A 57,671-nucleotide genomic window follows, 5' to 3' on the forward strand; every position below is an offset into this window, starting at 1 on the left:
TCTTGGTCGCAATTTCGATTAATATTAGAATACAAAGCAAACTGGTATGGCAAACAAGTCATTGTCGTATCGAAAACATTTACTTCCAGCCAATTATGTTCTTGTTGTGGATATCAAAATAAAGACGTTAAAAATCTAAACCTACGTGAATGGGACTGTCCTTCTTGTTGTACACACCATGATAGGGATATTAACGCAAGTATCAATCTAAAGCATGAAGCGATAAGGCTTGTAACCGCAAGGACTGCGGGGTTAGCCTAATCAATTAGAGTTCGATAGAACTCTTTACTTAGGAATCCCTCACTTCTAAACGAAGTGAAAGTGGGGGTAGTTCAATAGGAAATGTCATATGTTTACTAAAAAAGTTGAAAGTATAAAATAAATTTGAAGTAAACTAGAGAATTTTGATAAGCGCTTTAAGCAATTAATGAAAAATGCCTCCTGTATAAATACAGGAGGCATTTTTTGTTTTTCTTCAATTCAAATATCTCGTACTTTAAAAACCGTATAAATTAGGTAATTAAAATTTAAATATACTAAAGAGAAAAAATCCTAAAAAAACTAAAATTTACATATTTTCCAAATTAAATATGTAATTAAATGTAAAAGTATAATATAATTATTACTAGTTTCTTACAAAACAATTCAAACTTTTGAAAGGAGGAATGTTGTATAAGTGAATATTTAATCTTGTTAATAATATAGCTTTTATCTTTAGGACACTCTCTACCATCTGTTTTCTGATTATTTGAAAGTTTTAACTAACCACCATAGAGCACCAATCATAACTATAATTTCAAATACAATCAATGCTGTATTAGCTTTCTTTTTTTTGAACTCTTTTAGTAAATTGAGTAAAGCGACTATAAATAAAATTATAAAAAATAAGACCAAAAGTATATTCATTAAGAAACCTCCTGAAATTTCAATATTTTAACTTTATTATACATTAAATTAATACATATAATACATAAAATTTATATATATAATTATATAGATAAAAGGGGATTTAAGGTTATTGTAAGGTAAATGAAAGTTACTTGAAAGAATCTCAGTTTAATATAAAAGTATAACTTAACACAGGAGGGATGAAATAATGTTAAAGAAACTGGGAATAGGTTTAGTAACTTCCTTAATTTTGTTGAGTACAAATGGTATTGCTGATGCATCTACTAACAGCGTACATGTAAAAAATGAAATGATATCTAAGAGCACAAAAAAGTGCAGTGACTGTTGGCGTGTTGGTCAATCTAGGGTTGAGGAAGGAGTTGCAGCAAAGCATACAACAATAGATGGAGAAAAAGTTGTCAAATATACAGTACAGGGCAATGGAAAGGTTAGAATGGATGTCATTGGTAAAGGATTTGCTGAAATTAAAGTAACTAGGGAGAATGGGAAAAGTGTATATTATCAGTTTGAGGTAATTTAATTAGTAATCAAATATAGGTTTTCATTTTAGAACGTTGCCTTCCTATAATTAGGAAGGCTTTTATCATTTTAGCCAAGAAGACTCCTTCCTCAAGGAACGCGAAGTGAGTAGGTGGGAGATGAATTGGCTTCGAACAAGGGATGGCAAGAAGCCATCTTAATTGTTCGACATACATAAAGTGTTACTTCACTATCTATCGAATGTACGTTTGGTATATAATAGTCATATACCGAAATGGAGGTGAATCAAATGATAATTAATAAGGCCTATAAGTTTCGTATCTATCCAAATCAAGCACAAGCAATTCTAATTAACAAAACGATAGGTTGTTCTCGCTTTGTATTCAATCATTTCCTATCCCTATGGGATCACGCATATAAAGAAACTGGGAAAGGTTTAACATATGGTACATGCTCTGCCAAACTTCCTGCCATGAAGAAAGAATTTGTTTGGCTAAAAGAAGTGGATAGTATTGCGATTCAGTCGTCTGTTCGCAACCTTGCGGATGCGTATACACGCTTTTTCAAAAAACAAAACAGCGCACCGCACTTTAAATCTAAGAAGAACAACGTACAATCTTATACCACAAAACAAACAAATGAAAACATTGCCGTTGTAGGGAACAAAATAAAGTTGCCAAAACTAGGCCTTGTTCGATTTGCCAAAAGTCGCAAAGTAGAGGGGCGTATTGTCAATGCTACAGTTAGACGGAACCCTTCTGGTAGATATTTTGTGTCACTATTAGTTGAAACAGAAGTACAAGAACTTCCGAAAACAGATTCTTACATTGGAATAGATGTAGGACTAAAAGATTTCGCTATTTTGTCAGATGGAACCCACTATGAAAATCCGAAGTTTTTCCGATCATTAGAAGATAAGTTGGCGAAAGCACAGCGTGTGCTTTCTAGAAGAATGAAAGGATCTTCTCGCTGGAATAAACAACGAGTAAAGGTAGCTAGAATTCATGAATACATATCAAATACTAGAAAAGATTACTTGGACAAAATTTCAACTGAAATCATCAAAAACCACGATGTTATCGGTATAGAGGATTTGCAAGTATCGAATATGTTAAAGAATCATAAGTTAGCAAAAGTAATTAGTGAGGTATCTTGGTCACAATTTCGATCCATGTTAGAATACAAAGCAAAATGGTATGGCAAACAAGTCATTGTCGTATCGAAAACATTTGCTTCCAGCCAATTATGTTCTTGTTGTGGATATCAAAATAAAGACGTTAAAAATCTAAACCTACGTGAATGGGACTGTCCTTCTTGTTGTACACACCATGATAGGGATATTAACGCAAGTATCAATCTAAAGAATGAAGCGATAAGGCTTCTAACCGCAAGGACTGTGGGGTTAGCCTAATCAATTAGAGTTCGTTAGAACTCTTTACTTAGGAATCCCTCACTTCTAAACGAAGTGAAAGTGGGGGTAGTTCAATATTACATAAATAGGATAAAATAATAGTTCGCTAAATTGGCTAGGAACATAACTAAAAATGTCAGAGGAAATTTAGTAAATTGTTTCACATGAATCATCTTCTCTTGTTTGGATTAATACATATTAAAGTTTATTCTTTGCTTTTCTTTTATAAGAAAAAATAATGTATTTTTTCATTTTATTTTAAGGAGTATTTTGTTTGCTTAGCTTGATAGCAATGTGGTGTCCCACTTATCATTATGACATTTGCACTGGCTATGGCTAAAAATGAATATAATAAGATTTTCTATAATTTAGATAGATGAGATGAATAGGTAGTTTAATTAGTTGACTATTTGAGCTGCATATTGTTCTAAATTTGCGAGTGGCTCCCAAAAAGAAGGAATCGTGGACGTACCACATGATAAAGTGAGAAGCTTTAAAATGTTTACCTTCGTCTAAATACAAGTTATACATACATATATTGATCTTATTAAGGTATATATTACACATAATATTATGTTAAAGGTGGCGAATTGTATCATGAAAGATTTTGTTCTCGAAAAAGAAAACATTATTCGTAAATATGGTGAATGGACCGCTTATGATATTAAATTAACGGATACTCTATATACAAGAGATATTCGACAACCAAATCCTGCATTAAAAAAAATTGTGACAATGATTCAAGATATCACACAATGTGATTTTAAAAATCTTCGAATCTTAGATTTAGCTTGTTTAGAGGGGCATTACGCTATTGAGTTTGCTATGCAAGGAGCAACTGTTGTAGGGATAGAAGGAAGAGAATCAAACATACAAAAAGCTATATTCGCTAAAGATTTATTAAGGTTGGAAAACTTAACCTTTTATCAAGATGATGTAAGAAATTTAAGTGCTGAAAAATATGGTCATTTTGATATTGTTTTATGCTCTGGTATTTTATATCATTTAGACTGCTCAGATGTATTCCCCTTTTTAGAAAAAGTGTATGAAGTATGCAAAAGGTTTGTAATAATTGATACTCATATCACTTCTACTCCTAATGTATCAGTACTTTATAAAACTTATGAATATAAGGGACACACAATGCTAGAACACTCTGCTAATTCATCAATAGAAGAACGTTTAAAATCAAAATGGGCATCATTAGATAACGTTACTAGTTTTTGGATGACAAAATCCTCTCTATACAATTTTTTAACGCGAACAGGTTTCTCTTCTATAAATGAATCCAGAAGTTTAGTTCAAGAAGATAGGATTACTGTTGTAGCTTTTAAGAAATATCCTATAGAAATTAAAAGCTCTCCTGAAACAGAAAAATACATTGAACCCGATTATTTAGAATGCTAAAAATAACACTATATGTCATTCAAGTTAAAATCGTAAAGTATCCCTAAACAAAATTATCATTTCTCCAAAACCTAATTATATAAATGCAACCCTTTGTTTCCGTTTTGGGATACTATAAAGTTGTAGATAGTGATGGAATAGCACCGCATTACTATCAACTTAAAGAAATACTTCCGAAAATAAAAAATGAAAAAAATAATAAAAAAGCTTATCATTACGTGTTAAAAGATAAGCTTTTTTATTTTAGGGTAATTACAAGTATTGAAATTCTTTTAATACTCTCATAATAAACTTAAAGATGCTCTTTTCGACCTTGTAAAATTAACCCTTCACTATTTAAAAGCTGTGATATACCAAATAGCAACAACATTTCCATTTTTATCGAGTACTCTGCCTTCAGCTGCTCCTTCTTCATATGCTGTTACTACACCAGTTTTAGGGTTTACATAAATTTTATTTTCGCTAAATAAGACATATTTGTATTGTTTTCCGCTTGGCGTCATTGACCAAGGTTTCCCCACTTTAATGTGCATAAATTCACCTTGCACGTCAGATACTTGATAAACCGATTTTTTTGATTCTTGATTGTTTACTGCTGCGAGAGTTTTAGTAGTAGCAAAAGTTCCTAAACCTCCAATTCCAATGGTAGCTGCTAACGCAATTCCAACAAGTTTTTTCATGTGATAATGCCTCCTTCTTTAATTCATATCTGTATATTAAACGGTTAGTCTTTCATGTCACTTTCATTTACCTTACAATAACCTTAAATAGATTTTTTGAAAATTCTGACCGATGCGAGGGAGAGTATGAAAAAAAATATATTAATTGTTGATGATGACAAAGATATTATTGATCTTTTAAAGCTTTTTTTAGAAATGGAAAATTTTTTTGTTGTAGAGGCTTCAAATGGGGAAGTTGCCTTAAAGTGTCTAGAAGAAAATCATATTGATTTAGCTATTGTTGATATTATGATGCCTAAAATGGATGGTTATCAATTAATTAAAAAGATTCGTGAGACGTTACAATTACCAATACTTATATTGTCAGCTAAATCTCAAGAAGTAGATAAAATTATAGGTTTAGGGATTGGAGCAGATGACTTCATTACAAAGCCATTTAGTGCTTTAGAAATTATAGCTAGAGTTCAAGCTCACCTTAGAAGGTCCTATGAATTTAATGATAAGGCTGTAGAAGGTAAGGAGAAGCAAATTCATATGGGTGATTTAGTATTAGATCATCATTCTTGTACACTCTATAAATCAAGCGAAACCATTACTCTCAGTGCTACGGAATATAAAATCTTAACACTTTTTATGGAGGAACCAGGGAGAATATTTACTAAAAAACAAATTTTTGAAAGTGTATGGTCTGATTATTACTGTGCAGATGATAATACGATTATGGTTCATATTAGTAGACTACGAGAGAAATTAGAGGATTCTCCTAAGAATCCAGTTTATATAAAAACGATCCGGGGGCTTGGATATAGATTTGCTAGGAAGGAAGAACTTTATGAAAAATAAAGTTTTATATATCTTAATTAAAAATTACGTTATATTTGCACTAGCAATAGGTTTCACTGTGATAATTTTATTTATATTTTTGATGTACCAAACAGAGAAGCAACTAGGAAAGCTAAATAATTTAAAAGCAAGTGAAGTAGTGCGTGAAAACTTTGAAACTATTAATTCAGAATCAATAGAAACATTTGGCGGTTGGATAGAAATTCTTAATGAAAATTTACAAGTTATCTATACCAAGGGGGAAAAGAAGGATAAGCTTTTATCATATTCACAAAGAGAATTTGCTACTTTATTTTTTGATAATGATAAGCTTCCTTATTATTCATCTGTAGCAACATTTGTAACGAAAAAAGGTGAAACATTATATTGCCTTGTTAAGGTTCCTAAAAAAGCAATAAAGTATGAATATACGTTTTCTGATAAAAATGAGGAATACGTATATGTTTTTTATAAGATATTACTTTCTACAATCGTTTTATTTTTTGTATTTTTCTCTATGAATGTATATATATTTAGTAGGCAAATTGCTAGAAAAATAACCAGACCATTGGATAAACTAGCAACTGGATTTGAGGAAATTGCTAGTGGGAAATATGATAAAAGGTTAAACTATGAAACATATTTTGAGTTAATGCAAATACAGCATTTATTTAATGTTATGTCGGAAAAACTCGATAAAATAGAGAAAGAGAAGAAGAGGTTAGAAGAAACCAAGCAGAAGATGCTTGTAGATTTGTCTCATGATTTAAGGACACCAATTACAACCGTTCAAGGTTATGTTGAAGCATTACAACTAGGGATCATTACAGAAAAAGGTGAAAGAGAAAGAACTTTGAATGTAATATATAATAAGATTCGAATCATTGCGGTATTAACTGAAGATATTTTTGAACTGTCTAAATTAGAGCATTCTGATTACCCTTTTGAAGTACATCCAACTGATGTATCTGAGTTTATTCGTGAATTGCTTGTAGAATATTATGATTTATTCCAAGCGAAGCGCTTAATCCTTCAATATCAAATACCCTCTAAAGAAGTGATTGCTCCAATTAACAACAGGTTACTATACCGTGCTATCTCTAATATAATATCTAATGCTCTACAGTATAATACGGCAGGTACGACCGTGTTTGTATCGTTAATTGAGGATGAAAGCAAAGTATATATAAACATTATAGATAATGGAATTGGAATACCTGAGGATATGAAACAAAGTATTTTTGATGCATTTGTTCGAGTAGATGATTCTCGAGAAAATAATGGGGGATCAGGTCTTGGATTAACTATCGCTAAGCATATAGTAGAAAAACATGGAGGGAGCATAAATTTAGATAGTACAAAGAAAAAAACACATTTCTGTATTTCTTTACCTAAATGCAGTGTGTAAATATCTTATGAAAAGTGTTAGTAAGTTAAATGGTTGAATAAAGAGCAAACGCACGATTTAGTTCCTTTAAACTTAACTCTGGTTCATATAAAATTGTATAAACATAGCAACTTAAAACTGCTCTTCTTTTTGTTAAACTTCGTAACTTTATCAGAAATCTATATTAGCATTTATGTATATGAAGTAAGCATAAAAGGAGATACCATATGAAAATAACAAAAATAACATGTAGTATGATGTTTAGTTTAATACTATTAACATCATGTGATATATCGGATAAAGAAATTAAACAAAAAGCTCAAAGTTATACAAAATCGCAGTATGGTTTTTCTGTTAAACTAAATGAAGTTGAAATACCGGGGAATTATAAAGATTTACTGGGGCCAGATGTACGGATAGCTCATGTACAGCAAGTAAATGAACCGTATTTGCAGTTTCAGCTAGCTTTGGATGGACGAATCTCTCCAAAAGTAGATAGTGATAATTATAAAATCAAAAAAGAAGCGAATGATTTAAAAGAAAAGTTCAATACATATTATGCTGGAAAAGAGAATAACGATATACTCACGTTTGAACAAATGTATACGGGAAATATTGTTTTTGATAAAAAGGAAGAAGCAGAAAAAGAAAAGAAAAATGTAAAGAAATATGTTACGGCAGTTTTTAGAAGTAATATATTTTTGGATGTAAACAATCCTGTGCATATGGAAAAATTAGCAGAGCTGGCAAGAAGTATTCAAGAATTTAATAAGATAAATGGAAATAATAAGAGTAGTGTGGAAGATATAACGATTCAGTTGCCAAATGCGGATAAGGAGCTACTACAGAGCATTGCAGTAGATTATATATTAACAGCTGATGATGCAAAAAAAGCTCTTGAGAGAAAAGAGCATTATATGGAAGCTTTACTGCTTATAAAATAAAAAAGGGGCTCATTTCGATTTCTTGTTTTATCATTTTAGTCAAGGTGATTCTTTTAAAACCTCGTATAAGTAATCAGTACGATAAAATGGGAGACATTAGTCATTGCTTATCGATGGTAAAGTAGACGTATATAATTTAATAAAGAACCCATGCAACAATACAAATAATAATTTATATGTGAACGTAAAAAACACCAAGATGGCCCTGGAGAGGAGAGAGGCAGTCTTGGTATTTTATAGTTAAGATTACGATTTTTTAAGTAATTTTCATATTCTGTTCACCACACTAACATCAAGTCCTTTAATTCAATCGTTTTAAGTTCGCAAGTGTATTCTTCATCTTCCACATATCGGTGGGTAATCTTTGTATAAACTGATCTTATCTCTAAATCAGAATTGTTACCCCATCACCATCAAGTTAAAGTTTTTTAGGTCCCAAAAATGAAAAATATGCTATTCCATTTGTAGAATTATAGGAAGGTTGGCGTATTTTTCTTTTTGTTTTGCTAACTTGATGTTAATGTGGTGTAACCTTAAGTATTTAAAAATTAAAAAAGTCCCTTAATCATGTTAAAGGGAACTTGCTCACGCAAATGATCTGTAAATCAATTCATTTTTGATATACAGATCATTTGTATGATAATTTTTATAAATAATTGCTAAATAGTGAATTTACATAAATGCTTTTAGAAGTTCTTGAATTAATGGGATTGCTCCACCTATAAATTTTAAAACTGCCATTGCGATTTCCATATTATTCGCTCCTCTTTTTTCTTATTAAGATGTGGTGAATCTTTATAGTTTTATTATAGTAAGCGTTTACAATTGTAACAATACATTTATTTATGCAATATTGCATATTTATACATTAGGCCTCTATTAGCCATTTTTTAATGTTACCATAGCAAGGTAAGAGTCTATAAGGGTTCTTCTTAATAGGAGGAAATATGGAAAGAGTGCAAGCGATTTACAGTAATCAAAAATTTAAGAGTTGGGTTAAACAGGTATTAGCTGTAGGAGGAGTAATAGGGTGCTGCTATTTGGTGTTATATGTTTTCTGTTTCTTAGTTATTACGTAAATATTATACAACTAAACTAGTAGAGTCTTGCCTAGAGAGGTAAGGCTCTTTTATTGTAGTACCTGGAGATGAGCAAACTACATACAATACCTCTCAGGTTTTTCAGATCACTTTGTATAGTTCCTTGTTTAGAACACTAATTCCTAGCATTGAAAACAGAATTCTATTGATAAAAAATATGTTTGTACTAGATACAGATTAAAAAGACAAGCATAAATTATATTAGATTTTGGAAAAATCTTATTGACTTGGAAAAGGATTTAAATCTTACTTATAGATTTGATTCCTTTTCATATACTATAATCCTTATATTGCTACGTAAACATAATACAGTAATAATGATTTAAAAGCAAGAATTTTAGTAGCGGTACGTTACACATCCATCAATTTAAGAGATTTCTTCAGGTAAGCTAATAAGAAGTTATTACAGAACATTGCAGTAGATTTTGCTTGCATTAACCGCTGAGGATACAAAAAAGGCTCTTGAAAGAAAAGGGGAATATATGAAAGCTCTACAGCTTACAAGGTGAAAAAGAGACTCATTTTAAAACTGTTTTAACATTTTATTCTTATTAAGGAACAAAATAGAAAGTGAAGGGTAGTAGTTTACAATTAATGAGGGATAAGCAAAAATAATTGTTAACAATATTAAGTGCAGCATCTTAATTGTAAAATCTTTTATTTTTCTGCAAGTACAATCCCTGTTAAATAAAAAATACATCTCTATAGAGATGTATTTTTTATTGTTTTTCTATTTTAGGGTGTTAAAAAATTTTTAAGTTAATGGATGTGGAGTCTCGCCACATAATAAAAAGGTAGGAATATATTTAATATATTTCTACCCTTGATTTTATTGAGTTTAGCATCTATGATCTAAATATCACAGAAGGTAGTTTTCTTTTATACTTCTATATCTTTCCCTTCTGCTACCACTGTATCTCGCCACAACACAAGTAGTTTTCTAAATTCAGAGGTCTCAATTTTACATTGGTTATTTGGAGCACTCATAAATAAGTTAATAGCACTGGTGTAATTAGGTTCAATGTAGACTGCTGCTACGTTCCCTTCTATTTCATATTGCGGAACTTTTTGGTCTACTACATTATCTAAAATTTGTATATACTCATCTGCTTCATCATCTAAAATATCTTCCAAGAAATGAGAAATTATAGAAATTTCTTTTGGCAAACGTATTCTTAATCCGCCAAGTCCATCACGATAAAATTCGTATGTATATTTCATTTTTTACCTCCTAGTATAAACAGGATATGCTGTTATTATCTCATTATTTTGTATAATCATTTCTACTTTAAATCCGTGGGATGTTTGTCCTACATATCTAACTGTATCGACTTGAATCTTATTATCGTATGCTTCTTTGATAGAATCAAGTACCTGTACTCTATCCCAATCCTTAGGGAAAAATGAAGAAAGCGCATTTTTTGTTTCACCGTCTACTTTTATTTTTGCTCTATATACTCCCGCAGAATTTGGTGCATGGGTAATTCTAACTATTTCTCCTCCACCCATCATACTTTCATGGTGATATCCAACAGCTTTTAGTCCCCACCATTTTTGTTTTAGTTCCCCGTGAAAAAGGTGCTCCATAAGTGATGAATCAAAACTATACGGAACATTGCCACCATTAGTTCTGCTACTATTAATTCTTCCACTACTAGCAAATTGATAGGTAGAGAGTTTTTCTTCAGCTTGTTTAAAGTCTGGTGTGTCAAATCTAGATCGCAAACCATCTCCACCAGCAAAAGCAAATCGATCTTTTAATGGTAAGTGGCTTGAAATATAAGGTGTATCACCTGAAAATTTTGTTAACTTTACAGAGTCTCCAAGGGAAGTTACTTTTCCAATTTGGCCTGCTCCTTTATCTCCAAGCCATCCTAAACCAAACTCCATAAAAATATTTGTTCCCCATTGTGTACGACTTTCAGCATCGCCATGCCAAAATTCATTCATAAAAGTGTCTGAAAAAGTATTTATCATGGTATATGCGGTTTCTATAGGATGACCTGCAGCATATTTTAGGTTTTCCTTTGTCACTGTATCGTCTAACGAATTGTATGTCTCTACTAAATCGCCAATAAATTTTCCGGATCCATTCCAAACCCCTTTTATAAACTTTTCTAGTATATTTTTTTCAGAAGAACTACTTAATAGTATACCAGATTCGATTAGATTATTTGTTTTTATACTATTATCTAATCGAATATTATTGTCTAGATATTCATGAATAGAATCTGCCCATTCCATATTTATTCTTTGTGTACTAAATGTACCGCTTGCAGGGCTAAAGCCTTTTCCACTTTGAACTTCAGCAAGGCCTGCAGCGATACTAGCCGCTAATTGAATCGCGGTAGCATAGTTATTACTAGATGTTTGATTAAATTCATATAGATGTTCTAACTTTTCCTGGATTTTACGGCGCATCTCAATAAATAGGTTAACCATTGCATCCATATCCGGTAGTGGCATAATTTGTTTTGTAACTTCAATACTTGCTATCATTCGGTCAATCTCTCGGATTTGTTCTAATAGTTCTTGTTCAACTATATCTGTTGAGGCGACTCTTGATTGAAACTCAGCAGGAAAAGATTCATTTTGATGGAGTAATTCTTCACATAGGTAAATAATCCCCTGTGCTAAAGGAAGAAACGTTTCTGCAAAATACATTTTCGCACTATCATAAGTCTGACCCTGTAGGACAGAATCACCAACAAAACTGTCGATAGACTGGATTACTTGCTCCATACTTTGTATAGTAGCAGTACAAAAAGCATACATAGTGTTTGTTTGGGATTGTACCTCTCCAAGATACATATTTAAACTCATAAATTGGCCTCCCTAGCAAGTTTTTGTTTTTGATGAGTGAGGTCATTTTCTAGATTGTATAATTTTTGTTTCTCTTGAATTAATGTTTCCTTTTGTTCTTCTAATTTATAAGAAAGGCTTCTTTCAATTTGTTGAGTTTCTAATTGTATATTGGTAAAAAAGCGAAAGAGTTCTTTATCACCATGCCATGTTTCTAAAATACGATGAAAAAAGCGATGGCTGCGTATTTTTAATTCTTGAAAGTCTGCTTCTGCTTGTTCTTGTGTTTGTATTGCGCGTTGATTTTGGTATTGTTCCTCGGATAGATTCATTAGATTTTGACTCAAGACCTTCATTTTTTGTTCTATTTCTTGATTCATTTTTTCCGCCTACCTTTTTGCTTATATATAAGTTAACAGAAGGGATAAAGGAAAAATTCTTAAAAAAGCTAAAAATTCTTCTGTAATTCGTTGTCCATTCGTTCAAACTCTGTTGCTACAGACTGTATATTGTCAATGGATTGCTGAAAGGCAGAAAGAAATTGTCTAGTTAATTCTAATGCTTGCTGGTTTGCTTCCTGCGCTTTGGAATTCACGATTAAAGTTGTACGTGTTGCGTGCGTTATTGATTTACCTGTTGCATTTTGAATTGCGTCAGAAGCTGCTCTCATTTGAGTAGCAATTTGTTCAGCTTTTTGAACATTACTTTGAAAGATTGCCATTATAATATAACTCCTTACTTCAATATGTTTTTTAATAGTAAAAAGAAAGGGCTATGTATTTTATTATGTTTAATATTAAATTAGCAGTATTTTCATATGTTTTAAAACATAGCCTTATATTAATTGATTGATCCATAAAATGGAATGCGATATTAATTATACCAATAAATCACTAGATTTACTTAGGCGAATTTTAGCTTTCATACAAAATCATTCATTTTATAATAAAGCACATTATATTGTAGCCTAGAAGGATAGTAGAGCTGTGGAAATACAAAAATTAATGAAAGAGTTTGAAATAGCCCCTAACTCTGCTGTTGCAGCAATTCAGAAAATCAGAATAGCGTTATGGGTTATTGGAGAGCAGTATAAAAATAAATCAACCAAGGAATGGAACTTGAGTAAATAACATAGCATATAGGAGGAAAAGCATGAAGATTTGGCAATAAAACTTTCTGATTTATGGGGAGAAATTTTTATTGAATGTGTAGAAGGGGGATAAACAAAGTGACTGTCCTATGTTTGGGGAGAAACTGGTACCTTGATGGTTAGTGAAAGGGCAAAAGAATTATTAAAGTCTATATTAGGTGCTAATGTTGAATTCTTACTTTTTGTAAGCAAATCAATTAGTGAGGAATATTATTTAGTTCATGTTTTGAATGTACTAGATGCAATTGATAGTAATAAATTAATTTTTTAAAAAAACTGATTACAGGTTTAATAATAGGATGTGAAAAGTTCACATTTGATTGTAATGTTGTTCAAAATGAAATAATTTTTAAGGTTTATATAAATGGAAAAAACTATCCTACGGCTGTTTTTATTTCTGCCGCGTTGAAAGTTCTTATTGAACAAAGTGATTTGAAAGATTTTGAATTTATTGAGGTATGGGATTCAGAGGCGGGTGCGTAAAGAAATTTAATAAAATCAGATTATTGATGTAAATTCATACCCTAAAAAGTAATAAATAAAAATATAAGAGGCTTCTGTATTTGCATAAGCCTTTTCTTAGGTTTAAGCGCAGAAAGCTTGAAGGATATGAATGATACCAATATAAATTATGAATTTAATGTAAGCTATAGAGAAATGATTGAGGCAGGAGTTGATCAGAAAACTGCTAGAAAGGTATTGGTAGATGCTTATAAATATTTTGATAGTTTGGGGGGATGAAAAATGATATATTTATCCAATGTTTCTGGTTTAATAAAAAATAATCCAGCAAATGATATTGAAATTCAAGAAATAGAAGATGTAATGAAAGTTGAATTACCAAATGTACATAAAGATTTATTGAAATATACAAATGGTTTTTCTATAGGTGGAGGATTAATAATTTATGGTACTGATGATATTATAGAACGAAATGAGACTTGGGAAGTAACAGAATATGCAAATGGTTATGTTGCTATTGGTGATGATGGTAGTGGCAATGTTTTTTTAATGTCGCAAGGTGCAGATGTACGAGAAGTAAGGGCTGTTGATTCTGGTGATATGAATCCAAATCATGCCACTGTAGTTACATTAGATTTTATTGAGTGGGTAAATACGGGTTGTTTGAATCAAAAAATACAGAAAATAAAAGAAGAAATCCCTGATACGTGTAATATAGTGTTAATAGAAATTCCTAATGGGGGATTAAAAGATTTAGTAAAGATAAAAAGTGTACTCGCACTTGATATTTCAACAGGGGAACTATTAAAAGGATCGAAAAACCTTCCTTTTACATTAGTAAAAGGGGCTCCATATGGTAAAGCAAAAAAAATAATTGAAAAATTAGGATCTATTGGTTTAGCACTAAATACAATACCAATGGATAAAAATAATTAATGTTAAACATAATTTGAAATTCATTTTTAAATGCCTGATATTAATTTAATAATTTATAAAAAACGAACTAACATTTTAAAGGTTAGTTTGTTTTTTATTTTTTTACAAGAATTAAATAAGGAATTTGAAACAAAACAGTGTTACATGGAATAGGAAGAGATTTATCAGAAGGTAATTTACGATTAAATGAACCCAAGAAACAACTAACTAAATAAATGGTAATAATAAAGGAGAATATATATGAAGATTTGGCAATTAAAAAGCTCGACTGATGATTATGAAACCTTTCAATTATTGAACTATGAAGAGGATAAAAAATATTTTAAAACTAGTTTTAATTCTATGGTGAGTTTGTCAGATTCATGGACGCCTAAGTTTATTGAGGTAACAGATGAAGGGAAATCAAGCGATTCTCCTATTTTTTGGGGAAAGTCTGGTGTACAAATAATTAGTGAAAAAGCCAAGAATGTTTTAGAGCCTACAGTAGGAGATAATATTGAATTTTTACCATTAATTCATAAACAAACAAACAAAAAATACTATGCTATGCATGTTTTAAGGGTGTTGGAAGCACTTGATACTAATAAAACAATCTTTGATAAGTTAAGTTCAGGTTTAATAATAGGATGTAAAAAATTTGTATTTATTCCTTATGTTGTCCAGCACGAACTGATTTTTAAATTGAATGTAAATGGGAAGGTACATCCTAACTATCTTTTAGTATCAGATCAATTCAAAAATGCAATTTTAGAGAGTGAATTAAAAGGTTTTCAATTTACTGAAGTGTGGGATTCAGAAGAGGGTGCGTAAAGAAATCTAATTTAATTAGATTAGTAATGTGAATCCATATCTAATAGAGTAAAAAATAAAGCATTAAATTCAAGAAACTTACACTATTGAAAAGAAAGTTAACTATTAAATCTACCATATGCATAAGTCGATTATAAGATCAGGGAAATTCAAATATATGTAAATATTTTACATTTTTGTAAAAGACATTCATTGACACTTGTGTATATAAGTAACTATACTCGTTACATCAAATTGAATGCGTGTTAATAGGATTTCATTATTATTACAAACATGTAAATATAAAAATAGAAAATCTCAATTTGATAAATACAATGGCAGAGGTGTTTATTTTAATGAAGCACAAATTAATTGCAACAGGTATCCTTGCAGGAGCTATATTATCCTATTCTTCTAATATTTTAGCAGATACTCATAAATTCCCTGATGTTCCTACATGGGCTGATAAATCCGTTAACTATTTAGTTGATAAACAGGTATTAAATGGTTATCCAGATGGAACTTTTGGTTCAAATGATTCCTTAGACAGAGCTTCGGCTACAAAGATTATGACAAAAGTTTTAGGGATACAAATTGACCCTAATGCAAAACCATCTTTTACAGATTCACAAAATCACTGGGCTACTCCTTATATTGCTGCTGCTGAAAAAGCTGGGATTGTTAAAGGTGAAGGTAATGGAATCTTCAATCCATCCGGAAAAGTAACTCGCGCTGCTATGGCTACGATGCTAGTAAATGCATATAAACTACAAAGCACACCAAATCATAATGATCAGGTTAGATTTGAAGATTTAAAAGGGCATTGGGGAGAAAAATATGCCAATATTTTAATAGATTTAAAAATCTCTAATGGTACCGAGAACGGTTGGCAACCAAATAGATTTATAACACGTGCTGAAGCTGCTCAACTTACTGCAAAAACAGATATGTTACAACAAAATTTAAACGATGAAAAAGAGGTTATTACTGCTACCTCATATGAAGATTTAAATTTAACAGTGGCTTCGAAAATTACAGCTCAAGAGATTGATAGTTTTATTGCGAAATATCACTCGGATAGTCCTTTAGTTGGACATGGGCAAGATTTTATTAATGCGCAAAATCAATATGGCGTGAGTGCTCATTATTTAGCGGCGCATGCGATTTTAGAATCTGGATACGGAAAATCAGAAATCGCATATCAAAAACATAATCTATTTGGTCTACGTGCATATGATGGAGATCCGTTTAAATATGCGAAATATTTACCAAGCTATGGCGATAGCATTGCTTATAACGCTAATTATGTACGAGAAAGATATTTAGAAGAAAGTGGTATGTATTATAACGGCCCAACATTAACTGGCATGAACGTGAAATATGCATCAGATAAAGGCTGGGCTAAGAAAATTGCAGGTATTATGGAACGTATTAAACCGTTTCATGTAGAAGACTATACATATGCCAAAAAATTACCAAAGAATCCTGAAACATTAGATGTCGACGCGTTATCTAATGAAATTCCATATAAAATGTATGCAGACGGTTCAAGCTCAAATGTTGTATCATCAGCTACTTACTATCAGGTACCTTATCCATTTAATTTGAAAATTAAAAGTAGACCAGAGGTAGCTATCGAGGAGAATGAAGTTGGTACAGTAACTCCTGGAACAACCATCTTTATTTATCGTGAAGATCCGAATGGATGGGTAGAATTCTCTTTTGAAGCTAATGGAGAAAAATATTGGACATTAAAAAATAAATTAAGTATGTAATTAAAAAGATCTATTTCACTAGTTTTAATCACATATAATTGAGAGACAAGTTTTTTACTTTCTTAAAATAAAGTTATGTATACAAGAAAAGTTAGAGAATTATTTTCTCTAACTTTTCTTAGCTAGTATTTGAAATTAAAAAGATGGTGGAGTTACTCCAAATATAACAGTGACTTTGTTTAAAGAAGTGTTTTCCCACTTATGCTTTGCATAAGGTGGGATTTTAACACTATCACCTGTATTGAGAAGTAAAACCTCATCATTTAGATATAGTTTTACTTGCCCTTCCATAATAAAAGCTATTTCTTCCCCTTTATGTGCCACAGGCTCCATAGATGAAGCAGTTTGAGGTAACAGATTCATTAAAGCCAATTCTAGTGCTCCATCTAAATTAGGAGATAATAACTCATACGAAACATTGCCGCTTTCCGGAAAAGTTATTTTTTTCCTTTGGTTAGCTCTTACAACTAATTCTTCTGTATTGGTATCCTCTAAGAAAAAATTAAACAATGGAATATTTAATGCTACAGAAATTAATTTTAGTGTTTGTAATGAAGGATTTGTGATTCCTTTTTCAATCTGACTTAACATAGAAGGTGTTATATCAGCTAACTCTGCTAAACGCTTACTGGTTAATCCGGAACCTTTTCTAAATTCCCTAATTTTGTGACCAACATTAATATCGTTCATATATGTAATCCCCTTTAAATAAGTAAATAAAATTAAATTATGATTAATTTTATTTACTTATACTTAATATATTGTTAATATATACTTAATTATAATAAATTATGATTAACTTTAAAACATCATATGTACATATGGCAGCAGCTGCGAAAAAGTGGGGAAAAGATATACTTAGAAACAAAGGGGCTACTATTTTTGAATATACAGCGGGGTATAGTAAAGCAGTAGAAGAAGGAAGAACATAAGTTAATAAGAATCAAATGTGCTATTTTATTAACGATGAAAAATCAAAGCATTTATTTTAAGGTAATGCAGTAGTTGCTACACGTCTGAATAATTGATATACAAATAAAAGTTGATGGATCGCATCCTCTATTTGTATATCTACCATGTGGAGTAGGATTTGGTGGAGTTTCGTTTAGTTTGAAAATTATGGGATGGGATCATGTAGATGTAATTTTTGCTGGTCCTACCCATTCTCCGTATATGCTAATAGGTATGATGACCGGATTATATGATGGTATTTCCATACAAGGTTTTTAATGAAAAGGATTCTAATAAGTAAAGGACAACTTAAGAGTAGACTTCAATGCTGTATTGTAAAATTTTTAAGGAAGTGAAAATAGTATGAAATCAGCTTTAAATAGTATTATGATCTCCTCGATTTTTGCAGTAGGAGGGATCCTTTCGCTTTTGTTTAATTTAATGGGGGATCAAGATTGGATCTGGAATTGGGTAGGGCTATTACTGGCATATCTATCTTTGGGCATTTTAATCGGTTTATATAATAAAACTGTGGATCACAAAACATTCCCTAAAATACTAAAAAGAACTTTGTTTATTTCCTTTAATGTTACTATATTAGGGATAATCATAGGGGTAACATACCAACTATTAGGAAAGTGGAATCTTACTATAATGATGTATTATTGGTTGATAATTTTATTACTACATTTAATTACTGTAATAACTTTATTCATCCTAGTATTGGAAAACAGTAATAGTAAAAATTATAGCCCACTATATAATTTTATTATACTTTTAAACATTTTCCTTACCTTAGGACCAGTATTATTTCCGGTAGTTTTAACTATTATAGGAAATGCCATGAACGCTAGTGCAGGGCACTAATTTTCACCTATATAGATTATTAAAATGATTAGTCCAAAATTGAGATTGGTTAAGTTAAAAAACTTAATAAGCTAATAGAATAATAAAACTAAACGACTTAAAGTGGAATGATTTGATAGAAAGAAGATTATAATATGAAAATTAAGCTTAAGAAAAAAAGAATTATAAGTGTATTGTTGGCTATTACATTAGTAGCAATAGGGTATTACATGTTTCAATCTATTACAAATCCTAAGCTGGTAAATGCGGAAGAGGGAAACAGTGTTCAACAAGTGAGCAGTTTACCTAAAAATGAATTAAAAAAATCGATACCTAATCGTTTTGATGGTAAAGAAAGAAAAGTTGCATATTTAACTTTTGATGATGGACCAGGAAAATATACAGCTAACCTATTAGATGTATTAAAGAAAAATGATGTAAAAGCAACATTCTTTTTAATTGGCGATAATGTGAAAAGGTTCCCAGATTTAGTGAAACGAGAGCATGTGGAAAACCATTATGTAGGCATGCATAGTATGACACATGATTTTAAAAAGTTATACACCAATCAGGAATATGTTAAGGAAATGAAAGAAGATCAATCTTTAATTAGAAATGTTATTGGAAACTCACCGAAATTAACACGCCCACCATATGGATCAATGCCTGGTTTAAATGAATCACTTCGAAATGAAATGGTCGGACATGATTTAAAAGTATGGGATTGGACAATTGATTCTTTGGATTGGAAATACAATAAATTACCTGTGGATGTAGCGGCCGCAAAAATTGTTCAAAATGTCTTAGCAGGTGCAACGTCTTCAAAAGAAATTGTTTTAATGCACGATATTCATCCACAATCTGTCGCGGCAGTTCCAGCAATTATAAAAGGATTAAAAGAAAAAGGGTATGAATTTGAAGCTTATGATGAGAATAATCATTTTCCAATAAACTTCTGGCATGATAACCGAATATAAAAAGATATGTATGAGTTAAAAGACAATTAGAGTGGAATAAGCAATTCATATAGGGTTTAAATATTTATAAGAGCGTGTTTAGATAGATGAAAACACGCTCCTTTTACTACACTATTTTTTCGTTCATTCCTACATAAGCGTTGGATATTTCGTGTGTTTGTCTAGAGTGAAAAGAGCTCATAAAAACCGCCATTATTCACGTTCTTCTTCATATAATTGCACCGCACTTATTTTTGGGTTGTTAAAACTAGTTTTTAAGAAGCATATGTTTTAGCAACTGCAGAAATTCTGTATCACTTTTATCATCTTTTATATAATCCTGTTCGTAGTTAAAAATCATTCGTACTAACATAAAAGCTGTAAGCGGTAATGGTACCTTATGCAAAGCTCCTTGCTGATAACCTTTTTCGAGTAAATTACTTATCATGTTAATTGCTTCTTCTTCAGATTGTTTAAAACAAGTTGTAATTTCAGGTGAATGGTACTCTTTATATTCTTGAAAGAGTGTAGAAACAAATGGATCTTGATGATATTCTAGGCTGATATAATGAAGAATTTTTTGTATTCGAAGTAAAACATCTTTTTCTTCTTTATATAAATTAAATAATTGTGAGCGCTTAAGCTGAATATGACGTATATAGCAGTCGCATAATATTTCAGTTTTATCTGTATAGTAATAATAAATAGTACCTTTACCAACTTTAGCTGTCTTTGCAATTTCATCAACTGTTGTGTTACGGACACCACGCGTAGAGAACAGTATTGTGGCAGATTGAATGATTTTCATCTTTTTATTTTCTTTTTCTAATTTGATCATTGTCTACACCCTATCCTTGAAATATTTAGCGAAGTTTTCTTTCATTACATTCTCTATCATTCTACTTGTCATTTTTTTTAGCTTAATAGAAAGGCCCCTAGTTGCTTCTTATAGAATAACATACACCATTCTTATTTCTAGTATATAACTATAATAGAATGCAACTTTATAACCTAGGGATAAAGTTGAAAGTTTGAGGTAATAATTTTTATAATCGAACGATGGGAATTCAAGTGAAAGGGGACAGTGATTTCTTTCTTGAGTGAATTATTTGATTTTTTATTCAATTCATTTTATTATATAAACATGACTAAAAGATGTTTTTAGTCGGATTTTTTTACGGAAAACCGACTGATATTGAATTTTAGTCGGTTTCTATACTATTTGAGAGAAGGTAGACACTATGTGTGGAATTGCAGGGTGGATAGACTGGTCTAAAGACCTGTCTCATGAACAAGAAACGTTAAAAAAAATGACAGATGCTATCATTCACCGAGGACCTGATGCAGAGGGGCATTGGTTTTCAAAACGAGCGGCATTAGGTCATCGACGTCTCATCGTCATTGATCCTGAAGGTGGCCTTCAACCTATGCTGTATAAAGATGGAAATGATACGATTGGCCTTACGTTCAATGGAGAAATTTATAACTATCAAGAATTACGTAAAGAACTTGAGGAGAAAGGTCATGAATTTCAGACCAAGTCAGATACAGAGGTATTACTACATGCTTACTTAGAGTGGCAAGAAGATTGTGTTCAACACTTGAATGGGATTTTTGCTTTTGGTATTTGGGATGAAAGATTTGGGAAATTGATGCTTGGTCGTGACCATCTAGGCGTGAAGCCTTTATTTTTCGCTCAAAGGGGAAGCGCAATTCTCTTTGGTTCAGAGTTAAAAGTTTTACTTTCGCATCCACTTGTAGATGCTGAGGTAGATAAAGAGGGACTTTCTGAAATATTCTGCCTTGGACCAACACGTACTCCTGGTCATGCTATTTTCAAGGATATACATGAAGTGCGTGCTGGCCATTATATGACGTTTACCTCTAATGGCTCGACTACGACACAGTATTGGAAACTTGAAAGTAAAAAACATGTAGATGATATTGATACAACAGTCGAGACAATCCGCTCCATTTTACAAGATACAGTTAAACGGCAGTTAATTGCTGATAAACCAGTGGTATCTATGCTTTCCGGAGGTTTAGATTCCAGTGGTTTAACAGGTTTAGCAGGAAATGAATTTGGGAAAAAAGGGGAACGCCTTCATACATATTCCCTGAATTTCATCAATGATGAAAAAGACTTTGAGCAAGACTTCCTTCGTTTTGATCGTGATGAACCTTGGGTGAAACGTGTGGCTGAATATGTAGGAACAAAGCATCATTCTATAGAGTTAGGATCAGATAGTTTAATAGAGTATTTATTAACTCCAATGCGAGCGCGTGATCTACCTGGAGTTGGAGAACTAGAAACGTCTCTTTATTTGCTATTTAAGGAAATGAAAAAAGACGCAACAGTTGCACTTTCAGGCGAATCCGCAGATGAAGTATTCTCAGGATATCCATGGTTCCATCAAGAGAAGTTTCTAGATGCAGAGATATTCCCTTGGAGTGTTAATTTATGGTATAGTACAGAAATTTTATCAGAGGATTTTAAAGCTAAGATTAGCCCTGAAAAATATCAAAAACAAAAATTTGAAGATGCGGTTGCTGAGGTTCCCTTTTTAGAAGGTGAAAGTGATCTACAAATGAAGCAACGTCAAATGTCTTACATGTTTATTACACGTTTCTTGCCATTTATGCTAGAACGAAAAGATCGCACAAGTATGATGAATGGCTTTGAAGTACGAGTTCCATTTTGTGATTACCGGCTTGTAGAATACTTATGGAATGTCCCATTCGAAATGAAAAGCATAGACAATATTGAAAAAGGTATTTTACGTAGAGCTTTTGAAAATGTACTTCCAGAGGATGTACGTTATCGTAAAAAAAGTGCATATCCAAGCACTAAGGATGCCTCTTATCTACAAGGTATTAGTGATTGGATGTTACATGTGTTGAACAATCCTGAATCACCTATTTTGCCATTAATTAATGTAGAAAGAGTTCGTGCTATTGCAGAAGGAAAAGACGAAGTAATTTCAGGTAATGATGCAAGAGGTATAATAGATTATTTACTTCAAGTTAATAGTTGGCTTCAGGAATATAATATTAAATTAGTATGGTAGATGTAATTTTCAAATAAAGAGAATAGCTGAAACATTAATGACCTAAGTGAACCGCATCTCCAATGTATTAGATAGTTATCTAATAATTGGAGATGCGGTTTTATTATCTTGATTTGCAATAACGCTAACCCTTTAAGGTTGCCTTTCTATTTTTTAGAATTGTTTTAGTAAATCAAAATTAAAATTCTGTATACATCTTTTGTACTAGTAGAACTAAGTCTAAAAGTATGTACAATTACACCATTTGACTAATGGGTAAACTTTACAACCTGTTATATACTAGTATTGTGTCTTGCCTTTATAGGTGCAGTACACAGCCGGTGATTGGCTAGTGGATGTCCTTCCATTTTGCCAGTGCCGGTTTTTTGTTGGATAATAGAGAAAATGAAGTTTTTATAAGGAAAGAAGGGGTTGTTTTGAAAGATGTAAATTCTATCTTTATGAGAGAAAAGATTGCTAGTTCTTATCTTTATTTTATTTCTTTTCTTGGTTTGGTTACTATAACTATATCTTTACTTGAAATTAAAATCCCTTCTCATCCAACAATACTAATAGTGTTGTTACTATTTATGGGGATTGCTGAGTATTTTCCTGTAAGATTTTGGAGAGGAACTAGCTCGCTTACCTTTCCGATAATTTACGCTATGAGTTGGCAGTTTGGAATCCATATAACTATTGTTGCTATTGTACTCGTCACGCTAATTATTCACCTGCATCGTCGTTCACCGATACAAAGAATGTTATTTAATAGTACTCAGCATGCACTTAGTTTGTTCTTGGCCGAATGGTTTTCAGACAAATGTATGTCCTTAATAGTTAATAAGATAGGTATGTCAGTTCTGTATGAGAATTTAATATCTTTGTTATTATTTTGCGTGATTTTTTGTTTTTTCAACAATCGCTTTTACGATTTGTTAATGATACTCCTTCCGCAGCCATATTCAATCTATCAGTGGTATAAAAAAACTGTAACGGTATTTCTTTGCGAAACTTTTGGTTTCTCTTATGCGGCACTAATGCACGTATTAATTAGTACATATAGTGTGGAAGTAAACGAGATTACAGTACTGTTTTTCTTTTTTCCACTTGTAGCAACTTCCATTATTAGTTCTTTTTCTGTACGGATAAGGATGGAGAAGGAACGATTATATGAGCTATTTCTTATTACGACCGAAATTAGTCGAGGATTAACCGGAGGAAACTTGAAGCATATTAAACAAGCACTTAAAGGTTTTTTTGGTATACAAGCATATGTAATATGGACAAAAGATGATGGTAACTGGAATATTCTGTTGAAAGATGGAAAAGTAAAATCCGATATTTCTGATCATTTAGAAAATTTTCGAGCGTTTGAGGAACTTTCTAAGAATATTGTATTTAATGATTGGAAAATTGGTACGGCTCCTGGAGATGAAATATTTGATAGTGTCATACGCTCACTTGTATATTTTCCTCTTATTGTAAATGGTGAACTAGTCGGGATGTTTGTTGCAGGGAAGAGTAGAAATGCGGGTTTCTTCCCAGAAGATGTACAGTCGTTGGCTACATTTTCTAACCAATTAGCTAATGTAGTTAAAACAAGGATATTGATTTCTGAACAAGAAAAAAGAATGATTCTAGAAGAAAGAAATAGAATCGCCCGAGAAATTCACGATGGTATTGCGCAAACATTAGCCGGGGTGATATTCCAACTAGAATCCGCGCAGAAAAAATACCGTGATAAACCAATAGATATGCAGCAAGTAGTGGAGAAAAGCATAAAAGATTTAAGAGGAAGCCTAGGAGAAGTTCGCTATTCTATTTATGCTTTAAAACCATATCCGACACAACAATTAGGCCTTAAGCAGGCAATAGCAAGTAAAATAAAATCTTTAAAACAAGAATATGAACTAGATATTACATATCATGAAAGAGGTCATGCACGTGCGCTTAGCTTTTCGAAAGAAAGAGTTATTTTTGATACATTGCAAGAGAGTTTGCAAAACATTGTAAAACATGCACAAGCAAAAAAGGCTGATGTTTTACTCAGTTATCAAAGTGAGCACGTGCTTTTAAGAGTTAAGGATAATGGAGTTGGTTTTTCACTGTTTGAGTCTATGGTGAAAACAAAGAATGAGCCACATTATGGTATATTACATATGAATGAGCAAGCTGAACAATTAGGGGCTACTTTACAGATTGATAGTTCCGTAGGGAAAGGGACAGAAATTACACTGTTAATTCCAGATTCACAAACAAGGGGTGCGTAAAATGATTAAAATATTAGTAGTAGATGATCATGCTTTTTTACGGGATGCAATTCGGAGCATACTAGAGGATGAATCTGATATGAAAGTGGTTGGAGAAGCTAGCTCTGGGGATGGAGTATTGGGAAAAGTAGAAGAATGCGGACCAGATTGTATTTTGATGGATATTAACCTTCCAGGGAAAAATGGGATTGAAGCTACAGAGTTAGTGAAAAAAAAATATCCGAATTGCCGAGTACTTGTGTTTACAATGTATGAGCATGATGAGTATTTAATGGATGCACTCCAGGCCGGTGCTGATGGTTATTTATTAAAGGATTCATCATCGGAGCAGGTAGTGGCAGCAATTCGAATGTTATATCGAGGCGATTCCGTTATTCATCCACGTATGACTAAAAAATTAATTACATATCATCAGCAAAAAATGAAAGTAGAATCAAATGAAAATGAACTGACGGAACGTGAAAAGGAAATTCTCTTTGAACTAGTAAAAGGACTTAGTAATAAAGAAATTGCTGAAGTTCTATATATTAGTGATAAAACCGTTAAAATTCACATCAATAAAATTTTTAAAAAACTAAATGTGAAAAGTCGATCGCAAGCAGTGATTTATGCAGTTCGAAATCAATTGGTTCCGTTGGATTAAATAAGAGATTTTTCAAAGAACTATCATGTTGCTTTATTCTGTATCACAAGGAATAAAGGACAAGATAGTTCTTTTGTACTATGTAGGCATAGAATCCTTAGAGAAAAGATACTCCTTTTGTTCAATTTTCAGAATAATCAAAATGTGAAATAATCAAAATAGAATTACATTTTAACCTTGTTAATAATTCATTTTGTGAAAATCCTTTGTTGGAAATAAATGATGGGGGGCTCTTATAGAAAGAGAAAAGTAAGTGATTAGTTACATGAGGTATGGGGATGGGAGTAGTGTTGGAAATCTTTCATGATACACAAGATTAAGATTAATAGAGTTTCCAATGCTAAATGGGAAGTTAAGAATCAATTTGTTTCAAAAAATAATATTAATAATGGGGAGATGCAATATGAAACGAGGGAAATTTGGAAAGATTCTTATTGGAACGTTAACAGCTGGAATGCTATTGTCTCAAGGAATTCCATATAACGTCTTAGCTGAAGAGGTAAATACATCTACTTTAACTGGAATTGATGATGCAAATGCTATCTTGAAAGGTCTTACAAAGGAACAACGTAATGCCTTAAAAACGTTAGATACAAAACCAGGTTTTGTTATTTCGCCAGGTATCAATACAGCAAGTCCTAATAATGTGAATGTAATTATAGAGTTTAAGCAAGCGCCTAGCAAAATCGAGGTATTAAAACAAGCGGCTAAAGGGAAAAAGGTAGCTCTTTCAAATGCGGAACAAAAGGTAGAAGCATCACATAAAGGGTTTAAAGCAGAGCTTGAACAGCTTCAAAAGAATAAAGAGAAAGCGACAAATTTAAAATCTGCAAAAATAACAAGAGAATATAAGAATGCTTTTAATGGTGTAGCGATTTCGTTACCCGCAAACATGATTGAAGACTTAGTTCGTACCGGTATCGTTAAGCGCGTATGGGAAGATCATGAGGTTAAAATAGATTTGCCTAAAGAAACAGCTAAGACTGCGGTTGAACCAAAAATGGCAGATAGTGTACCGCAAATTGGTGTGGACAAGCTGCATGATGAAAAAATAACAGGTAAAGGAATTAAGGTAGGTGTACTAGACACCGGTATTGATTACAACCACCCGGATTTGAAAGATGCATATAAAGGATATCGTGCAAAGCAAGGTGAGGATCCAAGCAAAATAGATCCGAACTCAATAAAAGGATGGGACTTTGTTAATAATGATGCTGATCCAATGGAGACAACGTATAAGGATTGGCAAAATTCTGGAGGATATCCTGAGATTTATGAGGGGAGTGCATATTATACATCCCATGGTACGCATGTAGCTGGGACAATTGCTGCAGATAAACAGAATAGTGTGGATTATGCAGTGAAGGGTGTTGCTCCAGATGTAGATTTATATTCCTATCGCGTATTAGGTCCATATGGAAGTGGACAAACAAGCGGTATTCTTGCTGCGATTGATAAAGCAGTGAAAGACGATATGGATGTTATCAATTTATCACTAGGAGCGTCTATTAATGATCCTTTATATCCTACTTCTGTCGCAGTGAATAATGCGATGTTAGCTGGTGTTGTTACAGTAGTAGCAGCTGGTAATAGTGGTCCGGAAGAAGGAACCATTGGATCACCTAGTGCAGCGGCACTTCCAATTACAGTGGGAGCCAGTGACGCTGCAATGACAATCCCAACGTTTTCTGCAGATGCAGGTGATTTACATGTGGATAAGATGATGCTACTTGGAAAAAGCTTTACTGATAAGATTGAAGATTTGAAAGGTCAATCCGTATCAGTTGTATATGCAGGGCTTGGGAAATCAGGTGATTTTACAGGGAAAGATGTAAAAGGGAAGTTAGCTCTTATCCAACGCGGTGAGATTACATTTGATGAAAAAATTAAAAATGCTAAGGAAGCAGGCGCAAAGGCGGTAATCGTATATAACAATGTAGATGGTGAAATTACAAGTTACCTTGGGGAAAATACTTCATCTATTCCATCGTTCCGCTTAACAAAAGTAGATGGTGAGAAATTACAAGCAAAAGCTGTACAAGGAGATGTGTCGTTAGTATTTGGGGAACTAAGTAATATAAAAACAGAGGGAGATCGCTTAGCTGATTTCAGCTCCCGTGGTCCTGCAACTAAAACAGATGATATTAAGCCAGATATTGTAGCACCAGGTGTGTCTATTTTCTCAACTGTTCCTGAATATATTAATGATCCAAAGGATGGAGAAAATTATCCGGTTGCGTATGGACGTATGTCAGGTACTTCTATGGCAACTCCTCATACTGCAGGGGTAGCGGCACTCATTTTACAAGAACATCCAAACTATAGTCCATTTGAAGTAAAAGAAGCACTTATGAATACCGCAGTTGACTTAAAAGAGGAGCGTTCTGTATTTGAGGTGGGCTCAGGACGAATTGATGCATATCGTGCAGTTCATGCAGATACATCTATCGAGGTTATCGATAAAACATCAAACGTTGTAGATGATGAAGAAGTAGAAATTGAAGAAAAAACAGGTTCTATTGCATTTGGATATAAAAATCAACTAGAAACTGGGCCTATTAAAGATAGTCGAAAAGTCTTAATTAAGAACAGCAGTAAAACAGATGGGAAAGAGTTTAAATTAGAAGTAGAGTTTTCACCTACAAGTGTAGGTGTGCAAGATGCAGCGAAGAATGGTGTGAAGCTAAACGTACCAGAGTTTATTAAAGTAGCTCCTGGTACATCAGAGGAAATTAGCTCTGAAATTATCATTCCAGGAAACGCTGAATTTGGTAGATATGAGGGATATATTCATATTACAAATAAAAACAATGAAAAAGAAGTATATCAAGTACCATTTGCAGTTAAATTCACCGAAAAAGGGATTGCGTCTGTAGATTTACTGAGGGATGCAATGGCAACAGATGCTTCTAAATTCCATCCGTTTATGGAAAGACCAAGTTCGCCGTTGACATTTAAATTGAATAGTCCTCTTGAAACCATTGATGCAGTTGTGAAGGACCGAAAGACTGGGAAGGCATTAGGAGTCGTTGGTACACTTAATGCAAGTAGTCTAACACCGAATGTTGAATATATGATGTTTTCTGGTATGGGAGGGTATGTACTTCCATTTACAGGAGATCCAGCTCATCCAATTGCGGATAAACCTGTTATGTTGCCTGATGGAGATTACGAATTGAACTTTGTTGGATATGATAAACAAGGAAAATCTTATACAAAAGGCGATAGCATTATCATTGATAATATAATACCTGAAATGAAATTTAAGGATGTACAACCTGGTATACACGAAGTCAATGATTCTATGTTTAAAGAAGAAGACGGCCAGCGGGCTTTATGGGTGCATGGTAATATTTATGATTCTACAGTAGATGCATTAAAGGCAAAAGGCTTGCAGTATGATCAAAAAGCGAATCAAATTGTATATTATCAAAACTCAGCCTTTCCATCAGGTTGGCTGAATACAATTCAAGCAAATGGTGATTTTAAATTTGGAGTACTTCCAGAGGAAATAAACGAGCCGTTAAATCTAAAATTATTTGGATATGATCTTGCAACTGCAGGGAATATGGCAACTGGATATAAAGATTACGTCTTTGTAAAGGAAGGGACAGAATACGCTGTTCCAAGTTATGACAAAGAGAAAATCAAATTAGGAGAAAAAATTACGTTAACTTTGAATCTCAATAATGTAAAACAGCTTATGTCAGGTACATTTGAAATTCCTTATTACAAGCAGCTATTTAAATTTACAGATGTGAAACCAAATCCAGCACTTACGGAATATGTAAAACAACATGGACTGAATCTTAAATTAGAAGATCCAAAGGTAAATGAAGAAGGAGCTTGGGAAAACAAGGTGAAAGTTGGCGCGTCATTGGAAGGAAAAGAATTTAAAGGATTAGATGGTGATACACCATTTTTAGATGTTACATTCGAGATGACGAACGATGAATACTTTAATGATTTAACTGCATTTGGAGTAGATAAGTTCTCTTATACAAAAGCTGGTGCATCAGAAGGCATTGAGATTCCTGCGTTTAAAGATAAATCTTTTGCTATTGTTTCGAAACATTCAACGGTTACAGGATATATTGGCCCGGAAGCTTTCTTGAATGAAGAGGGGTATTTAGGTAAGAAAGACTATACAAAACTAGGAGCAAAAGTGTACGCAGTTGGCAAGGATGGAAAGAAATATACAGGAACGATTGGTGATAACGGGCAATTTGAAATTCATAGTGTCCCAGTAAGCGATAAAGAATATGATATTTTCGTAGAAATGCCAGGTCATTTAAATAGTAAATTAACAACAAAAATAGGGAAAATGCAAGACGGAGAATTAGTGGGACAAAACTTTAGAGCTGACATGGATGATAACCTTGCAGGTGATGTAAACGGCGATAAAATGGTAGATATTCAAGATGCTAGAATAGCAGCTCTGTCATATGAAAAAGGAAAAGTGTCTGTTAAAGATGGTGACGTGAATCAAGATGGTGTTGTAAACGAAACTGATATTCGTTTTATTGAGAAAAACTTCTTGAAAAAGGGTCCAGATGCTAAAGAAAATCAGAAACCGAAAGAAAATGTAGGGCCAGTGACGTTAGAGAAAATTTTACGCTCTATTGGTTTAGAACCAAAAAAATAAGTAGGAAAACTTCTAGAGTAAATAAAGTAATCAGACAATGAATAGTAAATGAAATGGGATTGGGTAACAAATGACCGGTAATGATTTACGGTAACATTACCGGTCATTTTAAAAGTAATAGTTGTTTGGGTGCATGAAATAGCTAGTTTAAAGTGAGTTCGCTTTCATTATGTGACAAGGTGGTTGCTTAATTAGTATTGTTTGTGGGATGGAAATAAGTTTTGTAATTTGACCTTTAAAAATAGGGGGACTTGTGAAATGAGTATGAAGAAAAAACTTGGTATGGGTGTTATAACTGCAGCGCTTGGCTTATCCTTAATTGGCGGGGGAACATATGCATATTTTAGTGATAAGGAAGTATCACAAAATACGTTTGCAGCGGGTACTTTAGATTTGAGTGTGAATCCTGAAGTTGTTATTAATGTGGACAATTTGAAACCAGGCGATGAAATGGAGCGCGGTTTTCAATTAGTTAACAAAGGAACCTTAGCAATAGGAGATGTGAAACTCCTGACAGATTACAGTGTAATCGATGCGAAAGGGGATAATGGAAATGCTGATTTTGGTGATCATATCCGTGTTGATTTCTTGTGGAATTTGGATAAAAATGAGGTTCCAATTTGGTCTACTACATTATCTGAATTAAAGGTAGCTACGCAAAATGGAAGTATTCCGGATCTTGTACAAAAAGGTGTGGTAGACCGAGAAGGAAATGGACTTGCTCCTGGTGATGATGATACATTTTATGTAATGTTTACATTCGTAGATAGCGGTGAAGACCAAAATGTATTTCAGGGAGATGCATTGAAATTAAATTGGACGTTTAATTCCATGCAAGCAAGCGGTGAAGAAAAGTAAGCGTAGTAATTTGCATACTATATGTTTGAGACGTATAGTATACGAATGATGATACTTTTTTATCCATAAAGAAAAGACACCCTAAGGTGCCATCCTCTCACTTGAACCATCTTAAAATTAAGATGGTTCAAGTGAAAAGAAGTATAAAGTATTAATAGGGATGCAAATTTCAAAATAAAAAATACGTTAAGTAAACTTTTATTCGAAAATTCACATTAAGTAATAATGTTTAAAAATTAAGTTTATAAAAAATAATAAGATGTTTATAAATGTAAAGCCTACGGGAACTTTTCCTGTGGGCTTTTTAAGGAGTTTTTACGAAATTATGAGTGTTTTTTATTTTGTATTTCAATAAGTTTATCTGATATCATTTTTGTATAATATTCTTTTTCTGTTAGTTCAAATATAAATAATGCTTTTTTCCAGTTATAAACAACATCGTCTACATTGTGTTGTTTAATCTTTAATAAAAACCGACCTTTTAAATAGAATAGTTCACCTAATAGGTATAAAGTATTTAGATTAATTGCTAATTTGATGCCCTTATCAATGTATTTTATTGCCTCTTCATGTTGATATGTGAAGGCCAAAGATTTTGCTAAATTTAAAATGATTTTTAGTTTAATTTCTTTATCTCTAGGAAAATTTAACTTATTAAAATTAGTTAAACATCTTCTTAATATAGTAATACTTTTTTCATATTCTTTATTTTCTCCATGAAATATAGCCATTGTCTGCATAATATCTATTTCTCTTTCTGATAAAAAATCAGAATTGGTTAAAGTTAGTTTTAATGCATGATTTAAAAGAGTTAAAGCAGTTTTGGTTGATCTATTTACCTCAAATATAGCAATTGCTTCATGCCATATTAGAAATTGTTTCTCTTCATTTGTTTGAAAGTTATTTAAGTTTTTCTCCTTTTTTACTATTTCATAAAGTTCTTTATATTGTTTTTGTTTTAAGCAATCTTTTATTACATATTTTACATTTTCTACATATTTAATTTTTTTGTTTTGAGTTAGTGCAAATATATGATTTGGATCAATACCAAGTCTTTCAGATAATTGATATAACAATATGCTAGATGGATAAATCACACCTTTTTCGATCTTGCTAATTTGACTTTGTGAACATATTCCATGACATAATTCGGATTGTGATATATTTTTTTTAATTCTAAGTTCTTTAATGGTAATACCCAAATCGTTAAATTCCATTTTTTCACCTACTATTTAGCACTGTATTAGTATAAGAGTTTTCTCTAACTTTTAATGTAATGTAAAATTAATATATTTACAATTGTTATTTGTTTTAAAGGAATTACCGTTTCCATAGGATGGGTGAGGCTTTTATTATGTACAAAAAAAGACACCCCTAAGGTGCCTTCCTCCGACTTGAACCACGTTCATTTAGTATAAACTTATCCGTATTATACCTTTGTTATACGTGTAAACACACCCTATAAAACAGAATCGTCTATATACACCAGATTGTTAGTTTACAAAGTACAAGAGATTTGAGATCAGTATTAGAGTGACGCGACACCTTCTATAATGATTGGTATGTTACGCCTTTCAAAAGAATCTGCTTTATAGAATGTATCCACGTTTATTATTTTACTATATATAAAATTCATTCGGTGTATTTTTTTCAGATATGTATAATTGCATAAAGTTGATGGGAAAATCAGAGTATAATTTGGATTGTGTAATAAAGATAAGGCCCACCTACGGAAATAGGTGGGTTTTTGTTGGGTATTACTATCTCATTGCACACAAGGGAATTTCTATTAAAATCATAGCATATTTTTATAGTTCTTATATTGAGAAATAAAGAAAAGACACCCAAATAAGAGTGTCTTTTCCCTTAGTATTTTAGCAGAAGCAACTGCATCCAATAATGATTAAAAGTATAAAGAGTACAACGAGTAAAGCAAAAACGTACTATTCTACATTATCTGAATTAAAGGTAGCTACGCAAAATGGAAGTATTCCTGACCTTGTAAAGAAAGGTATTGTAGATCGAGAAGGAAATGGATTTACTCCAGGTGATGATGATACATTTTATGTAATGTTCACATTCGTAGATAGCGGTGAAGACCATAATGTATTTCAGGGGAGATGCATTGAAATTACATTGGGCGTTTAATTCCATGCAAGCAAGCGGTGAAGAAAAGTAAGTGTAATAATTTGTATACTCTATGTTTAAAACTGTAACAAGAAGCATAAGATGGCCGTTTTGATCAACTTATTCCTTTTTAGTTTGCGGCCAACGTATGCTTCTAATATGTATACAACAAAAATAACAACTAGCGCCTCGTAAGAGGTGCTAGTTGACGTGAAATTCGTTATTGATACTGAAAAAGGATCTTTTTTTTAAAAAAATCTGGCCCATTTCTATATTAAGTGTAGTTTTTTCTATACTTAATTAATTTTCTATACTGAAATAAATTATTTGTTAAATTTTTTTATCTACCACCAAATCCAGGTTGCATAGGGGCAACTTGGGGGAACATGACCCCACCACCAGCACCACCAGGTGAAAGTTGAGAAGCTGCAACTGGCGCTAATCCAAGACTAACATTTCCACCAACTACATTAGGGAATACAATTGTAACCACTTCGTTCCCCATTTGATTAAAAGCTACTCTAAAAATAAAAACACGCGTTCCTGCTTGAAGTTGTTGACCATTAGGTAAAATAACAGACTGAGGAAGAATATGAAACTGACCTACTAAATTTACAAATGATTGTTGTCTAGGATTATTTGTATAATCATATGCGTATTCATCATAATTTTGTTGATACATAAACTTTCAGCTTCTTTCTATTTTAACGAATTTCCCGAAAGAATTCTCCTTCCTCAAGCGTGTGAAGGGCGTAGCCCAACGGTAGGTGGGAGATGAATTTCGGTTTGGCGTAGCCAAAAGGTTTTCCTTTTTATTTTGCCTCTGATATAATCAGTCTTATAAATTATAAGGGCTGGTATATAAATGAAATTAGATAGTAATAACCATTCAGTATTCTTGTTATATTATCACCTTGTGTTGGTCGTGAAATACAGAAGAAATGTGTTTGATGATGATATGTCAAACTATGCAAAAGATATGTTTGTTCGACTATCTGAAAACTATAACATCACGTTAGTTGAATGGAATCATGATGTAGACCACGTTCATATTTTGTTCAAGGCACACCCTAATACAGAAATGACAAAATTCATCAATGCTTATAAAAGTGCAAGTTCTCGACTTATTAAAAGAGACTTTCCACAAGTGAAAAAGAAACTTTGGAAAGAGATGTTTTGGTCAAGAAGTTTTTGCTTGCTAACTACTGGTGGTTCGCCAATAGACGTAGTAAAAACATATATTGAAAATCAAAGTGAAAAGTGAGGTGAAATGATATGACAAAGCAGAATAAAGCATATAAATTCCGTTTGTACCCAACAGAAGACCAAGCACATCTTATGCGTAAAACCTTCGGTTGTGTACGTTTCGTGTATAACAGAATGTTAGCTGAACGGAAAGAAGCGTATGAAAAACATAAAGATGATAAGAATCAACTAAAGAAACAAAAGCTTCCCACTCCCGCAAAATACAAAGCAGAATTTGAATGGCTAAAAGAAGTTGATTCATTAGCTTTGGCAAATGCTCAACTAAACTTGCAAACTGCCTATAAAAATTTCTTTCGTGGTCAAAATGACTTCCCAACATTCAAAAGCAAAAAAGACAGAAAGTCTTATACAACGAATGTAGTGAACGGAAATATTATGTTGCTTAACGGTCATATCAAATTGCCAAAACTGAAAATGGTACGTATCAAACAGCATAGAGAAATACCACAAGGCCATATAATCAAGTCATGTACGATTTCTATGACACCTACTGGTAAATACTATGTGTCCATTTTGACTGAATACGAAAAAGAGATCGTACAAAAAGAAGTAGAAACAGTTGTTGGATTAGACTTTGCGATGGATCAATTATACGTCAGTTCTGAGGATGAGAGAGCCAATTATCCTAAGTTCTATCGTGAAATGTTAGACCGATTAGCAAAGGCTCAACGAGTATTATCAAGACGTACAAAAGGTTCAGGGCGTTGGAATAAACAACGTATCCGTGTAGCTAAGCTGCATGAAAAAGTAGCAAACCAACGTAAGAACTTCCTTCATCATAAGTCTAAAGAGTTAGCTACTCATTTTGATGTTGTAGCTATTGAAGATCTAAATATGAAGGGAATATCGCAAGCACTTCATTTTGGAAAAAGCGTCGCTGATAATGCTTGGGGTATGTTCACTTCTTTCTTAGCTTATAAACTACATGAACAAGGCAAACAGCTAGTGAAAATAGACAAATGGTTTCCTTCCACAAAAACATGTAGCAGTTGTGGAAATGTGAAAAATATGTCATTGTCTGAGCGAGTCTATTCTTGTATATGCGGTGTAAATCTCGATAGAGATTATAACGCAGCTATCAATATCAAAAATGAAGCAATACGCCTATTGGCGTTAGTATAGATAGCAATAAAATAACCCTTGGAACAAGGGAGTTAGCTCGGCTGTCTTAGGACGAATTCGTTAGCTACCAAAAGTAACGACTAACCGAGAAACCCCCACTTCAAACAGTCCGTTAGGGCGTTAAGTGGCGGGTAGTTCACGAGTTCAACTATTTGTACTAGCTATTCTATAGGAGTGAGGTTTAAAGCAGGAAAATAAATTTTGGTATTATGTGTAATGAATTCTTATTTTTCATGAACAGATAAACCACTTTGTAGGATAGCTGTAATAATAAAACTACTATTTTATGGGGGGCATTTCCGAATGATCTATTATCATCAATTTAATATTTTTTAAGTTTCCCAAAAACTGAAGTGATTACTAAAGTCTTTATAAGGAAATAGAAAGCTTTTTAATTCTTGACTAATATCTTCTAGATTCCCATATATATTATCTGCGGCTAAATTAATTTCCTCATTAAAATTATATAGCTGTTCATCTACATAACTGAATTCCTCACAGCAATTATTATGTATCAAATTAGATATAAATGGTTTTATTTTCAATACATTTTCTTCATTTAGGATAAATTTATCCCATAACAGCCCCAGTATTATTTTTACGGGTAATTTTTTATCATATGTTCCTTTTACGTTTTTTAATTTAGGTACGATGTCAACCAACTTATCATTACTAGATAGAGAAACTTCTATAATTTCAATAGAAGGGCTATCTAATGTTTCAATTGTCTGATCAGCCCAATCAATTATTTCAGTTTTTGAAAATAAACCAATTTGTAACCCTATACTCAGAACCTCAGCTATTATTTTTATATTATCCATATATAAAACTCCTTAGATTTTCTGATAATTATACATCGCAGTAACCTAAATTTCAAAAGGTTGTTGCTAGTATGCAGTAACTAAAGGGATTTTTAAACCTAGGATATCTCCACATTGTTAGCAAGATAAAAAACAAAATCTCTCCTAAAACGAAAAAAAGATGAACAAAATAATAAAAAAGGCTCATTTCTATTTCTTTTTTAGATTCCATTCCTTAGTAAAAGAACTTAATAGATGAAAAGGTTAGATTGCACAATTAATTGGGAGATACGTACAAGTAACTTTGAATCTCTTGAACAAATAGTTCTAATTTATCATATACAGAAACAGACATAAAAAAACATCCTTTCCTATGATTCTACAGAAAGAATGGCCTGTTTTAATATTTGTAGGATAGTTTTAAATACAAAAATATAGAATTGTGCAACTTATACATGACTTAATGTAAAATATATGTTGCATTTATGTTATTAATAATTTAATATATAAAATATAAGATTTATGGTATGAAGTTATGTTTACAAGTGAGGTGTATTTAATGTCTTTAAGTAAAGTGAAGATTGCAAGGGTTGAAAAAGGTCTGACCCAACAAGGGTTGGTCGATATTGTAAATGTTACACGACATAACATTAGTATTATTGAAAGTAATAATTATAACCCTTCTTTAAAACTTTGCATTCATACAGCTAAAACACTAGATAAAAGTTTAGATAAATTATTTTGGGAGGAATTTTAAAATGGAAAAACTAAAAAAATGGTTTTCACTCAGTACACACCCAGATGAAAGAATTCAACAAGTCGAAATGAAAATTTGGGCTCAATCTGGAATTATTGTCCTACTTATAGCTTTTGTTGATTTTGTAATAAGAGGAGCATATCTACACCGTCCATTTTTAGAATGGGCTGCTTCATTAGCCATTATAATTTGTTATATGATATTCGTTTTTATTAAATCGATTCTAACTGGTGTCTATGAAACGGATATTAATAATAAAGAACAATTAAAAGAAAAATTAAAAGAAAAAATGAGTAATACCTTTATTTTTTGTTTTGTCGCAATAGGTGCTACCACATACAAATATAACTTACCTGAAGATTTCGTTGGATGGTTATCAGTAATAGCAAGATTTATTATACTTTTCGCTTTCCTATTTGGTATTCAATATCTTATTACAGTATTAGCATGGAAGAAATCAAATAAAATTTAATAAGTATAGACAAAAAAGCTTATCTTTTAGCACTTAATGATAAGCTTTTTATTATTTTTTCATCTTTTTTCGTTTGGGTGTACAATGAATTTCTTAGCTTGATAGCGATGGGATAGAACCACATCGCCATTAAGCGGAAGTTTTATAATACTCCAGAACAAAATTTCGTGCTAACTTGTAACAAAAAAACATGTGAAATTGCCCATAGATAACTATCTTATAGTAATTACATAAACTAGTGTGTGATATGATAATATAAAGATATTACATTTAAAGGGGGATTCAAATTGGTTAAAAACTTACCTTTACTAATAGTGATTTTACTACTTGGTATAAGTTCTTCTACGTTAAGTACGAATGGATACTTTTCTCCAGTTATAGAAGGGGCTTTAATGATTATAAGTATTATTTTAAACATTGCTGCAGTGATAGGTTTATCACTACACGTTCTTGTATACCAACCTATGAAAAGATATGAAACAAATTTAAAAGAGACATTTAAATAAAATAATTATATTCGAGGTAACAACCCATCGTTATTGGGCTAAAAAATGTATCCATAAAAAGAAAAAATACGCTATTCTTTCTGTAGAATCATAGGAAAGGATGGCGTTTTTTAAATTTTATACATACTTTGTGGTAGCCTCAAGTAGGAGGATTTAGCACAGGCAAACAATAATATTTTTTGTCTAGAAAGGAGAATGTTTTTTGAAATACACATTAAGAAAAAAATTAAGGGTGTTTTTTATAGGATTACTAGTACTAGTAATAATCACTTCTATTTTCGTTTATTACAAGTTTTTAACACCTTCAGCAGATATTCAACAATACAAGGAGTATTATGCTCCAAAAACAACACAAAAAGTATTGAATCAAGGTGAGGTAAAGGTCACATTTTTAGGAACATCATCTTTACTATTTGATGATGGAAATACACAATTAATGATTGATGGTTTTATTTCTAGGCCATCCTTACCAAAAATGTTGTTCAGCAATATAAAAACAGATGAAGATACTGTGGATAAAGCTTTTAATCAAATAGGGGTTGATAATAATAAACTTAAGGGATTATTTATTGCACATACACATTATGATCATGCGTTTGATTTAGCTTATATAGCTAAACGAACTGGAACACATGTATATGGTTCAGAATCAGCAATTAACATAGGTATTGGTGGTGATATAAATAAGAACCAGATGTCTGTATATGAAGTAAATAAGGCTATGAAGTTTGGTGATTTTACTGTTACTGTCCTTCAATCGAAACATTCACCAACCTTTGATGAAGGAGAAAAAATAAAAAAGCCACTTAAACAGCCTGCTAAAGCCCTAGATTATCATGAAGATTCTTCTTATGATTACTTGATTACGTATAATAATAAAACTTTCCTTGTTAAACCAAGTGCTAACTATATAGAAGGGGCATTAGATGATATTCGAGCTGATGTCTTGTTTTTAGGAATAGGGGTATTAGGAAAGCAGGAAAGTACTTTCCAAAATACGTATTACGAGCAAACTGTACGAAAAGTACAACCGAAGCTTGTTATTCCAATACATTGGGACGATTTCAACAAACCATTGACAGATACTCTTGAAGCAATGCCTAAATATGCGGACAATACCAAAAATGGATTAGATTTTATAATTCAAAGGACAAAAGCAGATAAAATTGATTTTCAAATACTTCAAGGTTTTAGAAGTATTTACTTCTAAAAAAGGGATCCACCACACCTCTATCAAATTAAGGAACATAAAAAACGATAATAATGAACTTCTGCGCTAAAAAAAGACACAAAATTTTCGTTTAGGGGGTAATCTGTTCTGTTAGCTTGATGGATGTGTGGCGGTACCCTATCACTATCGATTTAAAAGAATGACTGCCACGTTTTATGCAAATATTAATTTGTTTTGATTGAAAATAGATTATAAAATTAATATTTAAATATAAAGAATTTGAATATTAATATGTTATCATTTAAATAATTCAAATATGTAGTACAAAGTCAATATTTGTAGCTGAGTTCGTTTATACATATGAAAGAATTAAATTATGAAAAGGCGGTATTTATTATGAAAGCAATTAAATTAGTAGGTTTAACAATTGCAGCAGGTTTATTATTGGCAGCGTGTGGTACTGAAGAAGCGAAAATAGAGCAAGATTTGAAGAAAGAGGAACAAAAAGAAAAAGTTAAAGCATTTCAGGCAGAAAAGCAGCAAGAAGATAGGAAAGTAACTGTGCAACAATCGACGGATACGTCAAAACAGCATGAAAATGTAGTAAAAGAAACAGTTAAAGAAGAACAAAAAGCAGAGTCAACGCCTGTTGAACAACCGAAAGTCAGCGGGTTAAATGAGGCGCAAGCAAAAGAAAAAGTGGAACAATCGATGACAGCACAAGGCCAGGGAGCGCGTAATAAAGATGTGAAATTAAGCCAATTAGGCATCGGAACAGCAAAGGACGGAATAAAGGTGGCTGCACAGGCGCAAGACGTCCATATTGAAGCAAAAGACAGTCTAACTCGAATTGTTGTTATTGTTCCAGCTGGAACAACGAAAGAACGAGCGCAACAAGTAGGCGACATAGCAGCGCGTCAGGTGGCAAGTTTTGGGGCAATGGGATTAAATGTAGATTTGAAAGTACCATCAAAAGACTATTTAGGGGAATATTGGGAAAATTTCTCTGGTGATATCGGTATCTATGACAGTAACAAAAAACAATTAGTACGTGGATATATTTCCAAGTTAAATCCAACAAAAATTAAATGGTAAGAAAAACAAGGTCCCTACACAATGTGTGGGGATTTTTCCATAAAGAAAAGACACCCTAAGGTGCCTTTTCTAATAGTTTTTTAGCAGAAGCAACTGCACCCAATAATGATTAATAGTATAAAGAGTACAACGAGTAAAGCAAAGCCTCCAGCAAAACCGCAGCCTTCGCCGCAACTACCACCATATCCCATAATAATAGTTCCTCCTTTAGATAAGAGAATAAAACTAGGGTTCATTCCACGGATGTTAATGGGTTCAATTTACCTTATGTTTTTATGTGTGAATTGAGCAGGTCCTTTTGAAAATAAGGGAGAGATCATTTAATGTGCTTCCCCGGAATATTGATTACCCATTTTCTAAAAAACAAACAATTTAATTATATCAATAATAAGATTATTTAATATAATGTATTAATCCTAACAGAAGGGAGGATTAGCCATGCAATTAGTTTGTTTTAAATTAGTAAATGGTCAATACTTTTTAGTTGTAGAAGGTATCGAGATTCCTGCGCCAATTCCAGCGTTTGCTGCAGCTTTATTAATTGGTTTAGGAGTAATCCCACTTTGTTCTTAATTTAAAGAATTCCAAACAGCTTTACCTTTCAATTGATAAACCCTTAAGCATATGAATGCTTGGGGGTTTTTTATATTAAAAAAGAAAAGACGCCATAAGGCGTCCCCACAAATAGGTAGATAAGACTTTAGTTTTCCAATCTAAAGAAATTTTGTATCAGCTCTTTGAAAGTATATCATAATATCTGATTGATTTATTATGCATTATTACATACTTTTCTCAAACTCTCTAGTTTCTACTAGATAAAATAGAATCCTAATATTACTAAAAATCAAATAAATATTTCTAAAAAACCTAAATATTTATAAGGGTAATAAAAGTGATACATTTAAGGTGCAAATTATAAAAAATATTAAAGGGGGAATAAAGCAGTATTAAAAAAACTATTATAAGCGGTGGGCATTTATACAGGTTATATGAACTTGAATTTTGTTAAAAAGATACTCATTTAAGTGTACTTTTTCTGACTTGGACTAACGTAATTTTAATAATATGAATGATGAAGGCAGATCCCAATAGGGGCATAATGAAATGAAATACCCACAGTGCTTTAGGTATTCTATTATGCAGTGAAATCTTATTATTTAAATGAATTATTTTACTGGATTCAAAGGATTGAAAAACGTATTTGAAATTTAAATACCTTTGCAGAGATAATAAAGGTATTTAATTAAAGCACCTGTTGGCTAAAGTGAGTTTTTCAACAGATTACTAATTTAGGGTGAACTCTTTAATATAATGATACCGGGGCATTTGTCTATTGGGTTTTCAGAAGGATTTAAAATCGTATATCTAAAAAATATAAACATATATATTTTAAGAGAACTGAGCTTGAAAGTATAACGATAAATGTGCTGGATTTACTGACACATTGATAATCGGAAAAACAAACTATTTAAGACCGGTGCTATTAGATACTACAATACTACTGGTTACGTTAATTATTTTTCACTTGTAATAGGGAGGATTGTAGTGTTTTGAAATGTATCTGTTTTTGTTTCCCTATATGAACTATTATATCAACGGGCTCCTTACTAAAATAATGAAGAATCATCATTTGTTTATTCTGATTTCTGGAAAAGTTTTAATAGATTCATGTTGAACAAACATACTTTTTAGAAAGAGGGGAGATTATTGATGGATAATCAATTACTATATCAACAGCAAAAAAGAGAAAAGGCACTTGTGATTGGAGCTGGTATTGCAGGCTTACTTACTGCACGCGTGCTTTCCAGTTATTTTGAGACAGTGATAGTTGTTGAAAAAGATGAGTTACCTCAAAAACCATCTGAACGTCCAGGTACACCACAAGACTTTCATCCTCATCGTGTATTACCACGTGGAGAAATAATTATGAACCGTTTCTTTCCTGGATATGTTGATGATTTGTTAAATCAAGGGGCTCATAATGTCAAGAATGATAAAATGATTCGATTTTCTCCGTATGGGGCACTGGAACTAGTTATAGAACGAAAAGGTGCAGCAAGCAGTCGAGCATTGTTAGAATGGACAATCCGCCAACGTGTGCAAGAAATTCCTAATGTACATTTTTATTCAAAGCAAGCGGTGACAGGCCTTTTAGCTTCGTCTGATCACAAGCGTGTTATTGGAATTCAAATTCAAGAACGAGACGAATTAAAAACAAAGCGAACTGTGTTAACCGATTTGGTAGTTGACACATGTGGTCGTCAATCTAAACTCAATAAATGGCTTACATCTATGGGATATGATGTTCCAGAACCAGAACGTTTAAAGGTGAATTTTGGATATAGCACGAGATATTATAAAGTACCTTCACATATCAAAGAGAAATTGAGTGCAATTTCTGAAGGAGATCCTGCTAAAAACGTTGGTGCTGTAGGGTTATTATATATTGAAGATAACATAGCTCAAGCGCTACTATTTGTTGCTGGAGGTACGCACTATCCACCAACCAATTCAAAAGAATATGAAAAAGAACTGGACTCTTTAGTTACCCCTATGATGAGGGAGTTAATTAAAGAGTTAGAACCAATTAGTGTCCCAAGAGGATTTAGAGCGCAGGAGTCAATTCGTCAACATTTTGAACAAATGGAAAATTGGCCATCTGGATTATTAGTGTTAGGTGATGCTTTTTGTAACTTTGATCCCATTTATGGACAGGGGATGACCGTAGCTGCCATTGAAGCTGAAATGTTAGATGCTTGTTTAAAAGAACATTCTACTCATAAACCTGGATTCGAACGCAAGGTGCTGCAACGTATGCAACAGGCTATTGAGCCGGCATGGTGGCTGAGTTCAATTGCGGATTTACGTTGGAAAGGTGTTGAACATGTAGGAGTTGTTCCACTAAAAGGTGTGAAATTTGCACAGAAATATTTTGATTTATACCTTAAACAAGCTGTAAAGCAAGCAAATGAGGGTAATTCATCCATGCTCCAAAAATATATAATGATGAATGGGCTAGTTTATTCGCCACATGAAATCCTTAACTCAGATGTGTTAAGGATGTTAATCAATGAAGATGAGTCTTCAGAAGAGAATGAGCTTTTGAATGAACTTGGAGAAGTAGATAAGAAACCAATGCAAGAAAGAATACATGAACTAATCCCTTCATTCACATTAGCTTTTGAGAATAGCGATCCAAATTTGTTCTCATCCATTTCAATTTCTAATGTCAAATGAGGAAAAGAAACATTGCTCTAATTAGGGCAATGTTTCTTTTATTAGCTAAGCAGTATTTAATCAACTACTTTTTCAATTGTTGGCATTATAGCGATTGGTGGTAAAGAGTAAGTCCAAGCAGCAGCGTATACGTTTAATTTTTCACCTAATTTGTAGTTTTCACCATTGGATACAGGTACTCTTAAAATTTTATTTTGGGAAACTAGCTCCCACCAATTATTCTGATAATAAAGTGCTTCTTCTTTCGTAAAAGTATCAGCAACAATTAAGTAATTATCGTCTGCTGAAATAACATAGCCCGTGAAAGGTATTTGTATTCGTACCTGTTCCTCCTTAATTGGAGAAGTGTTATTGGCAGTATCCGCAGAAGCAGGTGTTAAGCCAAAAGTAAATCCGCACCCTAATGTTAATGTTGTAATTACTGTTAATAATTTTTGTTTTTTTGAAAACATAATAGAAAGCCTCCTTAAATTTTATTACCACACCAACACCTTTCTAGTCATTTAGATATAAAGCCTTTTTGAATTCAAATATTTAACAATTTTGTCATAAATAAAACAAAAATGTATGTGATATGTATTTTTTTAGAGTGATTTATGATATAATTCACTAGGTGAAGTATTTTCGTGGTTCATCTTTATATAGTTTCTTACCCAACTTACTCTGTAAAATATTATTGGTGAAGAGAGAATGTTTTCTCTCTTCTTTTTTTTATTTGACGTTAATAATATCGATAATAAAGGATGTTTAATATTTTTTAGGCTACTTTGTTATTGGTAGTGAGTTTTGGTACTTATAATAAAATGTAGAGGACAAAAGTTTGCAGGAGGATAGTCAGCTAATCATCTTTTTACGATTCCAAAGTCTTCGTAAATCTTTATATGCTGTGTCAATAAACAAAAAGGTTTGTATTTATCATTAGTTATGATTTGATCTCGTCTACAATATAAAATTTTTGCCTTCAGAAGCATCTTCTTCAATAAGAGAAACATAATCATTAATCTTTAAAGTTCCTCCAGAATGATTAAATATAGTAGCATGCTCTTTTATGTGGTGGATGGGGCAATTATCATGATACGATTACTTTAAATAATTAACATATACAAAGGAGAGTAAATATGCCTATCTATAACAAATTAGTAAGAGATAATATTTTAGAAATTATCAAAGCCGAGGGTCTAAGCTACAACGCAAGAATACTCACACCTGATGAGTTACTAATGGAAATAAAAACAAAAATGATAGAGGAAGCACATGAGTTTAAGGAAGCTGTTGAGAAAAAGGAAGCTGTTGAAGAACTTGCAGATATTTTAGAATTAATTCATGCTTCATTGGGAGCTTATGGAGTAAAGCTTGAAGAGCTGGAAGCGATTCGTAAGGAGAAAAAAGAAAAGCGAGGTGGTTTTGAGAAAGCTATCTACCTTATTGATGTACAGGACTAATAATTACTAAGGGGGCATTGCATGAATAATTTCCTTGAGAATGACCAAACATTAGAATCTAAATTTCGATCTGTTTACTTGTTTGGAAGAAATGTAGCTACATATAAATTTGCTTTTGCAAAGACACTATTAGAGCTAGGGAATAGTAATAATAGTTTTGTAAGCCTTGAGGAGTTGTCGCCGATATTTGCTAAGTATATGTTAGAGCATATTGGGAATGGAAAAAGGCAAATTACTAGTGCATCATCCAAGTTTATTAATGCGCTAGAATTGTATAATAAACAGAAAATTACATGGGAACAGTTGTTGCAAGTTACTGAAAAAGTAGGCTTCAATAATGTAATAGATGCTTTTCATAACATTCCTAATGGGGAGCTTAATACAGTGTTCTATGAAAAGTCTGTTCAGGGAAAAACGTTAGGTATCACATTAACTGATAGTATTTATATCTTGAATGAAAGTGAACAAAGAGCGAATTTGTTCAATGAGATTGAAGGTAGATGGAACTTAGTAGAAAGTGCTTGGACGGAAAGAAATCCAAAGTTAGAAGTTAGATTCGATGGGGAGCTTGAGCAATTCTTCTTTTTGAAGTCTATTACACCAGAGAGGTATTTACACTCTCACGAACGTGTAAATTTAACGTCTGTAAGAAAACCGCTAAATGGGTATCAAAAAGGAAAATGTTTTTATTGTTATAAAAGTATTTCTATTGAGAGTGGTCAACCAAATACCTGTGATGTAGATCATTTTATACCGCTCTCTGTTCAATATTTATCCACGGTGGATATGGATTTAAATGGTGTATGGAATCTTGTATTAACTTGTCAAGAATGTAATAGGGGAGAACACAATGGCAAATTTGCTAGAGTACCACATGAATCTTTGTTAGAACGCTTATATAAGCGTAATGAATATCTAATTGAAAGTAATCATCCGCTTAAAGAAACAATCATCATGAAAACAGGAAAGAATAGTAAGCTAAGAGCAGAATTTTTAAAAGCAACTTTTAATTATGCTTCTTCTATTAAAGGTTCTGAATGGGTGCCTAAAAAATACTACGATATTGGATTTTAGGATAGATGAATACATTAACTTCTAAGATTTATAAATGTAGACAACCTGCATTTATAAATCTTAATTGAAAGAATGGATTAATGAATCTTCAAGAGATTTGTAAGGTGAAGCTCAGTTAGATGAAATGTATGGGCGATTAAGAAAGTGGTAATGAACAAATTATCTAAATAGTTCTTTATATCTCTATAACCTATATATAATAAATGATTATATCTTTAAAAAAGGTGGATAGTATTATTAGAACAAATACCAAATTTGACTAACGACTAGAGGGATCTATAATGCATTTGTATTTTGGGCAAGTAAAGCAATTATTTAGATTAACTCCAAATGAAATAAAGGATTTATTAATAGAAGGATTAAAGTCAAATGCTTTTGCTAAAGAAGAGTTTAGTGAGCAAGAAGTGGACACTTGGGGAATTTCTGTCCAAAAACTTGTGCAGCGACTTAATGAAGGAGATCTTGGAGAAATATCAATCGTATTAGAATATTTTATTCCTGGAAATCTATTAAGACTTGATGCGGTTTTAATTGGCTATACTTCTCAATCGCAATTACATGTAATGATTGTTGAATTAAAGGAATGGGGAAAAATCATTGGTTCACCCGATCCACACCATGTTGATATTGGTGTAAGTCGGCAACCAATCCGACAGCATCCAGCAGCACAGTTAAATCACTATGTAACGTCTCTGAGATGTTATCATAGTGAACTTCAAAAGAAAAATTCTATTCAATTAAGTACAATGAGTTATTTACCGAACTTAACTGAAAAAAATCGGCTATTTGAGCCACCCCATACCATTTATGAAGCAAACTATTTGAGATGTTGTTTTGGCAAAGATGAAGAGAAAAAATTATGCTCGTTCTTAAAAGAATCATTTGTGAACAAACCTGTTGCAAAGCAGGACAATGAGTTATTTACTAATGGTATCTATTCAATGAGTGAAGCTAGTCTTGCAGGTATTTCTAAAGCATTACAAGGAGAGCGATTTGTAGCACTTTTAGATGAACAACGAGATGTGAAAATTAAAGCGATGGAGCTTATTAAACTTGCTTTTCAAAACAACCATAAGCTAGTGCTAGTCATTCAAGGTAATGCAGGCACAGGTAAGACAATATTAGGTTTAGAACTCATTCGACAATACATAAAAAGGTATCCGCTCACTTATTTTGGTACAATTCCTCAAACACTTAGAACAGTTATTGATGGACTAAATAAAGATCATGCTATGGAACATGGATTAGATGAACCAGCTAAATTGCCAACTGTTAACGCAATATTAAAGTTAAGAAATACAGGAGATATTGTTGTAATAGATGAGTCACATCGATTAACAGATGTTCAAGATGTAATGAACAATCTATGTTCAAGATTCCAAATTATTGTTCTACTACAGGATGATAATCAACGTATAAAAATTACTGAACAAGGCACAGTCGATAATATTCGTAGAGCTTTAGGGTATACTCCCGAAATACTTTCACTGCAAACTCAGCAACGAGCAAAAAATAGCGGTACATTCATTCAGAATGTAGATGAATTTTTAACAGGAGACTTATCTAAGAGTGTAGATTTGAAAAAATATGATTTACAAGTATTTGATTCATTACATGACATTGATACTGTACTTAAAGATAAAATGACACAAGGATATAGTGTAAAATGGCTGGCTCCGTTTTGTTGGGATTGGAAGAAGAAAATTGATGATATTCGTATTTGGGATGGACAGACCCAATTTGTAAAAGCATGGAATCCGACGTTAGCTGCGCAATATGAATGGTATAAACAAACAGCTGTTAATCATTTAGAGCAAGTAGGATGTATTTATACGGCTCAAGGCTTGGAGTTTGATTATGTAGGTCTAATCTTTTGGGATGATCTATATTACGATTCTACAAGTAAGCTATGGAAAGTCACATTAAAGGATAATTACGACAATTCGTTTATAAATGAAATAGCAAGAGCTTATGGTGGTACATTTAATAAATATAATAGAACAGTCATTTATAATGGACAACAATATCAAATCGATAATTTTGTAGAAAATGTGAACGCAACAAATGTTGTAAGTGAATTAGTAATGAACATATACAGAGTGCTTTTATCTAGAGGTAAAAAAGGTTTGTATATTTGGTTTAAAGATGTAAAAACAAAATTGTATTTTATGCAGCAATTTAGTCAAAGAAATTAATGGATTATGGTGTAAAAATGAATGAAGTTAAAGAATTAACAGAGGAAGTTATCTTTTAGCATTGATATTATAGGTTGTATCCTTTGCATTATAATGCTTATTATAAGTCTTGTTAATTTTAGAACATGGGTGCATCCTTTTCTATTCTTTATCTGCGGACTAATTTTCTTCATTAATACAGTATATACCCGTAAAGGAAAAGGGCGTAATTAAAATAAAATTGTATCCGTATAACCAAAAAAAGCTATTCTTTTTGTAGAAATATACAGAGAGGATGGCATTTTTTATAAATTTTTTGTTTCAAGATGAACTCCAATGATTTGCTGAGGGATTATATCAATATTTTCCTCCTTCACTTTTAGAACAGCTTGCTAGAGGGGGAGATTTTGCGATGTTATCTGATTATATAAAGATAGCTCATGAGATAGCTAAAAAAGCACATGGTGGACAAGTAGATAAAGCGGGTGTGGACTGTATCAAACATCCTGAGGCAGTTGCTAGCTTTGTAAATACGGCCGAAGAGAAAGCTACTGCTTATTTACATGATGTTCTTGAAGATACTGAGATAACAACTGTTGATTTGTTAAATGCTGGTATACCTCATAACGTAGTTGAGGCAGTGCAGGTACTGACAAAAGAGAAATACACGTCTTATTTTGAGTATCTGAGCAGAGTGAAAGGAAATTCTCTTGCCCGTACTGTCAAACTCGCAGACTTAAAACATAATTCTGATCGCTCAAGACTTGCTAGGAGAACAGATAAAGACCTAAAACGATTAAAGAAGTATCTTAAAGCGATTCAGTTTTTAGGGGAATAAAAGAAATAGCAACTTCTTTAGTTGTAATTTCCTAGAATACTAATTGTATAAAGAAATTACTTCGTGCAAAAGTTTTAAATAATTTAGTTCGCCTTCCCAAGTTCTATCTGCTTCATGTTCTCTTCTTTTTTACCCTCTAATTATCTAAAAAGTTAAATAATATCATTTTAGGATGCGATAGAGTCAGAAGACGTATCCTTAAAAATAGTTTAAACTGTTGATACGTCAATATTATTAGAAAGATAGGTGATTATATGATTCGTGAAGCTGAGCCAAAGGACAGTAATGTAATTGGAAATCTATATAAGAAATTAGCACCCCATAGTAAAAACATTAAGATTTTACCAGAAAGAATTGAGCAAATAAGAAAGGATTCTAATAATTTTTTGTTTGTTTATGAGGAAAATTGTAACGTTATAGGAAGTATTTTTATGACTTTTTGTCTGGACCCTGGATATCAATTTAGACCATATACCGTTTTAGAGTATGTGGTTGTAAATGAAGATTTTCGAGGCAAAGGAATAGGGAGGAAATTATTGGAGCATGTAGAGCAGATGTCAATTGCAAGGGAATCTACAAGAATTATCTTATTAAGTAGTGCAACTAGAACAGAAGCACATAAATTTTTCGATAAAAATGGTTATAATGGAACTATAAGTAAGGGGTTTAAGAAGTATATACCTATTAATTAAGTTTAATGAATAAGAATCATTCGTAGTTATATGGATTTGAGGAGATGATTTTTTCTACATCATTTGTGATATAATACGCTCCCAAAACACTTTTCATTTTTGGAATAAATACACGTGTATATTTTCAATTTCATATATAAGTACGGAAAAGTTGTAGTTTTAATTGAAACTACAACTTTTAATTTTAATTTCACTTTTATAGGAGAGGGGAGATGAAGTGAGCTGGAATAAAATTGTTTTAGTACATTTGCTTTATTTTAAAAGTAGTTTGAGGGAAGAGGGTAATTTGATAAATACACTATGTTGTTCATTTCCTTCTTGATTCATACCTGCTTGATAAGATGTAAAGCCTTTATACGTTTTTCTTTTCCATTGCCATAAGCCATTACTTTGATCGAATTCACCATAGTAATGATTGTAATCCAGTTTGTTCCCAGTGTTTTTATTAAAATTATTGTTAATAAAAATACGGCTATTACCTGCATAGATTTGGTTATTGGTAATTACATTGTTCCGGGTATCGTAATTTAATTCGATTTGGCCACTCTCTTGATCTTTTGTATCATTTTTATAAATCACATTGTTCGTAATCGTATTATTTTCAGCATATCCTTGCTGACTATCATATCCACCAATTGCAATGCCACTCATGATATTATTGGATATTGTATTGTCCCTAACAGTAATACGGCTTGCGCTTTTTCCTGCATGTTCGCTAGCTACTTCAATACCGAGATCATTTTCATAGCTTTGATTTTGCTCAAGGATAATTTGCTTTCCACCATCCACATAAATACCATCAGCTGAATATTCATTATAACTAGTATTATTGATGGATGAATTGTGATGGACAATGTTATTACGAACAACTCCATTTCGTGCCTGATCTAAAGCAGCTACTGGAGATACGCCTTCATGTCCAATCAGTACAATTCCAATATTGTTGTTATCATGCACTTTGTTATTGGTAACTTCAAAAGAATCTACATTTCCATTCACAGCAATTGCTTCACTAAGCCCTAATTTTAAATTTGCTACTTCGTTATTATCGATGACAATATGATTTAAATTATTTTGAGCACTAGATGAAGTACCGTATACAGCAATACCGTGTGCATTTCCATCCTTAACATTTGCTTCAATGTGGTGAATATAATTATTTTTAATATCGATGTAACTTCCTGTTCCAGTGATATAAATACCAATAGGGGTTTCGTTAACTTTCGTTGACTTTAAGTTGCGAAATTCTAATCCCTTTACTTGAATATAATTTTTGTCTTCTATTGTAAATAATCCATCATCTTCTAATTTGACCTTAGAACCATCGAGAATGACTTTTTCATCCTGGTAATTTTGAAAAGTAATGGGTGCGCCTGAGGCACCAGAACGAGCGACACGAACCTTTTGGTTATAAACTCCGCCTCTTATGTAGATTGTACTTCCTTCTTTTGCGACATTAGCAGCTTTTTGAATGGTAGCGAAAGGTTGATCTAATGTACCGGGATTGAGATCGTTTCCTGTTGGAGATACATAGTAATTTGTAACAGAAATTCCATTGCTATTGGATTGTGCAAAGGTAGAGGTAGGGAGTGTGAAAATTAACATATTGAAAGAAAGTATAAAGATAAAAAGCGATTTTTTTAATGAGGGAAATATTGTTTGATATTTCATCATGATCCTCCTTCTTTATTAAGCATTCCTTCTCAACTATATAGTTAAAACTGACGATTTATATCTTGTTTCAATAAAAAAAGACCCGGGATTGAATTCCAGGTCAAAAGACATCAACCACCATGGTCTCCGTCTGCCATCATACTTTGAACGACTTTTACTACGTGACTATCTGTTTGAGAGGTAATTCCCAATGTAAACATTAAAGCAGTAGCAATACTCATCACTTTAATTAGCTTTTTCATTTTAAAGCTCCTTTCGCATCGGCTTTTTTCTTAGCTTGCATTGCTTTATAGAAGTATGTACCTGCTTTGGCATGCTGGCCTTGTTCAAAAATCTTTTCTGCTAAAGCATTACAACATTCATAGATATACTCATATAAATCTTCTCGTTCAAAGTATTCAATTCCTGCAAGAACGGTAGCTTCTAATTTCTCGGCAGGGACATTATTATTAATGTCTCTTAAAATTTTAAACCGATGCTGATATTCTTCATTGTTTAGTTCTGTACAGAGTTGTAATCCTCTTTCAAATAAAGTATTAGCAGTTTCTTGGTTTCCTAGTTTAGAGTGTTCCCTGCCCTCGATGAAAAGGGCTTTATAGTGGTTAGGTTTCTTCTCGGATACTTCAGAGAGGTAGCGAATAGCTAATTCAGACATATTTTGCCCTGCATATAATAAACCTAAATTATGACGAACCATTATAGTGAATTTTTCTTCTCCAATTTTTTGGAACAGATCCATTGCTTTTACAAGATGTTCTTCCGCTAATGCCCATTCTCTTAAATTGGTACATGCCATGCCTAAAAGGTTTTCACAGAATCCAATATTTCGTTCATGGCCTTCATGTTTAGAGAATATTTCTTTAGCTATGTTAACATACTTAATTGATTGGAGTGATTCGTAAATATCGTAATGGAAAGCACCAATTTTATAGTAAAATTCAGCCTGCTCAATTTCATCAGATACCTCATTTAAAAGTTCTTCTGCTTTATCATAATGATCTCTTGCTATTGAATAGCTTCCTACAGTACTTGCATGAATTGCTTTAAAGAAGTGATAGTAGTAGGTTAATATATTATCATTTGGAATTTGAAAAGATTCTACTTTATCAAAGCATTCCTTTGAAATATTTAAATTGTCTACTATGTATTTATAACGAAAATCTAATAGAGAGTAATATAAGTGCAAACTCTGATCCGAGACATCTTTCATTCTATTATCGATTTCTTCTTTTAGTTGGTGAGCATTATCAATGCGTCTCGCACGGATTTCAATATACCAATCATTTAACATATTAGTGACTACTTCATATTCTTTGACTAAAGTATCCATAGTAACCTCCTCATCCTATTGCAGTATATGTATTAATAATAACAGAATTTGGATATATTTTATCTAAAAATATAGAAAATTACAACTAATAAAGGCGCTATAAGTAAATTTATGTCTAAAATTATATATTTTTAGAGATTATTGGAGTTTATATAAAAGGAAAAAGAAACATAAATAAGAAATATATATTATGGAGATTTAATAGATATTAGTTTATAAGATTTCCTGCTATATAAGAATATATGTTGAATAAATGGATTTTTTAGGGAATTTAAAATCTCATAAACTATACTTGTCTTTCTCACTTATTTTTTCTCACTTTGGGGGTGTTTTTTATAGAATGCGTTAAGTGCTATAAAGGTTTTAGTGATGAGTATTTATATTGTCCTTTCTGCGGATTTAAATCTAATTCAAGAGAAAAGGGGAATAATGTGATTAACGCTGGAACGGGTAATGTAAATATCGGATTGGGTATTAATAGTAAGCAAGATATTTATATTGATAATCGTAATCTATCTAATCAGGAAGAAATAGTTGTAGAGTATGAAGATAGATTGGATAGGGAAGTCCTTGGAGGAGTGAAGGGTTATAGAAAAAGGTTTGAAATTTCAGGGGTTTTATCTATAGTTTCTGCTGTTGTTACTATTGTGGGGTATTTTTTTAGTAATAGTGACTATAAGATGTTTTTATTTATGATAACATTCGGTCTAGTTCTATATGCAATGGATCAAAAAAGTAAGTATCAAGACTTAAATAAAGAAGGCATAGTTTATAGAAATAAAAACCCTATTCTCTGTGAAGAAGACAGTAAGGTATATAAAGTGAGTAAATACGGTTCTTGTCCAATCTGTAAAGGAAGAGTTAACATCTATCATGATAAAAAGATTGATAGAAAGCTAGGGCAGTGTGTTAATAATAAGGACCATTTATATACTTATGATCATACTACAAATATTGGGTTTCCCTATGTATACTTTCAAATATATGATAAGAGATAATTATAATATCTAAAGGGGGCTTTTAATTTGATAAGCCTCTTTTTAATCCTGCTATTTCAACAATAGATAGGATTTAAATATACTAAAGTAAGTAGTTTAATTATGTATTAACAAATGAATAGTTCATGAATATGTCTAGTTTAAAGCGAGCAAGTAATTGGTCCTATGTTTTTCACTATGCACCTATGATTAAATAATTTAGGATTATCAATTTTTGTTTAGTAAATATTCAAGTTTGTTTAAATCTATCTATTAAAAAGAAATTTGCTATACAGATCAATTGCTATTTTATTGTTATAATCGTCTGAATATTTTATTTTATGCTAAAATAAGGGTATTATATGTTAGTTTATCTGTAATTATATTAGAAGTTATAGAGGTAATTTTTTTATCCACTGTAGGAGGAGTTAACATGTTGCTAAGTAACAATGATATAAAAAGAGAGTTAATTAAAGCTAAAAATTTGGCAATATTTCCTTTGAAATTAGAGAATGTTAAAGGAAGTTCAATAAATCTTACTGCTAGTAGACACGCATGGAGGGTTTCTGATAAAAAATCTGCTGTTGTTAATAATAAAATAATAATCCCTCCTAATGATACTGTATGTATATTTGGGGAGGAGGCTATATGGGTATCTAGACGTATAGGAGGTACATATCATCCTAGAGTATCTCTAGTTTCCAAAGGATTAGGTCATATTTCAACTACATTAGATCCTCAGTGGTATGGGCTTTCTCTAGTAGCGGTCTCCAATCCTACTTCATCTCAAATAGAAATAAGAGTTGGAGAATCTTTTGTTTCTATAATGTTATACTATTTGAAAAATCCAGCGCCCAAAGGAATTATAGAAAATCAAGCTAGTCGTCCCGACATATCTAGAGGTTTTATTTTATCAGATGAAGAGGATTCATACCTTCAAGAGCAATGGCATAGAACCCATCAAGGTATTGTAGATAAAATGTTAAGCTCAGACAGTTATAAAGACCTTGTTAAGGATAAAACAAAATTCAGAAGGGGGTTAACAAATTGGTTAAGTCATCCCCTTGCGAGTAGTATAATAGGGGGACTTATAACTACAATAATAGGAGGAATAATTATTTTTTATCTTGGAATGAACTGATTTTTGAAAGCCTTATCATAGTGTTTTTTTGTAAAACTCATATAAGAATGACATTAGTTAAAATTTGCATGTAAATTTAACCAATACTAGATACATATATAAATTTACTTTTAAAAAACTTTGCAGGAGGCACACAAAGAAATGTCAAGGGAAGTTTTATTTTACCTTTGAATGATTGGTTAAAAAGGATGTTAGAAAAGCATCCTTTTTTTATTTGTTAACACTTTATTTATGGATAATATTGAAAAATATAGTATAATTTTAGGGGAGTATTAGTTTTTCTTAGAAATTAATTGAACTTTTTATAATTTTTTTGTATACGATACACAATAAGTTTTAGAAATGGAAGTGATGAAATGAGGGCAGTTCATTTATCGGATTTTCACATATCAAAGAATAATTTAGACGAATTAAAAAGCTATATAATTAAACCTTTAATTAATGATTTAAAAACTTTACATAATGAGAAACCAATTGAATTTATTTTCTTTACAGGAGATTTAATAGACAAAGGTGGATGTAGTTTTAGTTCTATTGAGGATGCTTTTAGAACCTTTGAATTAGAAGTAATTGAGTATATTACAAAAGAGTTAGATATACCTAAAGAGAGATTTATTATTAATCCTGGGAACCATGATATTTTGAGGGGTGCAGATAATAAATATCAAGAAATGGGGTTAAAACAATATTTTCATGATTTAAATTCAATTCATGAATTTTTAAAGGATGAAAACCAGTATATAGAAAATACTAAAAGAGTTAAGGCATATAATAATTTTGAAAAAAATTTATATAAAGATTTAGAAAATGTCACTGTTAATTATTTTGAAACAGTACATAAATATACTATAGATAATAACGCTATTGGAATAGTTTCTTTAAATTCTTCTTGGCGCTGTTATGACGATAATGATAGAGAGAATTTATTAATTGGTGAAAAGCAAATAGTAGATTCTTTAAAGTTAATAGAAGATGCCGATGTGAAAATAGCACTTGTACATCATCCTATTAACGAGCTTTCAAAAGTTGAACAAAGAATTATTAGAGCACGTTTAAATTCCAATTTTGATCTTGTTTTATTTGGACATGTTCACACTGCAGATACTTATCAATTTTCTGATATGACTGGAACTTCAATAACTTCTATCTCTCCTTCAGCGTGGACTGATAATCGTTATAATACGGAATATCAATATTTAAATGGGTATGTATTAGTTGATTACGAATATACAAATAGTTGTACTTTTACATATCGTTGTTATTCAAGTGAGAGGAATAGTTTTGTTTTGAATACCCAACTAGGAAGGGAAGAAGGAAGGACTGTATTTTCTTGTCCCAGTAGAACTTCATTAGAGGAATTTAAAAAAAAAGAACAAATTATTCGAATGCTCGAAGGGGTTTACACTGATACTGTAAATGAACACTTATTAACTTATGAAACGGATACAATAGCACCCAAAAAGTTAAATGATCTATTTGTAATGCCACAGATTGTGCAAAAGAGTGAGGATGTCGTGGACGAGGGTGTTTCAAAAATTTCTGAGAATGTGTTTTCAATGAAAGATATTTGTAACAGTTCAGAGAGCATACTATTGGTTGGAGTAAAAGAAGCTGGAAAAACAATTCTTTTAGATAAAATCATGATAGAATACTTGAATAAATTTAATGAATACAGAAAAATCCCCGTTTATCTGGATTTTGAGGAAATAAGCGGAAGTAGTGTGGACACTCTAATCTCTCGTTTTACAAATATACCAATACGTGAAATAAGAGATGGGATTATTGATATGAATGATATAGTTCTATTGATTGATAATATTCAATTTGAAAACAAAAATGTTTCTTCTTTAAATAAATTAGAGCGTTTTATTTTAAATAACCCAAAGATAAAATTAATAGTGACATGTACGTCAAATGGGGAAGGGGAGCTCCCTTTATCAGCAATTGGTAATTCAATTTTGCAATATTTTTGTAAAACGTACATCAAACAATTCAATACAAAAGATATAAAAAATTTAATGAATAAATGGTTCATTAATCGATCGGAAGTTGCATCTAAAAAAGAATATTTAGAGAAAGTAATTAATACGTTTAATGCTTTAAATATTCCAAGAACTCCTTTGGCTGTATCTATGTTCCTATGGATTATTGAAAAACAGGAGAATTATAAACCTGTAAATAATGCACAGATGTTGGAGAATTTTTTAGAAAGATTATTTTCTAAAGCTGATATACATGAGGTATATTCGGGTGATTTTGGATATAAGAATAAGGAATCATTATTAGCTGATATAGCTTATGAAATGTATTCTAAAAAAAATATTCGTTATAGATTGGGCTATGGGGATTTAAGAGCATATATTGAATGTAATTTAAAAGAGAAAATGTTTGATTTTGATGCTGATACAATATTACAGCACTTTTTAAATAAAGGAATTTTCACATGTGAAAAAGAGGATGCAATAAAATATGTTAGATTTAAATTCTCTTGTTTTTTTCAATTTTA

Annotated in this window: 54 protein-coding genes and 5 pseudogenes (2 of these 59 running past the window's edge); 41 read left to right on the top strand and 18 right to left on the bottom strand. The window is 32.0% G+C overall.

What is annotated here, in order from left to right; translation table 11 throughout:
* Positions 1 to 261 (top strand): annotated as a pseudogene (locus tag V7S45_RS30195) (RNA-guided endonuclease TnpB family protein) (its annotated part extends 246 nt beyond the left edge of the window); the annotation flags it as partial.
* A gap of 483 nt (positions 262 to 744) precedes the next feature.
* On the opposite strand, the gene V7S45_RS30200 reads toward V7S45_RS30195, so the two are convergent.
* Entirely contained in the window at positions 745 to 906 is a 162-nt protein-coding gene (locus V7S45_RS30200) for a hypothetical protein (protein ID WP_179206965.1), read from the bottom strand.
* Between the two features lie 190 nt (positions 907 to 1,096).
* Between V7S45_RS30200 and V7S45_RS30205 the strand changes: the two genes are divergently transcribed.
* The 3 genes from V7S45_RS30205 to V7S45_RS30215 all read left to right on the top strand — a co-directional run bounded on the left by V7S45_RS30205 (position 1,097) and on the right by V7S45_RS30215 (position 4,207).
* Positions 1,097 to 1,429 carry a hypothetical protein gene (locus V7S45_RS30205; protein WP_025690260.1) on the top strand — a complete coding sequence of 111 codons (333 nt, stop codon included), beginning with the start codon at positions 1,097 to 1,099 and terminating at the stop codon, positions 1,427 to 1,429.
* 249 nt (positions 1,430 to 1,678) lie between these two features.
* Positions 1,679 to 2,800 carry an IS200/IS605 family element RNA-guided endonuclease TnpB gene (gene tnpB, locus V7S45_RS30210; RefSeq protein ID WP_342762052.1) on the top strand — a complete coding sequence of 374 codons (1,122 nt, stop codon included), beginning with the start codon at positions 1,679 to 1,681 and terminating at the stop codon, positions 2,798 to 2,800.
* Positions 2,801 to 3,397: 597 nt separating this feature from the next.
* Positions 3,398 to 4,207 carry a methyltransferase domain-containing protein gene (locus V7S45_RS30215; RefSeq protein ID WP_025689730.1) on the top strand — a complete coding sequence of 270 codons (810 nt, stop codon included), beginning with the start codon at positions 3,398 to 3,400 and terminating at the stop codon, positions 4,205 to 4,207.
* Positions 4,208 to 4,539: 332 nt separating this feature from the next.
* On the opposite strand, the gene V7S45_RS30220 is transcribed toward V7S45_RS30215, so the two are convergent.
* Entirely contained in the window at positions 4,540 to 4,887 is a 348-nt protein-coding gene (locus V7S45_RS30220; protein WP_025689731.1) for a hypothetical protein, read from the bottom strand.
* A 126-nt stretch (positions 4,888 to 5,013) separates the two neighbouring features.
* On the opposite strand from V7S45_RS30220, the gene V7S45_RS30225 reads away from it, so the two are divergent.
* From V7S45_RS30225 to V7S45_RS30235, 3 genes are all read left to right on the top strand, one after another.
* Positions 5,014 to 5,730 carry a response regulator transcription factor gene (locus V7S45_RS30225; protein WP_342762053.1) on the top strand — a complete coding sequence of 239 codons (717 nt, stop codon included), beginning with the start codon at positions 5,014 to 5,016 and terminating at the stop codon, positions 5,728 to 5,730.
* Positions 5,720 to 7,117, top strand: coding sequence for a HAMP domain-containing sensor histidine kinase (locus tag V7S45_RS30230; protein WP_025689734.1), 1,398 nt, complete (start codon positions 5,720 to 5,722; stop codon positions 7,115 to 7,117). The genes V7S45_RS30225 and V7S45_RS30230 overlap by 11 nt, the downstream gene beginning before the upstream one ends.
* A 206-nt stretch (positions 7,118 to 7,323) precedes the next feature.
* A complete protein-coding gene (locus V7S45_RS30235; RefSeq protein ID WP_000704987.1) occupies positions 7,324 to 8,040 on the top strand; it encodes a hypothetical protein in 717 nt (238 codons plus the stop codon).
* A gap of 672 nt (positions 8,041 to 8,712) precedes the next feature.
* Here V7S45_RS30235 and V7S45_RS30240 read toward each other — a convergent pair.
* A pseudogene (locus tag V7S45_RS30240) lies at positions 8,713 to 8,899 on the bottom strand (hypothetical protein).
* Positions 8,900 to 8,987: 88 nt separating this feature from the next.
* Here V7S45_RS30240 and V7S45_RS30245 point away from each other — a divergent pair.
* Positions 8,988 to 9,119, top strand: a complete 132-nt coding sequence (locus V7S45_RS30245) for a hypothetical protein (RefSeq protein ID WP_000442766.1) — start codon at positions 8,988 to 8,990, stop codon at positions 9,117 to 9,119.
* A 900-nt stretch (positions 9,120 to 10,019) separates the two neighbouring features.
* Here V7S45_RS30245 and V7S45_RS30250 read toward each other — a convergent pair.
* The 4 genes from V7S45_RS30250 to V7S45_RS30265 form a co-directional block, all read right to left on the bottom strand.
* Positions 10,020 to 10,361, bottom strand: a complete 342-nt coding sequence (locus V7S45_RS30250) for a hypothetical protein (protein WP_000878117.1) — start codon at positions 10,359 to 10,361, stop codon at positions 10,020 to 10,022.
* A 3-nt stretch (positions 10,362 to 10,364) separates the two neighbouring features.
* On the bottom strand, positions 10,365 to 11,963 hold the full coding sequence (locus V7S45_RS30255; RefSeq protein WP_025689737.1) for an EndoU domain-containing protein: 1,599 nt from the start codon (positions 11,961 to 11,963) through the stop codon (positions 10,365 to 10,367).
* Positions 11,960 to 12,322, bottom strand: a complete 363-nt coding sequence (locus V7S45_RS30260; RefSeq protein ID WP_001070984.1) for a DUF3958 family protein — start codon at positions 12,320 to 12,322, stop codon at positions 11,960 to 11,962. Before V7S45_RS30260 ends, V7S45_RS30255 begins: the two co-directional genes overlap by 4 nt.
* A gap of 68 nt (positions 12,323 to 12,390) precedes the next feature.
* The gene (locus V7S45_RS30265) at positions 12,391 to 12,663 is read right to left on the bottom strand and encodes a TIGR04197 family type VII secretion effector (RefSeq protein WP_025689740.1); all 273 of its coding nucleotides are present in this window, start codon (positions 12,661 to 12,663) and stop codon (positions 12,391 to 12,393) included.
* 265 nt (positions 12,664 to 12,928) lie between these two features.
* On the opposite strand from V7S45_RS30265, the gene V7S45_RS30270 reads away from it, so the two are divergent.
* From V7S45_RS30270 to V7S45_RS30295, 6 genes and pseudogenes are all read left to right on the top strand, one after another.
* Entirely contained in the window at positions 12,929 to 13,072 is a 144-nt protein-coding gene (locus tag V7S45_RS30270) for a hypothetical protein (RefSeq protein WP_342762054.1), read from the top strand.
* A gap of 36 nt (positions 13,073 to 13,108) precedes the next feature.
* Positions 13,109 to 13,575 (top strand): annotated as a pseudogene (locus V7S45_RS30275) (DUF1629 domain-containing protein); the annotation flags it as partial.
* Positions 13,576 to 13,749: 174 nt separating this feature from the next.
* Positions 13,750 to 13,833 carry a hypothetical protein gene (locus tag V7S45_RS30280; RefSeq protein WP_342762163.1) on the top strand — a complete coding sequence of 28 codons (84 nt, stop codon included), beginning with the start codon at positions 13,750 to 13,752 and terminating at the stop codon, positions 13,831 to 13,833.
* 3 nt (positions 13,834 to 13,836) lie between these two features.
* Positions 13,837 to 14,490, top strand: coding sequence for an SMI1/KNR4 family protein (locus tag V7S45_RS30285; protein WP_025689742.1), 654 nt, complete (start codon positions 13,837 to 13,839; stop codon positions 14,488 to 14,490).
* Between the two features lie 240 nt (positions 14,491 to 14,730).
* Positions 14,731 to 15,300 (top strand): DUF1629 domain-containing protein, encoded by a 570-nt coding sequence (locus V7S45_RS30290; protein ID WP_000708216.1) that lies wholly within the window; start codon positions 14,731 to 14,733, stop codon positions 15,298 to 15,300.
* 335 nt (positions 15,301 to 15,635) lie between these two features.
* The gene (locus V7S45_RS30295; RefSeq protein ID WP_342762055.1) at positions 15,636 to 17,054 is read left to right on the top strand and encodes an S-layer homology domain-containing protein; all 1,419 of its coding nucleotides are present in this window, start codon (positions 15,636 to 15,638) and stop codon (positions 17,052 to 17,054) included.
* A gap of 135 nt (positions 17,055 to 17,189) precedes the next feature.
* Here the strand turns inward: V7S45_RS30295 and V7S45_RS30300 are convergent, their stop codons facing one another.
* Positions 17,190 to 17,744, bottom strand: coding sequence for a helix-turn-helix domain-containing protein (locus V7S45_RS30300; protein ID WP_025690346.1), 555 nt, complete (start codon positions 17,742 to 17,744; stop codon positions 17,190 to 17,192).
* A 101-nt stretch (positions 17,745 to 17,845) separates the two neighbouring features.
* Between V7S45_RS30300 and V7S45_RS30305 the strand changes: the two genes are divergently transcribed.
* From V7S45_RS30305 to V7S45_RS30320, 4 genes are all read left to right on the top strand, one after another.
* Positions 17,846 to 17,986 carry a serine dehydratase gene (locus V7S45_RS30305; RefSeq protein ID WP_342762056.1) on the top strand — a complete coding sequence of 47 codons (141 nt, stop codon included), beginning with the start codon at positions 17,846 to 17,848 and terminating at the stop codon, positions 17,984 to 17,986.
* Between the two features lie 178 nt (positions 17,987 to 18,164).
* Positions 18,165 to 18,284, top strand: coding sequence for a serine dehydratase (locus tag V7S45_RS30310; protein ID WP_088344416.1), 120 nt, complete (start codon positions 18,165 to 18,167; stop codon positions 18,282 to 18,284).
* An 84-nt stretch (positions 18,285 to 18,368) separates the two neighbouring features.
* Positions 18,369 to 18,872 carry a DUF3902 family protein gene (locus V7S45_RS30315; protein WP_000833538.1) on the top strand — a complete coding sequence of 168 codons (504 nt, stop codon included), beginning with the start codon at positions 18,369 to 18,371 and terminating at the stop codon, positions 18,870 to 18,872.
* A 134-nt stretch (positions 18,873 to 19,006) separates the two neighbouring features.
* Positions 19,007 to 19,828 carry a peptidoglycan-N-acetylglucosamine deacetylase gene (locus tag V7S45_RS30320; protein WP_025690167.1) on the top strand — a complete coding sequence of 274 codons (822 nt, stop codon included), beginning with the start codon at positions 19,007 to 19,009 and terminating at the stop codon, positions 19,826 to 19,828.
* Between the two features lie 247 nt (positions 19,829 to 20,075).
* On the opposite strand, the gene V7S45_RS30325 is transcribed toward V7S45_RS30320, so the two are convergent.
* Positions 20,076 to 20,645: a TetR/AcrR family transcriptional regulator gene (locus V7S45_RS30325; RefSeq protein ID WP_086398072.1), complete on the bottom strand. Its 570-nt coding sequence runs from the start codon at positions 20,643 to 20,645 to the stop codon at positions 20,076 to 20,078.
* A gap of 403 nt (positions 20,646 to 21,048) precedes the next feature.
* On the opposite strand from V7S45_RS30325, the gene asnB reads away from it, so the two are divergent.
* From asnB to V7S45_RS30350, 5 genes are all read left to right on the top strand, one after another.
* Positions 21,049 to 22,875, top strand: coding sequence for an asparagine synthase (glutamine-hydrolyzing) (asnB, locus tag V7S45_RS30330; protein WP_025690165.1), 1,827 nt, complete (start codon positions 21,049 to 21,051; stop codon positions 22,873 to 22,875).
* Positions 22,876 to 23,291: 416 nt separating this feature from the next.
* Positions 23,292 to 25,124: a GAF domain-containing sensor histidine kinase gene (locus tag V7S45_RS30335; protein ID WP_025690163.1), complete on the top strand. Its 1,833-nt coding sequence runs from the start codon at positions 23,292 to 23,294 to the stop codon at positions 25,122 to 25,124.
* A 1-nt stretch (position 25,125) separates the two neighbouring features.
* The gene (locus V7S45_RS30340) at positions 25,126 to 25,767 is read left to right on the top strand and encodes a response regulator transcription factor (protein ID WP_000590673.1); all 642 of its coding nucleotides are present in this window, start codon (positions 25,126 to 25,128) and stop codon (positions 25,765 to 25,767) included.
* Positions 25,768 to 26,170: 403 nt separating this feature from the next.
* On the top strand, positions 26,171 to 30,412 hold the full coding sequence (locus V7S45_RS30345) for a S8 family serine peptidase (RefSeq protein WP_025690160.1): 4,242 nt from the start codon (positions 26,171 to 26,173) through the stop codon (positions 30,410 to 30,412).
* Between the two features lie 258 nt (positions 30,413 to 30,670).
* Positions 30,671 to 31,270 carry a TasA family protein gene (locus V7S45_RS30350; protein WP_000061951.1) on the top strand — a complete coding sequence of 200 codons (600 nt, stop codon included), beginning with the start codon at positions 30,671 to 30,673 and terminating at the stop codon, positions 31,268 to 31,270.
* Positions 31,271 to 31,593: 323 nt separating this feature from the next.
* On the opposite strand, the gene V7S45_RS30355 is transcribed toward V7S45_RS30350, so the two are convergent.
* Complete coding sequence (locus V7S45_RS30355) at positions 31,594 to 32,487, bottom strand: helix-turn-helix domain-containing protein (protein ID WP_025690159.1); 894 nt, start codon at positions 32,485 to 32,487, stop codon at positions 31,594 to 31,596.
* Between the two features lie 657 nt (positions 32,488 to 33,144).
* A pseudogene (locus tag V7S45_RS30360) lies at positions 33,145 to 33,207 on the bottom strand (YjcZ family sporulation protein); the annotation flags it as partial.
* A 10-nt stretch (positions 33,208 to 33,217) separates the two neighbouring features.
* On the opposite strand from V7S45_RS30360, the pseudogene V7S45_RS30365 reads away from it, so the two are divergent.
* A pseudogene (locus V7S45_RS30365) lies at positions 33,218 to 33,449 on the top strand (TasA family protein); the annotation flags it as partial.
* A gap of 288 nt (positions 33,450 to 33,737) precedes the next feature.
* Here V7S45_RS30365 and V7S45_RS30370 read toward each other — a convergent pair.
* Positions 33,738 to 34,079, bottom strand: coding sequence for a hypothetical protein (locus V7S45_RS30370; protein ID WP_025690155.1), 342 nt, complete (start codon positions 34,077 to 34,079; stop codon positions 33,738 to 33,740).
* Positions 34,080 to 34,262: 183 nt separating this feature from the next.
* On the opposite strand from V7S45_RS30370, the gene tnpA reads away from it, so the two are divergent.
* Both tnpA and V7S45_RS30380 read left to right on the top strand, forming a co-directional pair.
* Positions 34,263 to 34,661, top strand: a complete 399-nt coding sequence (gene tnpA, locus V7S45_RS30375) for an IS200/IS605 family transposase (protein WP_061531668.1) — start codon at positions 34,263 to 34,265, stop codon at positions 34,659 to 34,661.
* 11 nt (positions 34,662 to 34,672) lie between these two features.
* Entirely contained in the window at positions 34,673 to 35,785 is a 1,113-nt protein-coding gene (locus V7S45_RS30380; RefSeq protein WP_342762000.1) for an RNA-guided endonuclease TnpB family protein, read from the top strand.
* Positions 35,786 to 36,117: 332 nt separating this feature from the next.
* Here the strand turns inward: V7S45_RS30380 and V7S45_RS30385 are convergent, their stop codons facing one another.
* On the bottom strand, positions 36,118 to 36,606 hold the full coding sequence (locus tag V7S45_RS30385) for a hypothetical protein (protein ID WP_025687935.1): 489 nt from the start codon (positions 36,604 to 36,606) through the stop codon (positions 36,118 to 36,120).
* A 538-nt stretch (positions 36,607 to 37,144) separates the two neighbouring features.
* Here V7S45_RS30385 and V7S45_RS30390 point away from each other — a divergent pair.
* The 5 genes from V7S45_RS30390 (at position 37,145) to V7S45_RS30410 (ending at position 40,586) form a co-directional block, all read left to right on the top strand.
* Positions 37,145 to 37,342 (top strand): helix-turn-helix transcriptional regulator, encoded by a 198-nt coding sequence (locus tag V7S45_RS30390; RefSeq protein WP_025690315.1) that lies wholly within the window; start codon positions 37,145 to 37,147, stop codon positions 37,340 to 37,342.
* A gap of 1 nt (position 37,343) precedes the next feature.
* Positions 37,344 to 37,814, top strand: a complete 471-nt coding sequence (locus tag V7S45_RS30395) for a DUF6773 family protein (protein ID WP_016083072.1) — start codon at positions 37,344 to 37,346, stop codon at positions 37,812 to 37,814.
* Between the two features lie 287 nt (positions 37,815 to 38,101).
* The gene (locus V7S45_RS30400) at positions 38,102 to 38,320 is read left to right on the top strand and encodes a hypothetical protein (protein WP_025690320.1); all 219 of its coding nucleotides are present in this window, start codon (positions 38,102 to 38,104) and stop codon (positions 38,318 to 38,320) included.
* Positions 38,321 to 38,522: 202 nt separating this feature from the next.
* Positions 38,523 to 39,530 (top strand): MBL fold metallo-hydrolase, encoded by a 1,008-nt coding sequence (locus tag V7S45_RS30405; RefSeq protein WP_025690322.1) that lies wholly within the window; start codon positions 38,523 to 38,525, stop codon positions 39,528 to 39,530.
* Between the two features lie 321 nt (positions 39,531 to 39,851).
* Positions 39,852 to 40,586: a DUF874 domain-containing protein gene (locus V7S45_RS30410; protein ID WP_342762057.1), complete on the top strand. Its 735-nt coding sequence runs from the start codon at positions 39,852 to 39,854 to the stop codon at positions 40,584 to 40,586.
* Between the two features lie 80 nt (positions 40,587 to 40,666).
* Here the strand turns inward: V7S45_RS30410 and V7S45_RS30415 are convergent, their stop codons facing one another.
* On the bottom strand, positions 40,667 to 40,777 hold the full coding sequence (locus V7S45_RS30415; RefSeq protein WP_000540371.1) for a YjcZ family sporulation protein: 111 nt from the start codon (positions 40,775 to 40,777) through the stop codon (positions 40,667 to 40,669).
* A 247-nt stretch (positions 40,778 to 41,024) separates the two neighbouring features.
* On the opposite strand from V7S45_RS30415, the gene V7S45_RS30420 reads away from it, so the two are divergent.
* Positions 41,025 to 41,159 (top strand): hypothetical protein, encoded by a 135-nt coding sequence (locus V7S45_RS30420; protein WP_001177694.1) that lies wholly within the window; start codon positions 41,025 to 41,027, stop codon positions 41,157 to 41,159.
* Between the two features lie 1,137 nt (positions 41,160 to 42,296).
* Positions 42,297 to 43,823, top strand: a complete 1,527-nt coding sequence (locus tag V7S45_RS30425; RefSeq protein WP_342762058.1) for an FAD dependent oxidoreductase — start codon at positions 42,297 to 42,299, stop codon at positions 43,821 to 43,823.
* Positions 43,824 to 43,879: 56 nt separating this feature from the next.
* Here the strand turns inward: V7S45_RS30425 and V7S45_RS30430 are convergent, their stop codons facing one another.
* Positions 43,880 to 44,275 (bottom strand): DUF3221 domain-containing protein, encoded by a 396-nt coding sequence (locus V7S45_RS30430; RefSeq protein WP_000491765.1) that lies wholly within the window; start codon positions 44,273 to 44,275, stop codon positions 43,880 to 43,882.
* A gap of 666 nt (positions 44,276 to 44,941) precedes the next feature.
* Here V7S45_RS30430 and V7S45_RS30435 point away from each other — a divergent pair.
* The 5 genes from V7S45_RS30435 (at position 44,942) to V7S45_RS30455 (ending at position 50,043) form a co-directional block, all read left to right on the top strand.
* A complete protein-coding gene (locus tag V7S45_RS30435) occupies positions 44,942 to 45,265 on the top strand; it encodes a nucleoside triphosphate pyrophosphohydrolase (protein ID WP_025687507.1) in 324 nt (107 codons plus the stop codon).
* A 21-nt stretch (positions 45,266 to 45,286) separates the two neighbouring features.
* On the top strand, positions 45,287 to 46,339 hold the full coding sequence (locus V7S45_RS30440) for an HNH endonuclease domain-containing protein (RefSeq protein WP_025687508.1): 1,053 nt from the start codon (positions 45,287 to 45,289) through the stop codon (positions 46,337 to 46,339).
* A 281-nt stretch (positions 46,340 to 46,620) separates the two neighbouring features.
* Positions 46,621 to 48,534, top strand: a complete 1,914-nt coding sequence (locus tag V7S45_RS30445) for a DNA/RNA helicase domain-containing protein (RefSeq protein WP_025687509.1) — start codon at positions 46,621 to 46,623, stop codon at positions 48,532 to 48,534.
* 391 nt (positions 48,535 to 48,925) lie between these two features.
* On the top strand, positions 48,926 to 49,351 hold the full coding sequence (locus V7S45_RS30450; RefSeq protein WP_025687510.1) for an HD domain-containing protein: 426 nt from the start codon (positions 48,926 to 48,928) through the stop codon (positions 49,349 to 49,351).
* A 254-nt stretch (positions 49,352 to 49,605) separates the two neighbouring features.
* Positions 49,606 to 50,043: a GNAT family N-acetyltransferase gene (locus V7S45_RS30455; RefSeq protein WP_016090543.1), complete on the top strand. Its 438-nt coding sequence runs from the start codon at positions 49,606 to 49,608 to the stop codon at positions 50,041 to 50,043.
* A 252-nt stretch (positions 50,044 to 50,295) separates the two neighbouring features.
* Here the strand turns inward: V7S45_RS30455 and V7S45_RS30460 are convergent, their stop codons facing one another.
* From V7S45_RS30460 to V7S45_RS30470, 3 genes are all read right to left on the bottom strand, one after another.
* Positions 50,296 to 51,714, bottom strand: coding sequence for a right-handed parallel beta-helix repeat-containing protein (locus V7S45_RS30460; protein ID WP_342762059.1), 1,419 nt, complete (start codon positions 51,712 to 51,714; stop codon positions 50,296 to 50,298).
* 113 nt (positions 51,715 to 51,827) lie between these two features.
* Complete coding sequence (locus tag V7S45_RS30465; RefSeq protein ID WP_000733479.1) at positions 51,828 to 51,959, bottom strand: hypothetical protein; 132 nt, start codon at positions 51,957 to 51,959, stop codon at positions 51,828 to 51,830.
* On the bottom strand, positions 51,956 to 53,047 hold the full coding sequence (locus V7S45_RS30470) for a Rap family tetratricopeptide repeat protein (RefSeq protein ID WP_342762060.1): 1,092 nt from the start codon (positions 53,045 to 53,047) through the stop codon (positions 51,956 to 51,958). Before V7S45_RS30470 ends, V7S45_RS30465 begins: the two co-directional genes overlap by 4 nt.
* Before the next feature lie 431 nt (positions 53,048 to 53,478).
* On the opposite strand from V7S45_RS30470, the gene V7S45_RS30475 reads away from it, so the two are divergent.
* The 3 genes from V7S45_RS30475 to V7S45_RS30485 form a co-directional block, all read left to right on the top strand.
* Positions 53,479 to 54,045, top strand: coding sequence for a hypothetical protein (locus tag V7S45_RS30475; protein WP_342762061.1), 567 nt, complete (start codon positions 53,479 to 53,481; stop codon positions 54,043 to 54,045).
* 412 nt (positions 54,046 to 54,457) lie between these two features.
* Positions 54,458 to 55,165, top strand: coding sequence for a hypothetical protein (locus tag V7S45_RS30480; protein WP_076775526.1), 708 nt, complete (start codon positions 54,458 to 54,460; stop codon positions 55,163 to 55,165).
* A gap of 356 nt (positions 55,166 to 55,521) precedes the next feature.
* Positions 55,522 to 57,671: the 5' portion of a metallophosphoesterase gene (locus tag V7S45_RS30485; protein ID WP_076775528.1), read on the top strand. It continues 1,003 nt past the right edge of the window; only the first 2,150 of its 3,153 coding nucleotides appear in the window; its start codon is at positions 55,522 to 55,524; its stop codon lies beyond the right edge, outside the window.

Source organism: Bacillus sp. BR3(2024) (genome assembly GCF_039134555.1).
In the GTDB taxonomy this organism is placed as follows: Bacteria; Bacillota; Bacilli; order Bacillales; family Bacillaceae_G; genus Bacillus_A; species Bacillus_A cereus.

Bases quoted from the DNA above. Each gene is read 5' to 3' on its own strand.
- V7S45_RS30200 (WP_179206965.1), bottom strand. From the start codon at position 906: ATGAATATACTTTTGGTCTTATTTTTTATAATTTTATTTATAGTCGCT.
- V7S45_RS30205 (WP_025690260.1), top strand. From the start codon at position 1,097: ATGTTAAAGAAACTGGGAATAGGTTTAGTAACTTCCTTAATTTTGTTG.
- tnpB (WP_342762052.1), top strand. From the start codon at position 1,679: ATGATAATTAATAAGGCCTATAAGTTTCGTATCTATCCAAATCAAGCA.
- V7S45_RS30215 (WP_025689730.1), top strand. From the start codon at position 3,398: ATGAAAGATTTTGTTCTCGAAAAAGAAAACATTATTCGTAAATATGGT.
- V7S45_RS30220 (WP_025689731.1), bottom strand. From the start codon at position 4,887: ATGAAAAAACTTGTTGGAATTGCGTTAGCAGCTACCATTGGAATTGGA.
- V7S45_RS30225 (WP_342762053.1), top strand. From the start codon at position 5,014: ATGAAAAAAAATATATTAATTGTTGATGATGACAAAGATATTATTGAT.
- V7S45_RS30230 (WP_025689734.1), top strand. From the start codon at position 5,720: ATGAAAAATAAAGTTTTATATATCTTAATTAAAAATTACGTTATATTT.
- V7S45_RS30235 (WP_000704987.1), top strand. From the start codon at position 7,324: ATGAAAATAACAAAAATAACATGTAGTATGATGTTTAGTTTAATACTA.
- V7S45_RS30245 (WP_000442766.1), top strand. From the start codon at position 8,988: ATGGAAAGAGTGCAAGCGATTTACAGTAATCAAAAATTTAAGAGTTGG.
- V7S45_RS30250 (WP_000878117.1), bottom strand. From the start codon at position 10,361: ATGAAATATACATACGAATTTTATCGTGATGGACTTGGCGGATTAAGA.
- V7S45_RS30255 (WP_025689737.1), bottom strand. From the start codon at position 11,963: ATGAGTTTAAATATGTATCTTGGAGAGGTACAATCCCAAACAAACACT.
- V7S45_RS30260 (WP_001070984.1), bottom strand. From the start codon at position 12,322: ATGAATCAAGAAATAGAACAAAAAATGAAGGTCTTGAGTCAAAATCTA.
- V7S45_RS30265 (WP_025689740.1), bottom strand. From the start codon at position 12,663: ATGGCAATCTTTCAAAGTAATGTTCAAAAAGCTGAACAAATTGCTACT.
- V7S45_RS30280 (WP_342762163.1), top strand. From the start codon at position 13,750: ATGATTGAGGCAGGAGTTGATCAGAAAACTGCTAGAAAGGTATTGGTA.
- V7S45_RS30285 (WP_025689742.1), top strand. From the start codon at position 13,837: ATGATATATTTATCCAATGTTTCTGGTTTAATAAAAAATAATCCAGCA.
- V7S45_RS30290 (WP_000708216.1), top strand. From the start codon at position 14,731: ATGAAGATTTGGCAATTAAAAAGCTCGACTGATGATTATGAAACCTTT.
- V7S45_RS30295 (WP_342762055.1), top strand. From the start codon at position 15,636: ATGAAGCACAAATTAATTGCAACAGGTATCCTTGCAGGAGCTATATTA.
- V7S45_RS30300 (WP_025690346.1), bottom strand. From the start codon at position 17,744: ATGAACGATATTAATGTTGGTCACAAAATTAGGGAATTTAGAAAAGGT.
- V7S45_RS30305 (WP_342762056.1), top strand. From the start codon at position 17,846: ATGATTAACTTTAAAACATCATATGTACATATGGCAGCAGCTGCGAAA.
- V7S45_RS30315 (WP_000833538.1), top strand. From the start codon at position 18,369: ATGAAATCAGCTTTAAATAGTATTATGATCTCCTCGATTTTTGCAGTA.
- V7S45_RS30320 (WP_025690167.1), top strand. From the start codon at position 19,007: ATGAAAATTAAGCTTAAGAAAAAAAGAATTATAAGTGTATTGTTGGCT.
- V7S45_RS30325 (WP_086398072.1), bottom strand. From the start codon at position 20,645: ATGATCAAATTAGAAAAAGAAAATAAAAAGATGAAAATCATTCAATCT.
- asnB (WP_025690165.1), top strand. From the start codon at position 21,049: ATGTGTGGAATTGCAGGGTGGATAGACTGGTCTAAAGACCTGTCTCAT.
- V7S45_RS30340 (WP_000590673.1), top strand. From the start codon at position 25,126: ATGATTAAAATATTAGTAGTAGATGATCATGCTTTTTTACGGGATGCA.
- V7S45_RS30345 (WP_025690160.1), top strand. From the start codon at position 26,171: ATGAAACGAGGGAAATTTGGAAAGATTCTTATTGGAACGTTAACAGCT.
- V7S45_RS30350 (WP_000061951.1), top strand. From the start codon at position 30,671: ATGAGTATGAAGAAAAAACTTGGTATGGGTGTTATAACTGCAGCGCTT.
- V7S45_RS30355 (WP_025690159.1), bottom strand. From the start codon at position 32,487: ATGGAATTTAACGATTTGGGTATTACCATTAAAGAACTTAGAATTAAA.
- V7S45_RS30370 (WP_025690155.1), bottom strand. From the start codon at position 34,079: ATGTATCAACAAAATTATGATGAATACGCATATGATTATACAAATAAT.
- tnpA (WP_061531668.1), top strand. From the start codon at position 34,263: ATGAAATTAGATAGTAATAACCATTCAGTATTCTTGTTATATTATCAC.
- V7S45_RS30380 (WP_342762000.1), top strand. From the start codon at position 34,673: ATGACAAAGCAGAATAAAGCATATAAATTCCGTTTGTACCCAACAGAA.
- V7S45_RS30385 (WP_025687935.1), bottom strand. From the start codon at position 36,606: ATGGATAATATAAAAATAATAGCTGAGGTTCTGAGTATAGGGTTACAA.
- V7S45_RS30390 (WP_025690315.1), top strand. From the start codon at position 37,145: ATGTCTTTAAGTAAAGTGAAGATTGCAAGGGTTGAAAAAGGTCTGACC.
- V7S45_RS30395 (WP_016083072.1), top strand. From the start codon at position 37,344: ATGGAAAAACTAAAAAAATGGTTTTCACTCAGTACACACCCAGATGAA.
- V7S45_RS30410 (WP_342762057.1), top strand. From the start codon at position 39,852: ATGAAAGAATTAAATTATGAAAAGGCGGTATTTATTATGAAAGCAATT.
- V7S45_RS30415 (WP_000540371.1), bottom strand. From the start codon at position 40,777: ATGGGATATGGTGGTAGTTGCGGCGAAGGCTGCGGTTTTGCTGGAGGC.
- V7S45_RS30420 (WP_001177694.1), top strand. From the start codon at position 41,025: ATGCAATTAGTTTGTTTTAAATTAGTAAATGGTCAATACTTTTTAGTT.
- V7S45_RS30425 (WP_342762058.1), top strand. From the start codon at position 42,297: ATGGATAATCAATTACTATATCAACAGCAAAAAAGAGAAAAGGCACTT.
- V7S45_RS30430 (WP_000491765.1), bottom strand. From the start codon at position 44,275: ATGTTTTCAAAAAAACAAAAATTATTAACAGTAATTACAACATTAACA.
- V7S45_RS30435 (WP_025687507.1), top strand. From the start codon at position 44,942: ATGCCTATCTATAACAAATTAGTAAGAGATAATATTTTAGAAATTATC.
- V7S45_RS30440 (WP_025687508.1), top strand. From the start codon at position 45,287: ATGAATAATTTCCTTGAGAATGACCAAACATTAGAATCTAAATTTCGA.
- V7S45_RS30445 (WP_025687509.1), top strand. From the start codon at position 46,621: ATGCATTTGTATTTTGGGCAAGTAAAGCAATTATTTAGATTAACTCCA.
- V7S45_RS30450 (WP_025687510.1), top strand. From the start codon at position 48,926: ATGTTATCTGATTATATAAAGATAGCTCATGAGATAGCTAAAAAAGCA.
- V7S45_RS30455 (WP_016090543.1), top strand. From the start codon at position 49,606: ATGATTCGTGAAGCTGAGCCAAAGGACAGTAATGTAATTGGAAATCTA.
- V7S45_RS30460 (WP_342762059.1), bottom strand. From the start codon at position 51,714: ATGAAATATCAAACAATATTTCCCTCATTAAAAAAATCGCTTTTTATC.
- V7S45_RS30465 (WP_000733479.1), bottom strand. From the start codon at position 51,959: ATGAAAAAGCTAATTAAAGTGATGAGTATTGCTACTGCTTTAATGTTT.
- V7S45_RS30470 (WP_342762060.1), bottom strand. From the start codon at position 53,047: ATGGATACTTTAGTCAAAGAATATGAAGTAGTCACTAATATGTTAAAT.
- V7S45_RS30480 (WP_076775526.1), top strand. From the start codon at position 54,458: ATGTTGCTAAGTAACAATGATATAAAAAGAGAGTTAATTAAAGCTAAA.